The 57,326-nt window shown below is 51.8% G+C and carries 57 protein-coding genes and 1 tRNA gene (1 of these 58 running past the window's edge); 29 read left to right on the top strand and 29 right to left on the bottom strand.

Annotation, left to right across the window (positions count from 1 at the left end):
* The 4 genes in view from GO013_RS12970 to GO013_RS12955 are tightly spaced (at most 27 nt apart) and all read right to left on the bottom strand, a layout consistent with a single transcriptional unit that may run on beyond the window.
* Positions 1-955, bottom strand: partial view of a DUF3426 domain-containing protein gene (locus tag GO013_RS12970; RefSeq protein ID WP_163811776.1) — the 5' portion only. The gene continues 329 nt to the left of window position 1, outside the view; the window shows 955 of its 1,284 coding nt (coding positions 1-955); the start codon lies at positions 953-955; its stop codon lies off the left edge, out of view.
* A gap of 27 nt (positions 956-982) precedes the next feature.
* Complete coding sequence (gene hpt / locus GO013_RS12965) at positions 983-1,519, bottom strand: hypoxanthine phosphoribosyltransferase (protein WP_163811774.1); 537 nt, start codon at positions 1,517-1,519, stop codon at positions 983-985.
* A gap of 17 nt (positions 1,520-1,536) precedes the next feature.
* Positions 1,537-1,995, bottom strand: coding sequence for an N-acetyltransferase (locus GO013_RS12960; RefSeq protein WP_163811772.1), 459 nt, complete (start codon positions 1,993-1,995; stop codon positions 1,537-1,539).
* Between the two features lie 5 nt (positions 1,996-2,000).
* The gene (locus GO013_RS12955) at positions 2,001-2,555 is read right to left on the bottom strand and encodes a TlpA disulfide reductase family protein (RefSeq protein ID WP_163811770.1); all 555 of its coding nucleotides are present in this window, start codon (positions 2,553-2,555) and stop codon (positions 2,001-2,003) included.
* Between the two features lie 335 nt (positions 2,556-2,890).
* Here GO013_RS12955 and GO013_RS12950 point away from each other — a divergent pair, with 335 nt between their 5' ends.
* The 3 genes from GO013_RS12950 to GO013_RS12940 all read left to right on the top strand — a co-directional run bounded on the left by GO013_RS12950 (position 2,891) and on the right by GO013_RS12940 (position 4,292).
* Positions 2,891-3,259 (top strand): hypothetical protein, encoded by a 369-nt coding sequence (locus GO013_RS12950; protein WP_163811768.1) that lies wholly within the window; start codon positions 2,891-2,893, stop codon positions 3,257-3,259.
* Between the two features lie 130 nt (positions 3,260-3,389).
* Positions 3,390-3,602, top strand: coding sequence for a hypothetical protein (locus GO013_RS12945; protein WP_163811766.1), 213 nt, complete (start codon positions 3,390-3,392; stop codon positions 3,600-3,602).
* A gap of 273 nt (positions 3,603-3,875) precedes the next feature.
* A complete protein-coding gene (locus GO013_RS12940) occupies positions 3,876-4,292 on the top strand; it encodes a hypothetical protein (protein WP_163811764.1) in 417 nt (138 codons plus the stop codon).
* Here the strand turns inward: GO013_RS12940 and GO013_RS12935 are convergent.
* Complete coding sequence (locus GO013_RS12935; protein WP_163811762.1) at positions 4,278-4,625, bottom strand: TraR/DksA family transcriptional regulator; 348 nt, start codon at positions 4,623-4,625, stop codon at positions 4,278-4,280. The two genes, GO013_RS12940 and GO013_RS12935, sit on opposite strands and share 15 nt — an antisense overlap.
* Positions 4,626-4,799: 174 nt before the next feature.
* Here GO013_RS12935 and GO013_RS12930 point away from each other — a divergent pair, with 174 nt between their 5' ends.
* From GO013_RS12930 to metW, 4 genes are all read left to right on the top strand, one after another.
* On the top strand, positions 4,800-5,243 hold the full coding sequence (locus GO013_RS12930) for a DMT family transporter (protein ID WP_163811760.1): 444 nt from the start codon (positions 4,800-4,802) through the stop codon (positions 5,241-5,243).
* A 121-nt stretch (positions 5,244-5,364) separates the two neighbouring features.
* The gene (locus tag GO013_RS12925) at positions 5,365-6,222 is read left to right on the top strand and encodes a 4-hydroxybenzoate octaprenyltransferase (protein WP_163811758.1); all 858 of its coding nucleotides are present in this window, start codon (positions 5,365-5,367) and stop codon (positions 6,220-6,222) included.
* 51 nt (positions 6,223-6,273) lie between these two features.
* A complete protein-coding gene (locus tag GO013_RS12920; protein ID WP_163811756.1) occupies positions 6,274-7,452 on the top strand; it encodes a homoserine O-acetyltransferase in 1,179 nt (392 codons plus the stop codon).
* A complete protein-coding gene (gene metW / locus GO013_RS12915; protein WP_163811755.1) occupies positions 7,452-8,057 on the top strand; it encodes a methionine biosynthesis protein MetW in 606 nt (201 codons plus the stop codon). The genes GO013_RS12920 and metW overlap by 1 nt, the downstream gene beginning before the upstream one ends.
* Before the next feature lie 3 nt (positions 8,058-8,060).
* Here metW and GO013_RS12910 read toward each other — a convergent pair whose 3' ends face one another.
* From GO013_RS12910 to GO013_RS12895, 4 genes are all read right to left on the bottom strand, one after another.
* A complete protein-coding gene (locus GO013_RS12910) occupies positions 8,061-8,288 on the bottom strand; it encodes a thioredoxin family protein (protein ID WP_163811753.1) in 228 nt (75 codons plus the stop codon).
* A 23-nt stretch (positions 8,289-8,311) separates the two neighbouring features.
* On the bottom strand, positions 8,312-9,391 hold the full coding sequence (locus GO013_RS12905) for a permease (RefSeq protein WP_163811751.1): 1,080 nt from the start codon (positions 9,389-9,391) through the stop codon (positions 8,312-8,314).
* A 54-nt stretch (positions 9,392-9,445) separates the two neighbouring features.
* The gene (locus tag GO013_RS12900; RefSeq protein ID WP_163811749.1) at positions 9,446-9,748 is read right to left on the bottom strand and encodes a metalloregulator ArsR/SmtB family transcription factor; all 303 of its coding nucleotides are present in this window, start codon (positions 9,746-9,748) and stop codon (positions 9,446-9,448) included.
* A 104-nt stretch (positions 9,749-9,852) separates the two neighbouring features.
* Positions 9,853-10,305 (bottom strand): hypothetical protein, encoded by a 453-nt coding sequence (locus tag GO013_RS12895; protein WP_163811748.1) that lies wholly within the window; start codon positions 10,303-10,305, stop codon positions 9,853-9,855.
* A 176-nt stretch (positions 10,306-10,481) separates the two neighbouring features.
* Between GO013_RS12895 and GO013_RS12890 the strand changes: the two genes are divergently transcribed.
* Both GO013_RS12890 and GO013_RS12885 read left to right on the top strand, forming a co-directional pair.
* A complete protein-coding gene (locus GO013_RS12890) occupies positions 10,482-10,940 on the top strand; it encodes an NfeD family protein (protein WP_163811746.1) in 459 nt (152 codons plus the stop codon).
* Position 10,941: 1 nt separating this feature from the next.
* A complete protein-coding gene (locus GO013_RS12885) occupies positions 10,942-11,964 on the top strand; it encodes a stomatin-like protein (protein ID WP_163811744.1) in 1,023 nt (340 codons plus the stop codon).
* Between the two features lie 268 nt (positions 11,965-12,232).
* On the opposite strand, the gene GO013_RS12880 is transcribed toward GO013_RS12885, so the two are convergent.
* Complete coding sequence (locus tag GO013_RS12880; RefSeq protein WP_163811742.1) at positions 12,233-13,657, bottom strand: transferase; 1,425 nt, start codon at positions 13,655-13,657, stop codon at positions 12,233-12,235.
* A gap of 53 nt (positions 13,658-13,710) precedes the next feature.
* Positions 13,711-15,333 carry a sodium/proton antiporter NhaB gene (gene nhaB, locus GO013_RS12875; protein WP_163811740.1) on the bottom strand — a complete coding sequence of 541 codons (1,623 nt, stop codon included), beginning with the start codon at positions 15,331-15,333 and terminating at the stop codon, positions 13,711-13,713.
* Positions 15,334-15,701: 368 nt separating this feature from the next.
* Here nhaB and GO013_RS12870 point away from each other — a divergent pair, with 368 nt between their 5' ends.
* A complete protein-coding gene (locus GO013_RS12870; protein ID WP_163811738.1) occupies positions 15,702-15,914 on the top strand; it encodes a hypothetical protein in 213 nt (70 codons plus the stop codon).
* Between the two features lie 408 nt (positions 15,915-16,322).
* On the top strand, positions 16,323-18,284 hold the full coding sequence (locus GO013_RS12865) for a methyl-accepting chemotaxis protein (protein WP_163811736.1): 1,962 nt from the start codon (positions 16,323-16,325) through the stop codon (positions 18,282-18,284).
* Positions 18,285-18,397: 113 nt separating this feature from the next.
* Here GO013_RS12865 and GO013_RS12860 read toward each other — a convergent pair whose 3' ends face one another.
* A complete protein-coding gene (locus GO013_RS12860) occupies positions 18,398-20,449 on the bottom strand; it encodes a methyl-accepting chemotaxis protein (protein ID WP_163811734.1) in 2,052 nt (683 codons plus the stop codon).
* A 359-nt stretch (positions 20,450-20,808) separates the two neighbouring features.
* Here GO013_RS12860 and GO013_RS12855 point away from each other — a divergent pair, with 359 nt between their 5' ends.
* Complete coding sequence (locus GO013_RS12855) at positions 20,809-20,958, top strand: lipoprotein (RefSeq protein WP_163811733.1); 150 nt, start codon at positions 20,809-20,811, stop codon at positions 20,956-20,958.
* A 287-nt stretch (positions 20,959-21,245) separates the two neighbouring features.
* Here GO013_RS12855 and GO013_RS12850 read toward each other — a convergent pair whose 3' ends face one another.
* The 6 genes from GO013_RS12850 to GO013_RS12825 form a co-directional block, all read right to left on the bottom strand.
* Positions 21,246-23,195, bottom strand: a complete 1,950-nt coding sequence (locus GO013_RS12850) for a hypothetical protein (protein WP_163811731.1) — start codon at positions 23,193-23,195, stop codon at positions 21,246-21,248.
* A gap of 1 nt (position 23,196) precedes the next feature.
* Positions 23,197-23,931, bottom strand: a complete 735-nt coding sequence (locus GO013_RS12845; protein WP_203529596.1) for a hypothetical protein — start codon at positions 23,929-23,931, stop codon at positions 23,197-23,199.
* A gap of 241 nt (positions 23,932-24,172) precedes the next feature.
* On the bottom strand, positions 24,173-24,493 hold the full coding sequence (locus GO013_RS12840; protein WP_239057862.1) for a DUF2304 domain-containing protein: 321 nt from the start codon (positions 24,491-24,493) through the stop codon (positions 24,173-24,175).
* A 49-nt stretch (positions 24,494-24,542) separates the two neighbouring features.
* Positions 24,543-25,268 carry a glycosyltransferase family 2 protein gene (locus tag GO013_RS12835; RefSeq protein ID WP_163811725.1) on the bottom strand — a complete coding sequence of 242 codons (726 nt, stop codon included), beginning with the start codon at positions 25,266-25,268 and terminating at the stop codon, positions 24,543-24,545.
* A 98-nt stretch (positions 25,269-25,366) separates the two neighbouring features.
* A complete protein-coding gene (locus GO013_RS12830) occupies positions 25,367-26,395 on the bottom strand; it encodes an autotransporter outer membrane beta-barrel domain-containing protein (protein ID WP_163811723.1) in 1,029 nt (342 codons plus the stop codon).
* A gap of 111 nt (positions 26,396-26,506) precedes the next feature.
* A complete protein-coding gene (locus GO013_RS12825; protein ID WP_163811721.1) occupies positions 26,507-27,628 on the bottom strand; it encodes a glycosyltransferase family 1 protein in 1,122 nt (373 codons plus the stop codon).
* A gap of 88 nt (positions 27,629-27,716) precedes the next feature.
* Here GO013_RS12825 and GO013_RS12820 point away from each other — a divergent pair, with 88 nt between their 5' ends.
* Entirely contained in the window at positions 27,717-28,850 is a 1,134-nt protein-coding gene (locus GO013_RS12820) for a glycosyltransferase (protein WP_239057864.1), read from the top strand.
* An 18-nt stretch (positions 28,851-28,868) separates the two neighbouring features.
* Here GO013_RS12820 and GO013_RS12815 read toward each other — a convergent pair whose 3' ends face one another.
* The 3 genes from GO013_RS12815 to GO013_RS12805 form a co-directional block, all read right to left on the bottom strand.
* Positions 28,869-31,703: a DEAD/DEAH box helicase gene (locus GO013_RS12815; protein WP_163811805.1), complete on the bottom strand. Its 2,835-nt coding sequence runs from the start codon at positions 31,701-31,703 to the stop codon at positions 28,869-28,871.
* A 180-nt stretch (positions 31,704-31,883) separates the two neighbouring features.
* On the bottom strand, positions 31,884-33,047 hold the full coding sequence (locus GO013_RS12810; RefSeq protein ID WP_163811717.1) for an ATP-grasp domain-containing protein: 1,164 nt from the start codon (positions 33,045-33,047) through the stop codon (positions 31,884-31,886).
* The gene (locus GO013_RS12805) at positions 33,048-34,427 is read right to left on the bottom strand and encodes a sigma-54 dependent transcriptional regulator (protein ID WP_163811715.1); all 1,380 of its coding nucleotides are present in this window, start codon (positions 34,425-34,427) and stop codon (positions 33,048-33,050) included. It lies immediately after the preceding gene.
* Between the two features lie 122 nt (positions 34,428-34,549).
* Between GO013_RS12805 and GO013_RS12800 the strand changes: the two genes are divergently transcribed.
* Genes GO013_RS12800 through GO013_RS12790 form a run of 4 tightly spaced genes read left to right on the top strand, consistent with a single transcriptional unit; the run spans position 34,550 to position 37,429 of the window.
* Entirely contained in the window at positions 34,550-35,131 is a 582-nt protein-coding gene (locus GO013_RS12800; protein WP_163811713.1) for a 5-formyltetrahydrofolate cyclo-ligase, read from the top strand.
* Positions 35,119-35,886, top strand: a complete 768-nt coding sequence (locus GO013_RS12795) for a polyphenol oxidase family protein (protein ID WP_163811711.1) — start codon at positions 35,119-35,121, stop codon at positions 35,884-35,886. Before GO013_RS12800 ends, GO013_RS12795 begins: the two co-directional genes overlap by 13 nt.
* Positions 35,887-35,889: 3 nt before the next feature.
* Positions 35,890-36,066 carry a hypothetical protein gene (locus GO013_RS17030; protein WP_203529594.1) on the top strand — a complete coding sequence of 59 codons (177 nt, stop codon included), beginning with the start codon at positions 35,890-35,892 and terminating at the stop codon, positions 36,064-36,066.
* Positions 36,067-36,070: 4 nt separating this feature from the next.
* The gene (locus GO013_RS12790) at positions 36,071-37,429 is read left to right on the top strand and encodes a B12-binding domain-containing radical SAM protein (protein ID WP_163811710.1); all 1,359 of its coding nucleotides are present in this window, start codon (positions 36,071-36,073) and stop codon (positions 37,427-37,429) included.
* A gap of 145 nt (positions 37,430-37,574) precedes the next feature.
* On the opposite strand, the gene GO013_RS12785 is transcribed toward GO013_RS12790, so the two are convergent.
* The gene (locus GO013_RS12785; protein ID WP_163811708.1) at positions 37,575-39,077 is read right to left on the bottom strand and encodes a GGDEF domain-containing protein; all 1,503 of its coding nucleotides are present in this window, start codon (positions 39,075-39,077) and stop codon (positions 37,575-37,577) included.
* A gap of 254 nt (positions 39,078-39,331) precedes the next feature.
* Here GO013_RS12785 and GO013_RS12780 point away from each other — a divergent pair, with 254 nt between their 5' ends.
* The 5 genes from GO013_RS12780 (at position 39,332) to GO013_RS12760 (ending at position 44,911) form a co-directional block, all read left to right on the top strand.
* Positions 39,332-40,954 (top strand): glycosyltransferase family 4 protein, encoded by a 1,623-nt coding sequence (locus GO013_RS12780; RefSeq protein ID WP_163811706.1) that lies wholly within the window; start codon positions 39,332-39,334, stop codon positions 40,952-40,954.
* Positions 40,955-41,098: 144 nt separating this feature from the next.
* A complete protein-coding gene (locus GO013_RS12775) occupies positions 41,099-41,533 on the top strand; it encodes a 4Fe-4S binding protein (protein WP_163811704.1) in 435 nt (144 codons plus the stop codon).
* On the top strand, positions 41,526-43,280 hold the full coding sequence (locus GO013_RS12770; RefSeq protein WP_163811702.1) for an aldehyde ferredoxin oxidoreductase C-terminal domain-containing protein: 1,755 nt from the start codon (positions 41,526-41,528) through the stop codon (positions 43,278-43,280). Before GO013_RS12775 ends, GO013_RS12770 begins: the two co-directional genes overlap by 8 nt.
* A gap of 73 nt (positions 43,281-43,353) precedes the next feature.
* Positions 43,354-43,429: transfer RNA gene (locus tag GO013_RS12765), tRNA-Phe, on the top strand.
* Positions 43,430-43,751: 322 nt separating this feature from the next.
* A protein-coding gene (locus GO013_RS12760; RefSeq protein WP_239057861.1) for an IS3 family transposase occupies positions 43,752-44,911 on the top strand; the annotation gives its coding sequence in 2 pieces (ribosomal slippage) (positions 43,752-44,021 and positions 44,024-44,911; 1,158 coding nt in all).
* A 332-nt stretch (positions 44,912-45,243) separates the two neighbouring features.
* Here the strand turns inward: GO013_RS12760 and GO013_RS12755 are convergent.
* The gene (locus GO013_RS12755) at positions 45,244-46,173 is read right to left on the bottom strand and encodes a putative phage abortive infection protein (protein WP_163811701.1); all 930 of its coding nucleotides are present in this window, start codon (positions 46,171-46,173) and stop codon (positions 45,244-45,246) included.
* A 159-nt stretch (positions 46,174-46,332) separates the two neighbouring features.
* Here GO013_RS12755 and GO013_RS12750 point away from each other — a divergent pair, with 159 nt between their 5' ends.
* On the top strand, positions 46,333-46,833 hold the full coding sequence (locus GO013_RS12750) for an ImmA/IrrE family metallo-endopeptidase (RefSeq protein ID WP_163811699.1): 501 nt from the start codon (positions 46,333-46,335) through the stop codon (positions 46,831-46,833).
* A 199-nt stretch (positions 46,834-47,032) separates the two neighbouring features.
* Positions 47,033-47,311: a hypothetical protein gene (locus tag GO013_RS12745; protein ID WP_163811697.1), complete on the top strand. Its 279-nt coding sequence runs from the start codon at positions 47,033-47,035 to the stop codon at positions 47,309-47,311.
* Here GO013_RS12745 and GO013_RS12740 read toward each other — a convergent pair.
* Positions 47,308-49,113, bottom strand: coding sequence for an N-acetylmuramoyl-L-alanine amidase (locus GO013_RS12740; protein WP_163811695.1), 1,806 nt, complete (start codon positions 49,111-49,113; stop codon positions 47,308-47,310). The two genes, GO013_RS12745 and GO013_RS12740, sit on opposite strands and share 4 nt — an antisense overlap.
* Before the next feature lie 282 nt (positions 49,114-49,395).
* Here GO013_RS12740 and GO013_RS12735 point away from each other — a divergent pair, with 282 nt between their 5' ends.
* Positions 49,396-49,872, top strand: a complete 477-nt coding sequence (locus GO013_RS12735) for a chemotaxis protein CheD (RefSeq protein WP_163811693.1) — start codon at positions 49,396-49,398, stop codon at positions 49,870-49,872.
* A 62-nt stretch (positions 49,873-49,934) separates the two neighbouring features.
* On the opposite strand, the gene GO013_RS12730 is transcribed toward GO013_RS12735, so the two are convergent.
* From GO013_RS12730 to GO013_RS12720, 3 genes are read right to left on the bottom strand one after another with little or no spacing between them, the layout of a single operon-like run.
* Positions 49,935-50,594, bottom strand: a complete 660-nt coding sequence (locus GO013_RS12730) for a peptidylprolyl isomerase (RefSeq protein ID WP_163811691.1) — start codon at positions 50,592-50,594, stop codon at positions 49,935-49,937.
* A gap of 53 nt (positions 50,595-50,647) precedes the next feature.
* A complete protein-coding gene (gene aroE / locus GO013_RS12725) occupies positions 50,648-51,514 on the bottom strand; it encodes a shikimate dehydrogenase (protein WP_343219569.1) in 867 nt (288 codons plus the stop codon).
* Complete coding sequence (locus tag GO013_RS12720; RefSeq protein ID WP_163811689.1) at positions 51,460-52,392, bottom strand: ACP S-malonyltransferase; 933 nt, start codon at positions 52,390-52,392, stop codon at positions 51,460-51,462. Before GO013_RS12720 ends, aroE begins: the two co-directional genes overlap by 55 nt.
* A 171-nt stretch (positions 52,393-52,563) precedes the next feature.
* Between GO013_RS12720 and GO013_RS12715 the strand changes: the two genes are divergently transcribed.
* The 3 genes from GO013_RS12715 to GO013_RS12705 all read left to right on the top strand — a co-directional run bounded on the left by GO013_RS12715 (position 52,564) and on the right by GO013_RS12705 (position 53,818).
* The gene (locus GO013_RS12715; protein ID WP_163811687.1) at positions 52,564-52,758 is read left to right on the top strand and encodes a hypothetical protein; all 195 of its coding nucleotides are present in this window, start codon (positions 52,564-52,566) and stop codon (positions 52,756-52,758) included.
* Between the two features lie 319 nt (positions 52,759-53,077).
* Positions 53,078-53,503: an HIT domain-containing protein gene (locus GO013_RS12710; protein ID WP_163811685.1), complete on the top strand. Its 426-nt coding sequence runs from the start codon at positions 53,078-53,080 to the stop codon at positions 53,501-53,503.
* Positions 53,504-53,533: 30 nt separating this feature from the next.
* Positions 53,534-53,818, top strand: a complete 285-nt coding sequence (locus GO013_RS12705) for an integration host factor subunit alpha (RefSeq protein WP_163811683.1) — start codon at positions 53,534-53,536, stop codon at positions 53,816-53,818.
* 53 nt (positions 53,819-53,871) lie between these two features.
* On the opposite strand, the gene GO013_RS12700 is transcribed toward GO013_RS12705, so the two are convergent.
* Complete coding sequence (locus GO013_RS12700; protein WP_239057860.1) at positions 53,872-54,549, bottom strand: SPOR domain-containing protein; 678 nt, start codon at positions 54,547-54,549, stop codon at positions 53,872-53,874.
* Positions 54,550-54,820: 271 nt separating this feature from the next.
* Between GO013_RS12700 and GO013_RS12690 the strand changes: the two genes are divergently transcribed.
* Positions 54,821-56,182 carry a protein kinase gene (locus tag GO013_RS12690; RefSeq protein ID WP_163811676.1) on the top strand — a complete coding sequence of 454 codons (1,362 nt, stop codon included), beginning with the start codon at positions 54,821-54,823 and terminating at the stop codon, positions 56,180-56,182.
* 377 nt (positions 56,183-56,559) lie between these two features.
* On the opposite strand, the gene GO013_RS12680 is transcribed toward GO013_RS12690, so the two are convergent.
* Positions 56,560-56,859 (bottom strand): transposase, encoded by a 300-nt coding sequence (locus GO013_RS12680; RefSeq protein ID WP_163811672.1) that lies wholly within the window; start codon positions 56,857-56,859, stop codon positions 56,560-56,562.
* Positions 56,860-57,326 lie beyond the last annotated feature (467 nt).

The raw sequence follows: 57,326 nt of genomic DNA, 5'->3' as shown, positions 1-57,326 counted from the left end.
CAACCTTTTCGTTGGGAACGTAATATTGCGTGACATTCTGCAACTCGATCTTGCGAACGCGTTCTGCCGGGGATTCACCTGGCGCGGTATCTTGTCCACCGTCGGTCTCTTCCGTGAACAACTGTCCCACAAACGGCACATTCTTGAGCATGTCGCCCACATCAATACCAACATAGGTCCAGGCCTTGAAATAGAAAATTCCACCAGCGGCAAGGACAATCACCAGTAAGGTAATCAGGCACCCCAGCGACTTATTGTTCCTGGGTTGCGAGTCTTCTTCGATAGTGAGCGTCTCGTCGAAAACACTGTCGTCTTCATCGTCGTCATCGATAAAGAGATCGTCGCCGTCTTCGGCATCGTCATCATCATCGTCCGCATCTTCAAACAAATCCGTGGACTCGTCGTCCTCATCACTCTCATCATCCAAACCGGCAAAAATATCCTCGTCTTCACCAATAGACGGTGACGGCGCAGAACCTTCGTCCGGGTCGGGCAAAGATGCTTCGGCATCATCAAAAAGATCGTCCGTATCCGGCAGATCATCTGTATCAACGGAGTCGTCGGGAGTGTCCGCCGAATCCGACGGAAGATCAAACCCGGCAAAGGGATCATCCTGCGGTTCGTCCGTGGACGAATCATCACCAGTCGGCTCATCTGAAATCTCGTCACCCTGCTCTTCCGGGACCTCGGCATCCCCAGAGGGCACCTCTTCCGAAGGAGCCTCACCTGCGGCGACATCCTGAAAAGCCTGGTCAAAAGCATCCCCGGCCTGCGTCTCTCCACCCTGCCCATCTTCATCGAGGAGTGCTTCCACTTCCTCTTCAGGCGTGACCGGCGGAAGTTCGGCCTTGAATACTTGCGCGCACTTGGAGCATTTGACCTTGGCTCCACCCGCAGGAATTTTATCGTCGGGCAGATTGTATCGGGTCTCGCAATTCGGGCAGGTGACGATCATATTTCGATCTCCAGAAAATCCGGTTGGTTAGTTATCGGAAGCCGTGGACAATTCATAAATTCCATCAAGCTCTCGGTATCGCTCGGCATAGTCCAAACCATAGCCGACAATAAACCCGTCGCTCAACTTGAAACCGGGAAAATCGACGCTCACGCCCAGTTCCCGTCGCTCATGCTTATCAATAAGTGCACAAATTTTCAAACTCTTTGGATTTCTCCGTCGCAAAACATGCAAAAGAAAATCCATGGAATGGCCGGTATCCACGATATCTTCGATGACAAGCACGTCCTTGCCTTCGATGGAAACTTCCAGGTCCTTGGAAAAAACAATGTCTTCGGACCTGGATGTGGCGGTCCCGTAACTGGCCAGACGGACGAAATCGACTTCAATGTCGCGATCGATCTTTCGGATCACATCGGCAAAAAAGAGGAAGGCACCCTTGAGCACGCAAATGCAGACCAACGGGCCGTCACCGTCATAGGATTCCGTAATTTCACGGCCCAAAACCTCGACGCGCGCAGCGATTTTTTCTGCGGGAATAAACGGTGTCAATTTGTGTGGCATCGTAACTGTATCTTATTTTAGAGATTAATTGTCATAGCGACTTCGTTGCAATGGTCGGGGAACCTCGGACAGTTCATGCAGTCGATGAAAATCTTCTGGTTCAAATTTTCCATGCCTTCCTCGACAAAGCCGAGGTGTGCAAAGAAACTGGTTTCCTCGGTCAAGGTGTAAACCTTGTGGATTCCAAGAGCCACGGACTCCTCCAAACAGGTTTCCACCAATCGTCGGCCCAACTGCTTGCCTCGATGCACGGGAAGGACCACCAGAGAACGAATCTCTGACAGATTTTCCCAAATCAGACTGAGGGCACAACACCCGATAACAGCGTCGTTTTCATCCACGGCGACCACAAAGTCGCGCAGGTGCGAATACAACTGACTGAAGGACCGGGGGAGGACCAATGCGTCATGTTCATCGGTATGCATGAGCAAACCGTGAATGGCCTTGACATCATTTATACGAGCCTTGCGAATCATGAAACCTACTGTTCTGTGAGTTTTTTGACCATGGCGACCAGCATGGAGTGAGGGAAAACACCGGCCTGTGCAAAGATCTGCTTTCCGGTCGTGTCGAAAATAACCATGGTGGGAATGGCCTCCACCTTGTACTTGGCGGCAAGAGCCTGGTCGCCCCAGTACACGGGCAGATCGATACTGCCCTTGCTAAAGAATTTATCCAGATTCTCCACGCGTTCATCCACGGACAAGGCAATGATATTGACCTGTTCACCGTGGGTTGCGTGCAACTGTTCCAGTTCGGGAAGTTCCTTTTTACAGGAGGGACACCATGTGGCCCAGAAAAACACCATGGTCGGCTTGCCGGTATTGGCGGCGAGGAACGCATCCAGTTCCGCCACGCCCATGAACGGGTATGAACCGTTCGAGGGTGAAACTTTCAGCTCAGGCTGAGACGCGGTTTGCGACACGGTCTTCTGACCGGACTGATCAGCCTCGGGCTTGGTTTCGGATTCGTTTGAGCAAGCCACCAATGCCAACGACAGGGCCAGGACGATGAAAATCCTCTGATATATCTTCATAATTCACCTCTGTTTCGTTGAAAGAACCAGCATAGCAGAGTTGGTTCTCAAATAAAAGCCTTGGACACATGGGCAAAGGGACACTGGAACCGTTCTTTTCACCGCACAGACAGGCCCCCTGTCAAGTTGATTTTTCATACCGATCCAATGCTTTTACCTTACATTCACCGACATTTCCCATTTTTCACGAAAACCGGGGCTATGCTGCACACGAGGTTCGGGGAACGGCCCCGGACACGCATCCCGGTTCAAGGGGTGGGCATCGGGTCCACCCCTTTTTCCCCAACCGGAAACATGGTAAAGATTCATCAATGCGCTCCGTTCGGTCGTATTTTGTGAGATTCGAATCAGGTCTTGCCGGAGCAGCGACCATCAATGCAGGGATTGGCACTCTCGCCGCTGCCGGAGCCGGAGCTGCCGCAGCTGGTCCAAAAGTCATCGCAGCCGCCCCCACACTGATTCGACAGGGGAAGAATCTGGCAAAGGCCGTAACAGGAAAGGGGAAAGACATTGTCCGGTCCGGAACGGATTTGGTCAAAACCAACCCTGACAAAATTGACAAGATCGGACGTATTGGAAACGACCTCTTTAATAAAAGTCTTCCTGCTGAAACGGCAGAAGGACAAGGGATTACGACAATATATAAAATAGGGGAAAAAGCATATGACTCCTTCAACAAAAAAAAGAGGGAAACACAAAAATAGAAAAGTAGATATCCACATGCTCTGTGGAGCAATTGTGAGTCTGGGCTTAGCAATCACAATGATATTGGATTGGGGATATTGCTGGAAACTCACTGACCTTTGCTGGGAGTGGGGAGAATATCATCTTGAAATGGGATTGTTCTGTGCCGCCGTCGGCATATTCATGACCATCATGGCCTTTCGCAAAGGCCAGCGAGAGTATGTCGCAGTGTATATCTGTCCCGAATGCGAGACAGCCTATCCCGCTGCCGAGGTGCCGGACAAACGCTGTCCCCGATGCACTGTTCCACTGGAACCCCTCACGGGCTTTTATGACCGGCACCCGGATTTGAAAGAGGGATGAGACGTGAAAGCCAGGCCAGCCTCACCGTTATCTTCTGTGCGGTCTTTTGCCAAAGTCATCCGCCATTGCGAGACAAGAACCTGTCCCTTTCTTGTCTCTTTTCTTGTCTGCCTGTTGGCCCTTCTGATCGCACCTTGTACTTCAAGTGCAGAGCATGATCTGTGCTGTTTTCTTGGCCCCAAACCAGGAATCACGCTCCTTTTTCGGAATCCAAACGGCATGACGCTCACCGTCTGGTCCCAAAAGGGACCAAATCCAGCAATGCTGACGGTTATGGAAAAGCTTACTTTCGGTCCCAATACATTGACAGAAAAGACACATCCTCACGCCAAGAACCTTCAATCGTTCAGCAGTCAATATACGCTTCTGGCTCGTGGCAGCCAGCTCCTGATGAAAACCCAAAAGGGAGTGGTTGTTCTGGTGGATTTTTCGACAGATGAATGGACTGTTCCGGTCTTCTGCCTTGGAGATATATCAATCACCTCCCCTTTGGCTCTGTGTCGTATTGTTGAAGAAAAAACCGCGTTGCTTTTTGGACACGAACGCACCGTTCTCACTGTTCAAAGTCGACTGCCCTCTCCAATTCCGGGAATTCTTCCCCAAACATGGACCGTGGTTTCAGGACTCGGGCTCGTCACCAAAGGTGATTTCAAATTGGTCAAAATTAACACCCCATCAGGCGCACCGTGACAACCCGTTCTCGGCATTGGCCTGACACGTCACACACAATCGGGCCGAGGGGTGGGCCATGAGCCGGGCCATGCCAATGGGATCGCCGCATTCCTCGCACATTCCATAGTCGGTTTCGCTCAGACGGCGCAGGGCGGCTTCCATCTCACGAATCCTGGCCACCCGCCGCCGCTGCATGGTCACGCTCATGCCGTGTCGGGCCAATTGGGAAGCGAAATCCATATCGTCCGGACAATTCTCGACAGTCAGACCGTGCTCCATGTCCGCCCCGACCACCATTTCCAACCCATGTATCAAGTATTTTCGTATTTCCCGTTTCTGTGTGCCGGTCATACCGATCCTCCCTGTTTGGATTGATTCGATCCTTTTGTATGGATTTCAAACAAGGAATGGGTGCCGCTTGGGTGACAGATCTCACACGATTTTGCGCAATTCCGTTCCCAAAGCCATAGACGATTGACCGAAACAACGATAAACTTCCCGCAGACAAACCACATTGGAGCCATCATGAAATGGATGTTCGTCGTGTTCGCACTCGTGGCCGGTGCATTGATGCCGGTCCAGGCTGGCGTCAATTTGCGTCTCAAGGAATCGTTGGGAGACCCCATCTGGGCAGCGGCGGTTTCGTTCGCCGTGGGCACGCTGGGCCTGTTCGCTTATGGGCTCATATCCAAAGCACCCATCCCGACACCGGGCATGATCGTGTCCGCCCCGGCATGGGCATGGACAGGTGGCCTCTTTGGTGGATTTTTCGTCTTCGCAATCATCGTGCTGGCCGGACAGCTCGGGGCCGCGACCATGATGGCCTGGCTTTTGGCCGGACAATTTCTGGCCGCAATACTGCTTGATCATTACGGACTCATCAGCTTCAACGTCCACATGATTTCCTGGCAAAGAATCGTCGGTGTTCTGCTCCTGATTACCGGGGCAACGCTGATCAACAAATATTGATTCCCCGCCGCAGAACACGCGGTCCACTGACTTCAGGGGAACATTCAAGACAGGCCACACAGGCAAAAGGGTCGCTTTCACGAGGTGTTCGCCCTTTTTACCTGAAAGCCGGAGGTATGACATGAAAATATGGAAGAATTTTGGCACGGTGTGCCGGATGATTAAAATCGAACACTCGATCTTTGCCCTGCCCTTCGCGTACATGGGCGCGTTTCTGGCCGCTGACGGCTGGCCCGGAACATATAATCTGCTCGTCCTGACCGTGGCCATGGTCGCTATCCGCTCGTTTGCCATGGCCTTCAATCGGTACGCGGACCTCGACATTGACCGCGAAAATCCACGCACCCAAAAACGGGAACTGGTCACCGGCGAACTGTCCACCAGCTTCACCCTGATGTTCATCCTCACCGCCGCCGTCGTTTTTATTATCGCGTGTGCGCTCATGAACCCGCTCTGCCTGAAACTCTCGCCGCTGGCATTGATCATGTCGTCCTCATACAGCTTCTGCAAACGGTTCACCCATTGGTGTCACTTCGCTCTCGGTTCCGTCCTCGGACTGGCTCCGGTCGCCGGATGGCTCAGTGTGGACCCGACCGTCACCCTGCCGGCCATCCTGCTCTTTTTCGGCGTGACACTGTGGACCGCCGGTTTCGACCTGCTCTACGCCAGTCAGGATGCAAAATTCGACAAGGAACGCGGACTCTATTCCATTCCAGCCAGACTCGGCATCCCTGCCGCACTCGGCATCTCCACCCTGAGCCACGCCATTGCCGCCGCCTTTTTCCTGCTCGCGGGATGGGCTGCCGGACTGGGGACCATCTATTTCATCACTGCCGTCGCCATTGGCGTCATCCTGATGGGCGAACACCTGCTCGTCAAACCGGATGATATGCGACGCGTCAACGTCGCCTTTTTCACCATGAACGGTGTTGTGGCCGTGGCCTTGTTCATTGGAACGATCGTTGATATTTTCGCATAAAATGCATGCCCACCATTGACCGCCAGACCGCTCTCCCGTATTTTCTCGGGCATGAGCGAATACATTGAGCACAATGCCCACGGGCCTTCCGTGGGACTGGTCGTCAAGAAGACCTTCATCTTTGATGAAAACGGGGCGGGGCTGACATTCGATTCGGGTCGAACCCTGCCTTCGGTTTCGCTGGCCTATGAGACCTGCGGGACATTGAACGAAGACAAATCCAACGCCATCCTCGTGTGCCACGCCCTGACCGGCGACTCACACATGGCCGGATATTATGCCGAGGAAGACCCGAAACCCGGCTGGTGGGACCTGATGGTCGGGCCGGGCAAGCCGCTTGATACGAACAAATATTTCATCATCTGCTCGAACACCATCGGTAGTTGCATGGGATCAACCGGTCCCATGACCATCAATCCGGACACCGGCCAGCCGTATGGCACAAGTTTTCCAGTCGCGACTATCGGCGACATGGTCCGTTGCCAACGGGGATTGATCGACCATCTGGGCATTGACACCCTGTTGGCCGTGGTCGGTGGTTCCGTGGGCGGAATGCAGGTTCTGGAATGGTCCGTGCGGTATCCCGATCGGGTACGGGCCGCCCTGCCACTCGCCACCACCACCAAACACTCGGCCCAGGCCATCGCCTTCAATGAAGTCGCCCGGCAGGCCATCATGGCCGATCCCACATGGAATCAGGGTAACTACTATGAAACGGGCCGTCCCGAACACGGATTGGCCGTGGCCCGCATGGTCGGGCACATCACGTATCTGTCTGATGAGTCCATGCGCCAAAAATTTGATCGACGCCTTCAGGACAGGGTGGAACTTTCCTTCGATTTCGAAGCGGATTTTCAGGTCGAAAGTTACCTGCGATATCAAGGCAACAAATTCGTGGATCGATTCGATGCCAACTCATTTTTGTACCTGACCAAGGCCGCCGACTATTTCAATCTGGAAAACCAATACGGCGACGGTTCGCTCGTCGCGGCATTTTCCCGCGCATCCTGTCGATATCTCGTCATCTCCTTTACCTCGGATTGGCTGTATCCGACGTATCAATCAAAAAACATGGTCAAGGCCATGAAAAAGAACGGATTGGATGTGAGCTTCTGCGAAATCGAAGCACCGTGGGGACACGATGCATTTCTGTTGCCCAACGACCGGCTCAATGGCCTGTTGTCAGGCTTTCTCAATCGGGTGAATTCCGAAATTCAAAAGGACACATAATGCGATTTGACCTTCAAGTCATTGCTTCATGGATAGAACCGGGCAGCAAAGTCCTTGACCTCGGCTGCCGGACCGGCTCGCTGCTCAGCTACCTGACACGGGAAAAGGACATTGTCGGAACCGGCATAGAGATCGACGAGGACGCGGCCGGTCAGGCCATTGCCAAGGGATTGTCCGTGATTCACGGCGATATCTATGAAGAACTCGAAGACTACCCGGACAACGCCTTTGATTATGTCATCCTCTCCCAGGCTCTCATGCAGGTGACAAATCCGGCTATTTGCATACGGGACATGTTGCGGGTCGGCAAACTCGGCATTGTCTCCTTTCCGAACTTCACCCATTACAAGAACCGGCTCCAGATGTTCTTTACCGGACGGGCACCCGTTTCCAAAGAGTTGCCCTATGAATGGTACAACACCCCGAATATCCGGGTCATTCCCATCACGGATTTTCTGCACTTCTGCAAAAACATGAACGTCCCCATCGTCAAGGAAGTCGCCATATCGACGTACCACCATGACGAAAAGGGACGGGTTATCACCTTTTTGCCCAACCTCTTTGCCACGTTCGGCATTTTCATGTTGGGCCAAAGTGAGGCATAGGGTTTACAACCAGCTCAAGACATCTTTCTTACTCGGCGCCTTGCCAACGACCTTGACCTCGCCGTCGATCACCACGGCAGGCGTCGCAAAAATCCCGTGCTTGGCGATCTCCTGAAAATCAGTGACCTTTTCGATCGAGGCATCCACACCGGCTTCGGCAACGGCCTCGCGCACGGTCTTTTCCGCCTGCTCACACTTGGCACATCCCGGACCCATGACAAGAATCTTCATATTTTCCATCCTTTTGTTCTCAATTACACGATTGCGTTGAAAAGATATCCGACAGCAAGGATACCGCTGCCGACCACCGCGATGAATATGGCGATAAGCCGGGGTTTCAGCACCTTGCGCAAAATGACCATCTCAGGGAACGACAGGGCGATAACAGACATCATGAAGGCCAGCACAGTCCCCAGAGCCGCGCCCTTTCCAAGCAGGGCCTCGACCACCGGAATGATCCCGGCGGCATTGGTGTACATGGGAATGCCCAGAATGACGGACAAGGGCACGGACCACCACGCCTCGTCTCCCATGATCCCGGCGAGCTGACCTTCCGGCACATAGCCATGAATGAGTGCTCCGGCGGCAATGCCAAGGACCACGAACTTCCAGACCCGTCCGGTAATATCCTTGACCGAACTCAACGCATATTCGAACCGGCCAGGCCAGGTCATGGCGACATCCGAAGCGGCTTCACCAGCCCGAATTTCCTTGACCCAATCCTCCACATGCGCTTCGAGTTTCATCCGTCCAAGCACCCATCCGGCCACCACGGCAATGGTGATACCCATCACGAAATACAAAGCCGCGACTTCCCACCCCAGCAGACCATACAGCAAGACCAGTGCGATCTCGTTGACCATGGGCGCAGCGATGAGAAAGGAAAATGTCACCCCAAGCGGAATCCCGGCGGTCATGAACCCGATGAACAGCGGAACAGCCGAACACGAGCAGAAAGGCGTGACCACCCCGAGCAACGCGGCCAACACATTGCCGACCGATTCCCGCTTCCCGGCCAGAAAACTCCGGGTCCAATTCACAGTCACGAACGACCGCAAGATACCGACAAGAAAAACCACCAAGATCAAAAGCAGCAAGACCTTCGGCGTGTCATACACAAAAAACTGCACGGCCGTGCCAAAATGACTTGTCGCATCCAGGCCAAGCAGGGAATACGCAAACCAGTCCGCAAACCGCGAAAGCTGACTGTATATCCCGTACCAAACAGCCAAAGCCACGATCCCGATCACCATATATTTCATAACCCCATTCCGAGCGTTTCCCGGCTCGGGACAGGACTGGCAGTCACACTGCGTTTTTTCAGATAAAGCCATGGGCTTCCCTCCCTCTTCATTTGGCCTTTTCGCCAAATGATAATGAAAAAATTTTTACTTATTCGCCGCCAAAACTGATTCAATACACTGGAAAAAATTGAGCACACAAGGGACTTTCAGCCGATAATAGACATTCTTGCCCCGCTTCTCGTCTTCCACGATCCCAACTTTCTTGAGCACCGCCAGATGCTTGGAGACCGTCGAAATATCCGCCCCCACCAGATCACGCAAATCGCATACGCACCGTTCCCCACGGGACAATTCGTCGATCATTATCAGCCGCGACGGATGTGCCATGGCCTTGATGACATGTGCCCGCTCTTCAAATTGGCGGAGGGTGACGAGATCCTGTTTCATACTCAATGCTCCATGTTGTTCATTTGGCAATATAGCCAAGCATTCGTCAAAGTCAAGAAAGAAAAATCAATTGGGCTCGATTTCATCCCGAAAATCAGTGGAGGTTATTCAAAGGAAGGGAGCAGGACAGCCTTACCATGCGTATATTCCACCCGGGCTGGGTCCTTGCGAACAGCATAGTTCAACTCAGGGGTCAACAGAGTAAAGCTGGTAATGGCCCCACCGTCGGACGAGACCGTGACATAGACCTTTTGGCCGACTTTTGGTTTAAGATAGATGATCCCCTCGGACCGTTTCTGCCAGGCATAATTGAGTATCTTGCACGCACCGACAAAGACCTTGGGAGTATATGGAGTCAGGGCGTACACCCGTTTGAAAGAGACATGCGTAAAGGTACCATTGCGGGTTCCGCTCACCCTGCGAAGTTTTGAAATCGTGGCAATGGCCTTGATTTCAGAATCATGGGCCATCATGGCCAGATAGTCCGGTTCGTTCGCCAAAGCGGGAATCGCCGCGAGAAACAGCAGTAGCCCTGCGAGAAAAATACGAAATTTCATAGTATATTTGTATGTTTATGTGTCTTTTAAAAGTTCGAGGGGGAAACGGTATACCACCCGGCACGGTTTCGCAAGCCTGAGAAAACCGCTGCACATGCTCATATCATGGACAGTCGTGTTCTCATCGACAAACCTGTTCCGAAAAGGTATGAATCGAGTTCCAATCAGGAGGGTTCATGGACTATTTCAACTCAATGGAAAACATACTCTGGCTGATCTGGCTGGGCATTGGCGTCTTCTTCCTTGTGGCAGAATTCGTGATGCCCGCCTTTATCGTGATTTTTTTTGGTGTGGGAGCAATCATTGCCGGTATTTCGGCTTTTTTCGGGGTTTCTCTCCAAATGCAAGTCCTCATTTTCGTCATTGCATCCCTGAGCCTGATTCTCCTGCTGCGAAAGACCATGGCCGCGACCTTTTCCGGACAATCCGCTTCGGAAGAAGAGACCGACACTGCCATCGGGGCATTGTGCGAAGTCGTGGAGGCCATTGATCCGCCTCAGCCGGGACGAATCAAATACCTGGGTTCATTCTGGTCGGCTCAGTGCGACGTCCCTGTGGCTATCGGCGACATGGTCCGCATCAGCCAACGCAATCCCAAAGACCCCAACGCGTTTATCGTAACAAAGGAGCATTGAAATGGATCCAGCAACATTGACATCGCTTGTCACGGTTATTGTCTTTGCAGTGATCGTGGTCACCCTGCTTATCAAGACAGCGGTGATCGTTCCGCAAAAAAGCCAATTCGTGGTAGAACGACTCGGCAAATATTCCAAAAGTATTGGTGCGGGCCTGCACATCCTGATCCCCTTCATCGACAAGATCGCGTACAAACGCAGTCTCAAGGAAGAGGTCATGGATATTCCGGCCCAGAGCTGCATCACCCGGGACAATGTGTCCGTGACCATTGACGGCGTGCTGTACATCCGGGTCATCGACGCAAAAATGTCCTGCTATGGCATTGAAAATTATTATATCGCCGCCTCCCAACTGGCACAGACGTCGCTCCGGTCCGCCATCGGCAAGATCGATCTGGACAAGACCTTTGAGGAACGCGAGACCATCAACGCCTCGGTTGTCCAGGCCGTTGACGAAGCCGCCCAGGAATGGGGGGTCAAGATCATGCGGTACGAGATCAAGGACATCACCCCGCCCAGCACGGTCATGAACGCCATGGAACAGCAGATGAAGGCGGAACGGGAAAAACGTGCGGAAATCGCCATCTCCGAAGGTGATCGCCAATCCCGCATCAACCGAAGTGAAGGTCTGAGACAAGAAGCGGTCCAGATTTCCGAAGGTGAAAAGCAGAAACGCATCAACGAAGCCCAGGGACGCGCCCAAGAAATTCTTCTGGTCGCGGACGCCACGGCCCAGGGACTGCAAAAGGTGGCCGAAGTCATCAACCTCCCGGGCGGTGCCGAAGCCATGAACCTGAAGGTCGCCGAACAATACATCGACGAATTCGGCAATCTGGCCAAGGAAAACAACACCATGATTATCCCGGCCGACCTCGCCAACATGGGCGGCATGGTGGCCACGGCAACGGAAATCATCAAGAAAACATCGGCCACGCCGACACATGCTCCCAAAAAAGCGGCCAAAAAACAGCCCGCAGCGACACAGGGAACCCCCAAATCAGTGGGTGGATTCGCCGTCGAATAGGGAAATCTCCCCAAATAAAAAAAATCCCATCACCTCAAAGTGATGGGATCTTTTTTACATGAAATATCATTTCATCACATCGCCACAGACCACATTTCCCCGAATTGTTCCTCATCAAAGGTGACAATGGGTTTCCAAAAGACTCTAGCCCTTTGGCCGCCAGAGGCGAAATCACCTGACACTTTCGCCGCAGACGGTTTCCTCATCTGATTTTCTCAACGCCCGAAAACACCCGACGGCGAGACACTTTTTTTCTCGAAAACGAAATCTACCGATTCCCGACGACAATTGCCGGAAACATGGCTTCTTCTTCACCTGCGAGATAGGGCTGAAATAAGTTGTATGAAACGCTTTGAGTCTTTTGGGCATGGCCACGGGTTGCATCATTCCCGTCATAATAGGCACCATTTTCCTGCAAGATGTGCTCAATACGACGTTGAAATCCCTTGATAAAAGCAGCCCCGTCCCCATTGAAAACAAGCGCACCGAGACGCAATTCCCGTTGTTTGGAAAAATCATCCAGACTCATGCTGTGGGATGCGAGATCTTCCTGGGTCCGAATGTATCCCCAGACAATCATTTTTTTCGGGATATCAAGCGGCTCAAGCGCGTCGATAATCGTGTGTGGCATGACGATTGTCCCGGCCCCAACCAGAATTTTCCTGTCAGCTTCACCATGAAGAAACGAATTGAATCCGACAAAAACCTTTTCTCCAAGTTCCACGTGAATGAGCTTGCCGCCATGAGCAATCACATCCATCGCTTCCAGCTTCGAATCAACGATAAAACAATTTTCCTGCGCATTCGAACCGTTACCGAGTGTCGCGTTCTCCAGACACGCCCGTTGCGCCACCAGACAATTGTCTCCCAGATGGCTCTCGCCCTTGACCACGGCATACCGGCTCAAAAAAGCACTCTCCGGCACCGGCACAGGACTTTCGAAAGCCAGGGAATCATACATGGGCAAAAAATCACTCCGACGTTCCCTGACAAAATCCGAGAATTCACCGGTCAACTGTCCCTTGCTGTCAAAGGTCACATACCGATCAATAATCTCCGGGTCGTGCATGTAGTCGAATTCGAAAACCCCGGGCTGATGAATCCACACCCGACCGGACTGAATCGTCTGTCGAGACAAATCACCAGCCTGCACATACGCGAAATCGCCCAGCACACAATTATGCAGGACAGACAGATCCGCAGTTGCAAAGGCACCGAGATACGCCCCTTCCGTGGTTGTCCCATGAATATTTGAATAATGCATGGCCACGGTGTTGAGAATACGAAAATACTCGGGAATTTCAGGATTTTGAGAATTATTGTGAATCAGGGTCTTGACCAGAAAGCTGTTGACGATCTGGATAATCTCATCCTGATATAACTCCGTTCCAAGCCCACCAAAATACGCGACCGCCCCTTTGGGCTTCAGCTCGTCCCCGCGAATGTCGCTCTTGAGAACGACTGACCGATCAACCTCGCACTTTCCGAGAAAATACGATCCTCCCAAGTTGCTTTCCTGAAAACGAAAGTACCAGGGATGGTCAATTGAAAGGGCATAATACGCATAATACTGCGTCAGCTTGTCAGTTCTGATCGACTGCCGAACAGCGGGTTCGACATCACGACCAATGGGTTTCAGATTCACATTCACCCGTGAGATAATATGATCGACAAGACGTGCAATGCTTTTCATCATTCTCTCCTTTGACTGACAATTCGGGGCGGTCCCGCATCATGGGATGCTTTTTACAACAGATAATACACGGCAGCCAAACCAGTCAGGGACATGGTGATGGTGTATGGCAACGCAAGGATGACCATACGGCCGTATGACAAACGGATGACCGGCGCAAGCGCGCTTGTCAACAGGAACAGGAATGCGGCCTGTCCATTGGGAGTCGCCACGGACGGAATGTTTGTTCCGGTATTGATGGCAACCGCCAACTTGTCAAAATGAGCCATCATCTCTTGAACCTGAGGAGCGACCGTGGCAGGCAGGCTGGCAATGACGTCGGCCCGAACCAGACTGGAATCGGTCAATTTGGCCATGAGAGCCTGACCGCTCATGCCGATACCCGGCAGGGCGTCAAGCAGACCGATGAAATGCAGCTTGGTCTCCGAGATGTACACCGTCGCCACAAACACGTTATCGGAGATGGAGGACAAAAGACCGTTAGCCGCATAATAGGCCACCAACTGCATCTGTCCTTTCATGCTCAAGACATACCCAATAATGGGCGCAAACAGATTCTGGGAATGAATGACACCAACAATAGAGAAGAAGACAACGAGCAGTGCGGTAAAAGGCAGTGCCTCCTCAAAGGCATGTCCAAGCTGGCTTTCTTCCACAACGCCAGTCATGGACGTCAACAGAATAATAACGGACAGGCCGACCAGACCGACCGCAGCAAGATGCATGGCGAGAGCCAAAATAAGCCACACCCCGATCAGGGCCTGGATACATAATTTGACCTTGCCACGCTGTCCCTGTTCCTTTTCCATACGAATGGCTGTTTCCAACAAAAACGAACGAATATTTCCAGGAAGCTCGGCTCCGTAGCCAAACACTTTAAACTGTTCCACGGCAAGACAGGTCAGCAGTCCCACGGCAAGAACCGGCATGGACACCGGCAGCACCTTGACGATGAAGGGAATGAAATGCCATCCCATCTCATGGGCAATCAAGAGATTCTGCGGCTCACCGACGAGAGTACAGACACCGCCAAGCGCTGTACCCACGGCACCGTGCATCATCAGATTGCGAAGAAAGGCCCGGAATGCCAACAGCTCTTCGCGGTCCTTCTGCTTGACAAACTCATCCGAAATCAGATTGTGAGAATCGCCACTGCCTTTGCCCGAAGCAAAACGGTGGTAGACATTATAAAATCCATAGGCCACGGCAATAATGACAGCCGTCACCGTCAGGGCGTCGAGGAAAGCAGAAAGGAAGGCTCCGGCCAGACAGAACAACAATGCAATCAGTTTTTTCGACCGAACCCGAACCAGGATTCGAGTAAACGTGAATTGCAGGAAATCCTTCATGAAATGAATACCGGCAACCATGAAGATCAACAGCAGAATCACCTCGAAATTATTGAGGGCTTCATGGTACACGACGTCTGCTGAAGTCAGCCCCATGGCAACGGCTTCGATAGCCAAAAGCCCACCAGCCGGAAGCGGATAACACTTCAAAGCCATCGTCAGGGTAAAAATGAATTCTGCAATCAGCAACCAGCCCGCCACAAAAGGCCCGACGGTAATCATGATAATCGGGTTGCAGACAAGACATGCAAGGATGGTAAGCTTATACCACACCGGGGCATTGCCGAGGAACATATTGACAAAAGTCCGTGCTAAAGGTTGAGCCATTTCATTCTCCATTGGCGCTGTAGATTATCATCACTGACCCGAAACAAAGGGAAAAGCTGTCACACAGGGCAACCTTCACCGCTTCTTGGATCGACACTCAACAAAAAGGCCGCATCCGTGGATGCGGCCTGCAATATGTAGACGCACCTCCACCATGATTTTCACGGCAGAAGTCTTCATCGCTTCAAGCGGTTCGAGGGGACCTCATCCCCTGACGACGGTCTAGGCCCATCATTAAAGAAAGTCAAGAATGAGCCGTTTGATATCGTTGAGCTTCTCAAGAAATCACCACCACACCCCCCTGTGAGCAATAGACCAATCAAAAAGTTGGTGATAAAGGGATGCTCCTCAACTCCAAAGGAGAAATGATGTTTAACCTGTTCTCAAGAAACTACAAAAAAGCAGCCTTGACCTTTTTGAAACAACATACGGTCGGGCAACGCGTGTATTCCATCGGTGATGGCGGAGCGAAAATGCGCTACCTACGAGAGTGTGGATACATTGTTTCCGACCGAGTTTCGGACTCTCGATGGGTTCACAAGATTATCAGCAAGCCGAAATCAACACAGACGCCCGAATAAAGAAAGGCCCGTTTTCACAAACGGGTCTTTCTCTTTTTGATTTCATACCTAATTTAATGGTATGTTTAATGAAAGATCACATTTCCGACGATGGTACTCGCCGATTCACCTCTTCGGCGCAAGGGACAGACTTTTCCCGTATTCGGGCATTCAATCGGCAAAAGTATACCGACTCCCCTTCAAGCCATCAAAATCTACAACATCCCCCCGCGACAAGGTCAAAACGTCATCCCTGACGATTTTGATTTTTCCTCGGCCTGGAAACGGAGAACAAATCATCCCACAAGAGTATACAATTTACAATATAAAAAATAATTTACCGATATCGAAAGGTCTATCTACAAAGAAGAGCACACTTGTGCCATGCCCGCTTCCTTGTATCAACTGAAACATTCATTAGGAGGCTTTATGCTCAATAACTTAAAACTCGGAATCAAGCTCAGTCTGGGATTCGGACTTGTCTTGCTCCTGACAGCTTTTGTCGCACTCATTGGGATCAATGGGATGCGAGATGTGGAGGACCGCGTTGACAAAGCGGATGACGTAAACAGACTTGTTCGATTCATTCTTGAAAGTCGCATTCAGGAAAAAAATGTCATGCTCCGCCACTCGACCGAAGCCATCGAAAATCACGCCGCAATCCTCCAGCAACTTCAAGCTCAAACACAAACGACCAGCCTGAAATTCTCCCATCAGATCAACAGGGACCAAATGAAGGATGTCACCGAGGCTGCCAAGGAATACGGCCAGGCTTTCGCCTCCTATGTGCAACTTGAAGGGCAAAACAAACAGGCCTTAAAAAAAATGCAAAGAGCAGCACAGGAAGCGATCTCCAAGACCACGGAACTCCGCGAGGAACAACAAAGCCAACTTGCGCAGCTGATCGCTTCAGAATCATCCGACAACAGTGCCCTCACAGACAAGCTGACAAAAGCGGATGACGCCGATACATTGATCCAATTGTTTCTCACTGCACGCATGAACGAAATCGAATTCATGTCAACGAAGGACGAATCCTTTCTGCAAAAAAGCAACGAGATACTGTCCCAACTATTCGAAAAGACTGCCGCTCTGAAAACGCGTTTCCGAAACCGGACCAACATCGCCCAAATTGAAACCGCCGTGGCGGCGTTGGAAACCTACCAAAACGAACAGAACAAATTCGCGACATACGCCAAACAACAGAGAGAGGCCGAAAAGACGATGATCGCCACTGCCCGGGAAGCCGATGAAATTTGCCGTGTCGCACGGGCTGATCAAAAAATGAAAATGGTCAATGAAATAAATACGGCAAACCTCACCAGTGCGATCACGGCAGCTATCGCACTTCTGTTAGGCATCCTGGCCGCGTTCTTCCTCACTCGGGCCATTACGAAACCCCTGGCCATGGGCGTCACTTTTGCCAAGGACATGTCCAATGGTGATTTCACCAAGACACTCGACATCGATCAGAAAGACGAAGTCGGCATGTTGGCCAAGGCCATGAATAACATGGTCCTGAAGCTGCGCTCCGTGGTTGCTGACGTGGACATGGCCACGGACAACGTCGCCACCGGCAGTGAAGAGATGTCCGCCTCATCAGAATCCCTTTCGCAGGGTGCGACTGAACAGGCGGCCTCCATCGAGGAAGTCTCTTCGTCCATGGAAGAAATGGCATCCAATATCAGCCAGAATGCGGACAACGCCACGGAAACAGACACATTGGCAACCAAAGCCGCTGCCGACGCCAAGGAAAGCGGCGTTGCAGTCAACCAAACAGTCAATGCCATGAAGAGCATTGCCGAAAAAATATCCATCATTGAAGAAATCGCTCGGCAAACAAATCTGCTGGCCCTGAATGCCGCCATTGAGGCCGCCAGAGCCGGTGAACACGGCAAGGGTTTTGCCGTGGTTGCCGCCGAAGTCCGCAAATTGGCAGAACGGTCAGGCTCGGCCGCAGCTGAAATCAGCGAGCTGTCCTCTTCAAGTGTCAGAGTGGCTGACCGAGCGGGAGAAATGTTACAATCCCTGGTCCCGGACATTGAAAAGACAGCCGCCCTCATCCAGGAAATATCTGCTTCAAGTAATGAACAAAATGCCGGAGCTGCCCAGATCAACCAGGCCATCGCCCAGCTCGATCTGGTCATCCAGCAAAACGCATCGGCCTCCGAAGAAATGGCGTCCACCAGCGAAGAATTGTCCGCCCAAGGACAGGCCCTTCAGACGACAATGGCATTTTTCAAGGTCGCAGAAGAATCACAATACGGAGCACCACGAACCGTGGCCACGGTTTCCAGCAAAAAGACCGCACTGCCGTCAAAGTCCAAGACTGGTGGACAAAAAAGTCCATCAAATCAACTCGGATCAAACGACGATTATGAACGATTTTAATCCGTTGTAACCAACCGTCAACACATCAAAATGGCCCGGAATCAATCAGATTCCGGGCCGCATACCGTTAATATTTCACACAGTTCAAATCACATCCCAGTCAAAGACCCTACTCAAACACGAACAGGCTGCGATTCCTTTTCGTATGGCGACACGGAAACAGCGATTGAAGTATCCTCAGCGAAATCGTCAACTTCTTCACCAGACACCATTTCATGCATACTCCGGCGCAATTCTTCGGACAATTCCACCAGATCAATCACTGCGGTGTGCGCATTTTCAACCCCTTCGGTAAAGGATTTCGCGATCTGACTGACTTCCTCCATGGCTTTTGAAATCTGTTCCGACGCCACGCTTTGTTCTTCGGACGCCGATGCAATACTCTCCACATTCAGCACATTCTGTTCAACCAGAGAGATGATGGAATCCTGCGCCTCGCCCGAAGCCCGGGCCTGGAGGGCACTGTGTTTCACGACCTCGACAACATCACGAAATCGTTCAATATTCCGAGCGGATGAATGTTGAATGGACACGACATGCTCTTCCACTTCCTTGGTGGCGGACATCGTCTTTTCCGCCAATTTTCTGACTTCATCGGCAACCACGGCAAACCCTCGCCCGGCTTCTCCGGCACGAGCTGCCTCAATGGCGGCATTCAGGGCCAGCAGGTTTGTCTGATCCGCAATTTCATTGATGACATCCATGACTTGTCCAATGGATTCAACCTGCACCCCGAGCTTTTCCAGCCCCTGACTTATCTTGTCGGTAAATCCATTGACATCTTCAATGGAAGTTACGGCATCCGAAACCAACCCAGCACCTTCCACCGCCGTATCCCGAGCATCCATGGCCCGACCTGTCGCCTGCGACGCATTCCTGCTCACTTCACAGACAACCGCATTCATCTGATCCATCGCAATCGCGGTTTCCATGACCCGTTCATGCTGACTGTGTGACCCCTGTCGAATCTGCACCAACATGGCAGCGACCTGCTCGGTTGCTCCTCCCACGCGGTCAGCTATGCCTTCCGCCTGCTTGCCCGTCTCGGACATGCGGCCCCACAGGGTTCGCACACGACGCTCCTGCTCCTGGGTCGCCAACATGGCTTGCCGCGCGGCTTCTGCCTGTGCCACAGCCTCCGCCTCCTTGAGGCGCACGGCCTCCAACTGCTCGTGCAACTGCCTGACCATCTGCATCAAATCATCGCACAAATTCTTGAATTCATGATTGAATGTGCCCGAGGGTCGAGCTTCCAAATTCCCATCCGCAACATCGCGCGAATATTTCTGCAAGGCTCCGAGCGGTCGAGTGATCGAAAACAACGTCCACAGGATACACAAAACGATAAAAACACATGCAGCAATTTCGACACTGATGACCGCCATATCCACATAACTGGCGACCTGGGCACTCTTTTCCATGTAATGATTTCTGATGTCCTTGAGAACCGGCTCAAGGGCCGTTGCGGATTGCGCCAAATGCGCTGCGGCGGCATCACCGGATTCCAGGCTCTTTCGATAGCCACTGAAGGCATTCAGATAAATATCCATCTTTTCCGCAAAATCTATCCGATCCTGCCCCTCGAACAAGGACGACGCTGCAACAGCGGCCTGCATCTTGTCTATCCACGCATCCATCCGCTCAATGTACACCGCCTGACGACGCATGATATAATTTTTTTCTTGCCGACGAATTTGTAACAAGAGTACCGTCATATCAAGACTGTCCAACCCGGCAAAAATCTCTTCCAGCCCTCGGGCGGACATGATGAATCGGTTGCGCCACCCTGAATCAATGGTCAATCCGATAGCAATCTCGGCATCGGCGAGGGTATGAAAATTGGTCTCATATTCCAGAAGAAGCTCCAATGCGTTATCTGAGGATTCTGCCATTTCGGGATCAGCGTTGGCAATGGACTTGATACTGTCCCGAACCGCAGTGACATGCGTATCCACCCGCGCGATAGCATCGATTTTTTTGCGCAATTGAAAATTTTTCTCCTGTCTGCGCGATTGCAAAAGCTCGCCATACGCATTGCGCGCCTCTTTCATCAGGGTCGCGTAATGGTCCGAAATATTCCGTCCGAATCGGGTCACCCCAAAGACTAAAGCAAAGCAGACCACACAAACCAGAAGCACCAGGACAAGCTTGTTTCTCACCGACATCTGTCTCCTCCCTGCATGTTTATCTCGCCCACCAAACAAGAGGAACAGAGAAAAGCAATCAATATGCCAGTGGCACGACTCTATTTATTCAATCAATTCCAGGATGTTCTATCAATTTGCGCAAAGCAAGAAACCGTTTGCAATAAAAAAAACACGCAAAACCATGTTGCACGAAAAACGCATTCTACTAAAATATAATGATATAATGGAATTGCTCAAAAAGTATTCTGACACGCTGTACCACGTCAAAACGAAAAAGACCTCACCCGCCAAAAATGCACGAAAAGTCTTCACGAACTCGACAACCAACAAAATTCCATGGTAACCTCGGACACAACACCGTTTTGAGGAGGCCTTTCATGAAACGTTTTATGCTGATTTTGACAATCCTTGCCGTACTCGCAGGATGCGCCACAAAAGATCACGCCCCCAATGAAGACGCAACAAACGAATCTCCAAGGGATTCTGAAGTCGTCAAGGGCATCGGAAGTCGGGGGATGAATCCGTAATCCTTGATTGAACCGAAAATGTTTTGACACTCTCATTGGACACGAAATCCAACGAGGGGCAATCCAATCAAGACCGGATGGGACGTGTATCCCACAAAGATGTTGGCCATCACGTGGCCTTTGTGATTGTCATTTTGTGCGATACAAAGTGATACAGACATTATCGTGTCGAGCCGCAGATCACAAAACTGACATGAAAACCGTCAGGTCTTTTATGACGAGTTTATTCGAAGGACCATTTTTCATTCAAGTCTCTCGCCTTCACCTTCCCTTTCGGCCTTCCTCAATTAATGCACTCGCCACACTCCTCCGGTGTCATACTCGAAAAAAAACGGTTCAAAAGTCGTTGTATCGCCTTCAAACAACCCAAGAAGTCGAAAAAGAACGGACCGCACGACCGGCCTCGTGGCAACAGCAAGGAAATTCGTCGCTGCCGAATGAACAAGATATGGGTCAGGAAGAGTCCCAAAATCAAACAGATCGGGAGTCTTGCCGGTGGCATCGATGACACGTCCAAAGGAATCATACCCTTTATTGACAATCATTTCGGGGACAACAACTGCATTCGATGCAGGGTCATACTGAAAACCGTCCTTGGGAAACAGATCAAGCTGGTTCACCACGGGAGGAATGTGCTCATCAAAAACATGGGCAAAAGCATACAAATAGCCGACGGTTGTATACACGCGTGCGGGAAGGCAAAGAGCGACGGAAGGAGCGGCCTTGCGTGGAGTCTGGGCAAGCCGGGCGTTGAACCTGGCAACCGCTTCAGGCCAACCGGTCCCCTTGTGCCGAAGATCAAGCTCATTTGGTGAAGCAACAGCAAAATGTTTCATCCACAGAGCGGCCTTTCGCATGTCAGGCTGCATCAACGGATAGGCTGCGGTAAAACAACTGAGATCGGTTTGTGAACCGCCATCAAAAAACGTCTTCATGCCGGTTAAATATCGATAAAAATACCCAAAATCCCACCATGTCCAGATCACGGTATCCGAGGGAAAATCCTGACTGATTTTTTGTGCAAGGATAAAATCACCGCGAGTAAAATACGACACAGGGCGATAGGAAGCCGCATTGGACACACCCCAAAAAAGGACCGAAGCGCACACCACTGTCAAAAGGCCCTGCACCGTCCTTTCATGTGCTTTCCACCGTGCAGCAAACGTATGAATCCCCCATTCACCAACAAAAAAAACACCATAGACCGTAAAAAATGCGGCCACAGGCACGAACAAAGGAATAAAACGTTGGGATAGCATGGACGCCCCGCCAAAGATCCACGCCGAGGCCAAAAACAGCGCTTTCCATTTATACCGGACACAATACCCGACGGTTCCCACCAATGCCGGGAAAAGGAGAATGGGACTACCAAGACTTTTGGTCCCGATACCCCACGGTCCCACTGCGCCCAACTCGATAATTGCATCAGAGAGAAGCGACTTCGAGACACCACCAAAGGCCAAGTTGATATGTTCGACAAGGTACGCCGCCTGTTTCACAACAGGATCGTATCCGGCAAGCAGAAGCCCAAGAACACAAAGACCACAGCCCAAAAGAACGACTTTTGCAACGCGATCAAACGAACTATATCGCGGATACGCGACATAGCAGACCAAATATCCGGCAATGAGGAATGCACCAGGCCGCCACCAGAACCATGTCACCAGCAACACGCCCAAATAGAGCAACGCCCATGGCCAACGTTTGACAGCTTGCGTGGAAAACTTGAACACACAATACAAGGCATACAGGCACAGTCCGGGAACAAGCGTATCGGTATCCAAAAACCCGACCTGCGACCGAAGAAGCCAATACGGAGCCAGCATCGCCAACGGACCAGAAACAAGAATCACGGGGATGGACCTGGTTTCAACGGCCCACGGCAACACGGCAAGAAGCATGGAAAAGCCGAGCACCGGCCCAGCATACAGACTGAGACAATGCAAAAGTTCCACATTGTTTCCGGCAATTGCGGCAAGCGTGTACGGTAAAAGCATTGACTGCCGCACATCGGACACAATTGCGCTGAAACTGGTGCCGCTTTGAGCAAGACGGCGAGCCTGTTCCAAATAATAATATCCGTCATTGTTCCCGATGAGAGGGGAACCATTCCACAGAATACCGCGCTCAAAAAATGCGCTCAGGCTCTGCCAACCAAGCAGGACACTCATTGTGGCTGAGACAAGAATGACAGTGACAACCGCCCATGTCAGCCCTGAAAAACGGTACCGCGTCATGTCACTGGCTCCTCTCGACGGTCGTCAAGACTTCAGACACCACTGCCCCCCAGTCTCCACCATGAGAAATTCCATCAACGGTCATGATCTTCACATGCTGCGGATCTTCAAACCTGCCAACATACTTGGCGGCCACAGTTGGCGGCATGACAGTGTCATCGGTACTGACGATATGGATCTGAGGTATGGCCTCAAGTCGGTACGAAAAATCAGCAGGATTCAATGAATTTCGTAATGGCGAAACATGATGGAGCGTTGTCCAAAAGGCATGATCCAAATTTCCTGCGATAGTGATAACCGAATCGACATCAGTCCTCCGGGCCGCCAATAACAGCGCAATGGCACCGCCTCCGGAATATCCGACAAGCTCTAACCGACTGGCCTTGGCTCGCGATTTCAGCGTCTCCAAAACAACGTCCATGTCAGCCACGACAGGCTCGGAAAACCGTGCAGATGTCCAGACCGGGACACGACAATTTCTTCGAGAATCATCGCAAACAAATTGACAGGGGCGAGCAAGATAGCCCACCACCGAAAAAGGATCGATTGAGGCCAAATGAAAGGCCACGGGATTTTCAGGAGTGGGATCAACAGATGGCCGTCGTTTGGACAGCCAGGCCTTTCCATCGCCTTCGATGTAGACACGCAGGACAGGCCCGTGCCCACGTAAACAAACAGCCACATCAAAATGCTCAGCCGAAACGTGAGAGGCTTCAAATCCGGATTGAAGCGCCATTGAGTCTATGGAAGGGGGGGAACAACTGGCAACGCACAGAAAAGAGGCTATAACCAGCACAAAAAGGACAATTTTTTGGGACATCATATCACCCTCTAAAATGAGAAACTGGTTTGATCAGAGACGACTCTAAGCAAACCAGTTCCTGCAAAATAGGAAGTAATTAGAAACTGATTTAGACCTACACATATCTCCACTCCACGTCAAGAGGTATATGGCAATACCGTTCGCTTTCAGCACGTTATTTTTCTGTATTTTCGGCATCCTTCTGCGCCAATTTTTCCTCTCTCAGTCTCTGTAACTCTGCTTCGTAGGACGCCATTTTCTGGCTCATTATCCGCAATCTGATTTCTTGCTTCGTCCGTTCAATATCCATGGTCAAAATCTTTACAAACAAGAAGCACAAAGCAAGAAGAATCGGCAGAACTGGTGGATAGGAAATTCCAAACATCCACCCGATGCGATCAAGCAATTGGGGAAAAAGTCCGGCGAAAAGCAGACCAAATACGGCAAGAATCCACCAAAAAATGTGCATCACACCAAGTCGCTGGCGTCGAATCAAAAAAATGATGACTCCAGAAAAAAACAGGGCGAGACATGCCGCGACCCAATTATATACCGTCATATTCCGTCCAATCTCGTGTCGTTTTTTTGCTGCCTGAAACATAGTCCGTCATTATCCAAAGACAGGTTTTCAGCATGTATGAGAATACAGAAAACCATGAATTGAAAATGCGGGAACAGCCATCTTCCCGAGCACACATGGCCACAGGGACTTCCTGAAAATCAATCTTCATTCGTCGAAGCAACAAAAGCACACCGAGATCCTGATAGTCAAACAATACTGCCTCTCTGCACATCAAGACTTCGGCCGCGTTCCGTCCGTAGACCCTGAACCCAGAGGTCAGATCCTGAACCCGAAGGCCTGTCACACACGAAAAGAACTTCCACGCCAATTTCCGCGCCGCACTTCCTCTCTGAGGGAAACTACCAATCAAGACATCGGCTGGTGACGTTTCCAGTTTATCCAACAAAATTGGTATAAATTCCGGACGATGCTGACCATCTGCATCCATGGTGATAAAACATTCGTAAGCATGACTTTTCAAGGCGTATAACATACCGGCCTGAATAGCCCCCCATGCCCCTGTTGCAAATGGCATTCGCAAGACAATCGCTCCGGCCGCAAGGGCAACATGATCCGTTCCATCATTGCTACAATCATCCACCACGTACACATCAAACCCCAAAGCCCGTATTTCAGTCACAACGGGCCCGATGGTATGCGCCTCATTCAGAGCCGGGATAATTATTGCAACATTTTGAGTATTCGACATTAAAAAAACACATCCATTCAGCGTTTATTCGGCTACAATTCTTAAAAAAAAAGGGGTGGCGTTTCAGCCACCCCTTTGTTTTCATCATTTGCCGCTATTTAGAATTCATAACGAACGCTGGCCTGACCTCGGTAGGCATTGTACTTGGAACGGCCGGCGGAAGCACCGCCTTCCAGGCCCAAGGACCAATCGTTACCGATATGCCAGTTGGCACCAAGCACACCCTCGAATTCGTCGTAATCCGAATGGACAGGGGTAACAGAGGTGGCGACATCGTAGAAGTAACGGAGAGCGGCGTAAGGCTCAATACCGTTATCGAAGATGTAAGCAGCCTTTGCTTCAGCACTCACCTGACCAAGATAGGTGTCAGGATTGGCAACATCAGTGGCGCCGCGGGAATATGAACCCAAGTCACCATCAATGTACATGAAGCCAAGACGTCCACTCAAAGTCCATTTGTCAACCATGTAGTACTGGGACAAACCAAGGTTGGTCATCATACGGGTTGAATCGTATTTGGCAGAATCAGTACCGTCGTTGTCCTTATAGCGGGAATCCGTATAGGCAAAAGAGGCATCGAATATTGTCGTGTCAGTAATGTTATATGCAGCATATGGCATGATGGTCCATTCGTGCTCAGTCCGGATATACCCGTCATCAGCGCCACCATTCCAATCTTTCTTGTCGAGATCCAGCGTTCCGGTACCGGCTGCGATACCAATCAACAGATCTGAAGTTGCACGCCAGTCAGCACCAATCAACAGATTGAATGCGTTCGCGTCATACTTGCCACCGGATGCGTCACTTTCAAATGAATTGAAGGCGCCCATACCCCAAAGGCCAAATTCGTTTGCACTGTCACCGGAGGACAGGCCAAGTTCTTCAGCGTTTGTTGCAAAAGCGAACGAGCCGTTTTTGCTGATATGATTTTTGGCAGTCGCATCAAAACCCGCAGGTTTCGGAGCGGCTATCGTTGCCACACGCCCTTGCACCATGGTGCTCAAGGCCTGACTGCTGGTGCGGGCGATATCGCTATTCGCCTGCTGCTGGCCATTTGTTTCCGCAAAGGCCATGGTTGCAAAGGCCATTGCGGCCAGCACCATGACAAAAATTGCAAAACGTTTCATGAGATCTTCTTCCTTCTTTAGACAGTTTCTAATACTTTCCTAACCATCATGCACCTGATGGTTCCAAAAAAAATACCCTCTTCTATTATTTTGTCAACCATTTTTTACGGTTCAAACCGCATTCTCCTCGATACATTTTCCCATCGTCAATGAAGCGGTTCTTCTCCAACTAAACGAAACTGAACGTTTTTTCCCCTTCCCCGCTAATTCAGACAGTCTCTCAATCGACAAAACCGTTTCGTCTATTTTATCCGCAAATCCACGTAAGTCGTGCGTATCATCCACAGAGGCAACGGCCTGTCCGCCGACTTCTTCAAGAGCTCCCGCTCTGGACGCCAAAACAGGACAGCCACAGGCCATGGCTTCAACCACAGGCAATCCAAACCCTTCATATTCACTGGGCATCACAAGCATTGTCGCCCGACGATACACTTGTGCCAACACTCGATCCGAAAGAAATCCGAGCCCCACCACATTTGTTCCCTGCACCGAATTCCACCCAGTCCAGCCGACAACGACCAACGGTAGATTCACATGGCTCAATCCAATGGCGGCAATAGCTTTATCGAGATTTTTCCTGGGATCACCACTTCCCACAAAAAGCAGAAAGTCTTCCGGCAGTCCTGCTTTTTCAAGGAAGGCCTGCGCTTCCAGGTCATCACCATCGTTAAACAGCGTCTCGTCAACGCCAAGATGCGTCACCGTAATCAACGCAGGATCAATGTAAAGATGGTCCACCATCTCCTGTTTGGTAAATTCGGAAACCGCACAAAAGGCACCCACGGAAGGGACTCTGTCATGAAAAAAATGTTGCCAATACCGCACACGTTCCCGGGGATGCCAAGAGGGATGCAACAACAGTGACAGATCATGAATGGTCATCACAGTTCGCTTTGCCCGTTTGGCCTGAAAAGGGAAATAGCCCGCTTCATGATAGATGTCATAGCCCGGATTGATCCTAGCGAAACTCCTCTCAAGCGAAGCGTGTTGCATCATGCGGGCTCCGAATGCGATGGGAGTGGGCATTTTCCACAGAAGTTGTCCCACACGCTCTTTCCACCCCGGCCCAACGGGGTCAGGCATGGTTGAAACAATTCCTTTGCCTGTAAAATATGACACTTCGAAAGAATCCGACCATTCTGCTTCGAGCGCGGAATACAGTCCACGAAGATACCGACCAACCCCGGTCCCAACGACGGTCAACGGCATGGCATTCACCAAAATTTTTTTCACGAAACACCCTTTCCCATTGAATCATACGAGGTTGTGTTCACGCATAGCCTTGATTCCCCACCTCGTCTAGCGTACATCCTTGACTGATATGAAGCTCCTCCACATCAGCAAATTCACGTCCCCTGAACGAGGTGGCGTTGAAACTTTTGTTCGAGACCTTTCCGTGGAACAGGCCCGACACGGTTCGCACGTCCATATTTTATGCCATCACTCCAAGCCCTTTCAAGCGTCTGATACCGTCTCTCGCGAAGGGGTGAATATCACTCGTGCAACCACGGCATGCACCTTTTCATTTGCCCCGCTTTCGCCAACTTTTCCACTGTTGTTGCGCACACTCACCACACGAAACGCCCCTAACGTCATTCACCTGCACCTGCCCAATCCAGCAGTGCTCTTCTGTGGCAGACTCCCAAAAGACATACCACTCGTCATCCATTGGCACGCGGATGTTCACGGATCGCCAAACAGTTTGGTCAAGACACTCTATCCGGCATATCGCATTTTTGAACAACGGTGCCTCCACAAAGCGGCCAGCATCATTGCCACGTCATCGCACTATCTGGAATCAAGTGCTTCACTCCGTCGCTGGAACGACAAATGTACCGTGATTCCTCTCGGGCTTGATAGAGACCGGTATCCGTTGCACCCAAAAAAACCGTCGTCTCCCGCCCCTCTCATCGCCAGTGTCGGCAGATTTGCCTATTATAAAGGATATGAACATCTCGTCCATGCCGCCCAACAACTACCAGACGTCCAATTCGTCATCGCGGGGAACGGCCCTTTGTTCCCGAAAATCACACAACTCGTCCACCAACTGGGACTGACGGACCGAGTGCATCTCCCCGGCCACATCTCGGACACGGAACTCCACACCCTGCTGGGCCATGCCACGGCATTCTGTCTACCCTCCGTGGATAGGGGCGAAGCCTTTGGTGTGGTGCTGCTCGAAGCCATGCGGTACGGACTGCCACTCGTCAGCACATCCATTCCCGGTTCAGCAACCGGATGGGTCAATCAGGACGGCATCACGGGGCGAGTCGTGCCCCCCAATGATCCCAAAGCCCTTGCTCATGCCATTCAAGAATTTGTTAAAAATCCTGAGACCACAAAAAAATACGGCGTAGCAGCACAACAACGGCTCAAAGACCGCTTTACCATCGAAAAAGTCGCCGAGTCCATCAACCGTGTTTATGAACGCGTCATCACCCGATCGACCACATAGATCCCACGGCCCATCCCCTTACCAGTCAATGGGCAATTTGACCTTTTGTCCGGCCTTGTTGGTAAACAAGACATGGCCATGCTCTCGGCCAAACAGATAGACATCCCGCGTCACGGCAACATCCTGTCGGCAATATTCGGTGATGAGGTCCAGCCGCCCTTCCTGCCACCATTTCAGGGCTTGCAAACCGTCTGCGGATTTGCCGACATTCAGGGTGGCTGAAGCGATATTGTCGAGTTTGAGTCGATATCCAAGCCTGTTGTGCACTTCCATCAGCAAATCAAGATTCGGCAATCCGCGAAAATGAAAAGGATTCAACCCGCTGAGGACGGCGTAGTCGAATTTGACATGATTGAAACCGATCACCAGATCGAACTGTTGCAAATGCTCGACCAGTTCCGGCATCTGGTCCTGTTCATAATCATGCATGGCGTCATCATCTGAATCATACACGCAGGCGATGGAAACGCCCATGCGATCAGCCCGATTCCAGCCACCGACTTCAGCGGCGGAGTAACGGGTTTCGATGTCAATCACGCCATACCGCTTGGGAGCGGGTTTCTTCAGGTCAATTCCAGGTAGAAGCGTCACATCTATCTCCTTGGGTTCGATTGATTTCGGGTCTCCCGAACGAATCGCCTCAAGCACAAATTGAGCGGCCCGTTTGTCGATGGGACGATTGCCTGATCCACACTTGGGCGAATGGACACAGGACGGACACCCCAAATCACAGGGACAGTCCTCAATGGTCTTGAGCGTCGTCTCGATCAGTTCATCGGCGTGCTCAAAGGCCTGCCGAGTCAACCCGGCTCCTCCGGGCATCCCATCATAAATGAAAACAGCCGGGCCTTCCACCTGTGGATGCATGGGGGTGGAGATGCCACCGAGGTCGTTTCGGTCGGTCATGACCAGCAGGGGCAACATGCCGATGGCCGCGTGCTCAAAGGCGTGGATACCACCCATGAAATGAAGGAATTCCTCTTCGCATCGACGGCGGATGTCATGGCCGATCTCAAACCAGATGGCTTCGGTTTCAAAAACTGAAGGCGGCAAATCGAGCGGCATGATGCCAAGGAGCTTTCCCCCTCGGACAGACCGTTTTTCATAGCCGGTAATCTGCTCGGTCACCTTGACTCGGCCATAATAAACCCGGGTGCCAAAACACGCTTTCTGACCAAGGACTTCCAAGATCTCCGTGTCCTTGTTGCCTCTGGGTTTGGTATAATACCCCACCCGTTGCTTGCGGGCATGAACAGCACCGGCTCCGACGTTGAGATCGGTGATGACATACGTCTGGCCGCGATGCAGATACACGGCTCCGGGATGGGTTTCGCGAAACGCCCGGTGGGCGTCAATGGTACCGATGACCGGGGCCTTTTCCGTGACCGAGGAAATGTCTTCGATATGCAATTGCTGCCCGGCTCCACGCAAATCAACGTCTCGATGCGGCCGCTTCCGGCTGGACACGACTTCCGCCGGATGTCCGGCCAGTTCGGGTTGAACCTCGAACAATCGGCCAAGTGAGACGAGTTCCTGAACACGATCGCTCACAGCCTTTTCCCGGAGAAACGTTTCGCCATGACGCACGGTCAATTCGGCGGCGGCACAAATGAGGTGTCGATCCATGATGACCGGATTGTACGGATTGAGCATGGCGGATTCCGGGGGGCGACTGAAAAAATCATCCGGGTTGCGCATGAAATATTGATCGAGCGCGTCTTCCTGGGCGATAAGGGCCACCATGCTGTCCTGCTGGCTGCGGCCCACGCGCCCACCGCGTTGCAACGTGGCCATGATCGAACCGGGATAGCCCACCATGATGCAGACATCCAATCCGCCGATATCAATGCCAAGCTCAAGGGCCGAAGTGGAAATGACGGCCAACAGATCGCCATCAGCCATCCGTGTTTCAATTTCACGCCGCTCCTCGGGGAGAAAACCGGCACGGTAGGCAGAAATTTTCTCCTTAAATCGCCCACTCCGTTCCGTGGCCCACATGGAAATGAGTTCAGTCATCTTGCGGGACTGACAATAAACAATGGTCCGCAGATTTCGGGCCAATGCGGCTTGAAGCAACTGAATGGCGGCTTGTGACGGGCTGCCGTCCGGGTTGAAAAAGACCATGTGCCGTCCTCCGCGCGCCGCACCGGATTCGAGAATGGGGTGAACATCCAACCCGGTCAACATGTGGCAGAGTTCAGCGGGATTGCCGATGGTGGCGGAACAAAAAACGAATGTGGGGGTGGCCCCGTAATATCGACACAACCGCAAAAGACGCCGAAACACCATGGCCATATGTCCACCCATGACGCCCCGATAGGTATGAACTTCGTCCACCACAATATGGGTCAGGCCGGACAGGAATTCCGCCCAGCTCGCATGAAACGGCAACATGGACAAATGGACCATTTCCGGATTGGACAAAATGACATTGGGTGGCGAATTGCGAATTTTCTTGCGAAAATGGGGCGTGGTATCCCCATCATAAATGGCGGCGGTGGGACGACGTTCCTCCGGCAAGAGCGCGGCCAATTCGTTGAAGCCCTTGAGCTGGTCCTGAGCCAATGCCTTGAGCGGAAACAGATACAGGGCCTTGGCTTCAGGGTCGGCCAGGCACCGTTCCATGACCGGAAGATTGTACGTCAACGTCTTGCCGCTGGCCGTGGGCGTGGCCACGACTACATGGCGACCGGCCCGGACATAATCCACGGCTTCGGCCTGATGCGCATAGAGTTGATCCATGCCAAGCAGGGTCAATGCAGCGCGCAACGGAGTCGGCCATGGACGACGAGGTTCGCCAAAACGGGCCTCGGCTCCATCCAGGAAACGATGGTCCGCTATCTGGGGTGCCATCTGCCGGGATTCGAGCATGGCGGTGACGTATTCGGTAATCGATGGTTCCACGAAATAAATGGTAGTCCGAGTGACACAGTGAAGCAAGCGGAGAAATACACACGCCGCACCGGGAACACAAAACGAAGTGCCTCCTTTCCAAACAGCGTGGCCGAACGCTTTCCAATCGGGAGATTCCGCCTATTTCATGACCACGAATCGGCTGAAGTCACTGGCAATGGCGGTCTTCAATTCCGCGAGTTCTGTTTCGTTCATCTGAGCAAAAACAAAGGCAAAGACCGGATATGCCCGGTAATCGATTTTTCGCACTTCAAGGACGGTCGGGAAAAGGTCGCAAAATCCGTCGTAATCAATGGACACGACACGGTCCCGATCCGCACCCGGTACGAAATCGCCGATGACCATGGCGGTGACACGATCTTCCTGCCCATCCAAGATGGCATCCCAATCCGGACGCAATGACTTGAAATAGCACGCGTAAGGATTGAAACCCCAGGCGTGAGACGTGATATCCGCCACACACCATCCTGCGAACCGGAGCGGATTGGCCTCAATGGGAATGATATCTCCGTCGGCAGTCACGCGGACTTCGATATGCGTGGCGAAATTGCGAAAATCACAGGCGTGTCCCACGGCGGACACATACTCGGAAAACGGGAGCAGCCATGTTTTCATGATGGCGGTGGACGTGTAGTACAGCCGATCCGAAACGTCGTCTTCGGAAATGAAATGGTGATGCAGGATGTTGGTAATCACGGCGTCACCCTGCTCGTCATAAAAGACGTCAATGGCGTATTCCGTTCCATCAATGCACTGTTCCACGATGAACTCGGCGGAGTTGACCACGTCTTCGGGATATTCGGCGTTCATGGCCGCCCGTTCCTCGTGGATGGCGGCCACGACATCGGGCCAATCGTCCGGGGTGGCAACCACATGCACGCCAAGACTGAAAAATCCCCGTGCCGGTTTGACCACAAACGGACACGGCATGGACGAAAGATCAAACGATTCGAGATCCTCGAAGGGAACTCGCATGAATCGATAGTGGGGGTGCAGGTCGGCCACGGTCTCGCGGAACAGGGCCTTGTCCTTGCAGATATCGATCTGCCGGGCCAGATCGGACTCGCCACCACAACGAATGACATGCTCAAGCGCATTCTCCGAGTTGGTCAGCACCTTTTCCCCGGCTTCAAGGCGGGACGTAAATGTCGCAATATCCATGAAATCCAGCCCGGTGTCGCCGACAAGCCTCCGAGCTTCTGGGGTGTCCAAAACCGACTGACCGAGTTCGCTGACCGCTTTTTTCAGGAAATCGGAAACATAGGGAGCGTCGAGAAGAAACATTTATTTCGCTTTGCCGGACAGGCTGTATTTCTTGAGTTTATATTGAAGATTCGACTTGGACAGACCGAGCATTTTAGCGGCCTTGACCTGGACAAAATCGGTTCTGACCAAAGCGCGTTTGACCAACGCCCCTTCGATCTTGTCCATGGTGTCCGCCAGATTCAATTTGGTCGGCAACAGATCGACAGCGGATTTGAACTGGGCTTCCTCATCCTTGATTTCTGGCGGCAAATCGTCGGCATGAATGGTGTCCGTGCGAGCCAGCACCGTGCATCGTTCAACCACGTTTTCGAGCTGACGGACATTGCCGGGCCATTCGTAGGCGGAGAGGTAATCCATGGCTCCGGCGGAAAAGCCATTGATCTCCACCGAATTTTCCTTGTTGTATTTTTCCAGAAAATGCGCAGCCAGCAAGGGAATGTCTTCACGCCGTTCCCGCAGCGGCGGAATGAACAGAGACACCACATTGAGCCGATAGAATAAATCTTCCCGAAATTCGCCTTTGGACACCGCTTCCTGCAAATTCTTGTTGGTCGCGGCCACGATGCGGATATCCACATCAATGGTTTCCGTGCCGCCCACCCGTTCTATCTGATGCTCCTGAAGCACGCGCAACAGTTTGACCTGAAGTTCCGGGGTCAGTTCACCGATTTCATCGAGAAATAGGGTGCCCTTGTTGGCCTGTTCAAAACGGCCTTTGCGCATGGCCATGGCTCCGGTAAAGGACCCCTTTTCATGGCCGAACAATTCGGATTCAAGCACCCCGGGATTAAGAGCCATGCAGTTGACCGTGACAAAAGGGGCTTCCCGACGCGGTGACGAAGTATGAATGGACCGGGCAATCAGCTCTTTACCCGTGCCGGATTCTCCCAGAATGAGCACCGTAGACTTGGACGGCGCAGCACGATCCACCATATCCATGACCTGCTGCATTCCCTTGCCACGCGCAATGATGTTGTCCTTGGAGTATCGGTCCCTGATTTCCCGTTTCAACCGGATATTTTCCTGTTGCGTGGCCGCGAATTGTTTGGCCTTGGAAATGGACAGCAACAGTTCTTCGTTGGCAAAGGGCTTGGTAATGTAATCGAATGCACCGATCCGCATGGCCTCGACCGCAGCTTCGATGGACCCGAAAGCGGTCATGATGAGCACCGGAATATGCGGGTACTTCTTTTTGCACTGTTCCAACACGTCCTGCCCCGTCAAACCGGGCATTTTCATGTCGGTCAGGATGATGTCCACCTCGGAATCTTCGAGATAGGCCAGCCCCATTTCGGGGTCGGACAGGGTGGTGACCGTGTATCCCTCGTCTTCAAGGATGGTTTCCAGAATGAGCAGATAATTTTTTTCGTCGTCGAGAACCAGTATGTTTGCAGCCATCGTTACCCCGCGCAATCAGTTGTATTGATACCGTTGGCCACGATACAACAAGATGCACCGAAACCCAAGCGGGGATATTCTCCGCGCTGGATTGTCCGTAGCGTGCGTGGTAGGCTCACGCCATGACGGATATGGACAAACAGCAATTGCGAACCGCCCTGCGAAAACGACGCGCTGCACTCTCCCCTTCCTGGGGCCAGAATCGCAGCCACGCCGCCGGAGAACATGTCCGTTCTCTGGATATATGGCACTCGGCCAAAGAGGTTCTGCTGTACTGGCCGGTTCGGGAAGAATTGGATGTCCGGCCGCTAGTCAAAGAATTGTGGGATCGGTCATGCCGGGTCCTCATGCCCCGATGTCGCCCGGACGAATACGGCCATATGGACATTGCCTGCGCCTCATGCGAGGACGACCTGATTCCGGGCGCATTTTCCATTCTTGAACCGGACGCCAAGCGATGCCCGCCCGTGGCCTCGTGTACGCCGGATCTCGCCATCATACCGGCAGTCTGTTTTGACCGGCACGGATACCGACTCGGATATGGCGGCGGCTACTACGATCGGCTGCTTGCCGGTGATGCCATGCGAGACACCGTAAAAGTCGGGGTGGGATACGCTTTTCAATTGATCGATGCCCTGCCGGTTCAGCCATGGGACATCCCCGTTGACATAATCTGTACTGATGAGGAAATATGGCGGCCATAGCGTTTTTTCCCTACCAATTCTATGACATTCCAGGCGTTGCCTGCGCGTTCACGTCCCGGCGGGGCGGGGTCTCCGAACCACCGCACGACTCTGCGAACCTGTCCTATGACGTCAACGACGACCCAACAGCGGTCCGCACCAATCGACAGGCTCTCTTCGACCGTCTGGGCCTCTCCGGCTGGTGCGAATTGAACCAGATTCATGGAGATGTCATCCATTTCGACCCTGATTCCACGCCTCCTGATGTCCATGCCTCGCTGGACGGCGACGGCGTCACGACCTCGACACCGGGTGTGGGACTGGTCATCAAGACCGCTGACTGCCAACCCATTCTACTGGCCCACCGTTCCGGAAAATACATTGCCGGACTCCATGCCGGATGGCGTGGAAACAGAATGAATTTCCCCGGTTCCGGAGTCCGTCGGTTCTGCGACCACTACGGACTGGTTCCCAAGGATGTTTTTGCCGTGCGCGGCCCGTCCCTTGGGCCTGATGCCGCCGAATTCGTCAATTTCGATACGGATTTCGGCCCGGAATTCACTCGCTATTTCACCCCGGGAAACAAGACGGTCGATCTGTGGCGTATGACCCGCGATCAATTGATAGACGCGGGCGTGCCTGAATCACAGATTTTCGGGATGAATCTCTGTACCATGGGGCTGGACGACACCTTTTTTTCCTATCGCAAAACAAACACCACCCCGAACCGGGATACCGGCAGACAGGCGGGGATTATCTGGATACGCGGAGAGTAATGTATGGGCCTGTTCATGAAACTCATCATCGTCCTCGGCTTGATTTTTCTCATCCTCAGCCAGTTCACCAAGTCCAAATCCGAACGGGCCTACCGGCGTGACAAATGGACCAACATACTGTTGATCCTGGTTATTCTCATGCTCGGATTATCTATTCTTTCCAATTTCCTGACACGGTGACGCTGTGGCCCTTCCCGAATTCCCTCACATTTCCTGGACCGAAGGAAACGGTCCCCGCATTCTCGGCATCAATCCATGGATTCACGATTTCGCGGCCTTTAATGTCTGGTCCCGGCCCGTCGGGCTGCTCGCCTGTCTGGACATGGTTCGCAGTGCCGGAGCCTCCGTGGCCCTGATGGACTGCCTGTCTCCTTCATGGAATGATGTGCATTGGCCAAAACCCGGCAAATACGGCACCGGCCATTATCCAAAGGAAACCATTCCGCTCCCGGACAACCTCTCGTTCATGGAACGTCGATTCTCCCGATATGGCCTGCCGCACGAACAGGTTCACGAAGCACTGGCCGCACTCGACCCCCGGCCCGATGCCGTGCTCGTCTCATCCATCATGACCTATTGGTATCCGGGCGCGTTGGACGTCCTGACCATGGCCGCCGAGCTGTGGCCCGATGTTCCCCGTTTTATTGGCGGTGGATACGCCACCCTGTGTTCGGAACACGCCACGGTCCATGCCGACGCCTCTATCCAACAAGGACCACTGGAACGACCAGACAACTGGGCGGCCTTTTGGAAATTGATTGGTTTTGACACACCGCAAATACCTGATAATGCAGGACTTTCATTAGCTCTCGACTTGTACGAGAACCCTCGATACTCCATCATCCTCGGTTCACGGGGCTGCCCTTTTTCATGTGAATATTGTGCCAGCCATGCGCTCTACCCCCAATTCTGTCAGGGATCACCTGAAGCGATCATGCGCTCCATCCAATCGGAATACGACCGGGGTGTCCGCGATTTCTCTTTTTATGACGATGCGTTATTGGTCAATCCAAAGAAATGGCTCTGGCCGGTGTTGGACGGAATCATTGAAAAGACTCCGGGATTGCGACTGCATACGCCCAACGCCATGCACATCCGCCGATTGACGCCCGAGGTCTGCCAACGGCTCAAGGCAGCGGGATTGCACACGGTCAGACTGGGGCTGGAAACCACGGATTTCGACCATCGTAACGACGTGAAGCTCACCCGGGAAGAATGGGAAGCCGGTGCGCGGAATCTGCTGGATGCGGGATTCGACCTCGACGATATCGGGGTCTATATCCTGTTTGGCCTGCCGAATCAGGACTATGACAATGTGGCTCAGGCCGTGGCCCATGTTCGAGCCTATGGATTCCGACCACATCTGGCGCAATATACCCCGATTCCCGGTTCACCCATGTTTGAAACCGCCTGCGCCGCCAGCCCCTATCCGTTGGCCGAAGACCCGCTGTTCCAGAACAATTCCATTTGGCCCTGTGTGCCCGGAGGGTTCAGTTGGGAAGCATCTCGAAAATGGAAAATGATCCTTCAAGGGAAACGATGACCAAAACCATCGTCTGACCGACCGATCTCGCTCTTTTCAAAGAGGCCGCCACCGGAAAAACGACGTATACACACTCTTTCATCCCCTAAAAAAACAAAAAGCCCCTGCGTCCAAATGGAAACAGGGGCTGTGAATTCGATGTGTCTTATTGCATGGCCGAACGATCTCTATCGGTAGTCTTCTGTCCCGAAACCACAACCATGTTTCGACCGTTATTTTTCGCCTGATACAGGGCCTTGTCCGCCTTGATGACGAGGTCGTCATTGGTGGTCAATGCGCCGCCTTCCACCGAGGCCACGCCAATGGACGCGGTGATGGTAAAATCATGGCCGTCAAAATGGAAATTGCACGCTTCAATGATTGACCGGACGCGTTCCGCCAATTTCCAGGCCGCTTCTTCCGAAGTGTGCGGCAGGAGCACCACGAATTCTTCCCCGCCATAGCGTGCGGCAAGGTCCGTGGTCCGAAATGAGGTGGTCAGGATATCCCCGATCTTCTGCAACACCAAATCACCGGCCTTGTGTCCGTAAGAGTCATTGATCTGTTTGAAATGATCGAGATCCACCATCAGCAGCGACAAATCGTGATTGTACCGGCGGCGGCGTTTGATCTCATACACCAACCGCTCTTCAAAGGTATGCCGATTGAACAATCGGGTGAGACCGTCGTGGTCGGCACGGCGTTGCACTTCCTTGAATGTCAAAGCGTTGCGCAGAGCCAAACCGATGTGGTTGACAGCAGATCGGAATGTTTCCACCTGATCCTTGCCCAGCCGATAGCCGGGTTCGCACAGGAGGGAAAGACAGCCAAAGGTCTCGTGACCGGCGGTGAGCGGCATGGTGACCAACTTGCCCTGAGTGGGCGTCAATGCGTACTCGGGCCGCCGGGCGGAATCCGTGTGAAAAATGTTGAATCCGTTCACCGGGCCACTGCCCATGAAATTGGCGGACCCCATGATGTTTTCAACCCATTCGGACTCTGTTTCCGGTGGCATTGCACCGTTGAGAAAAATTTCGACATCAGCCACATCGGAATTGGGCTGATGATTCCAGAACGCGGCGTGCAACATCTTGATAGGCAGCACCAGACCGAGCGTGTCCTTGGCATTGGCGAGGATGGTGGAGGCATCCAGACTTTCGGTCGCCGAGGCAAGCACCTTGTTCAGAAACATCAGCTGATCGGTCTTTCTGGCCAACAATTCCCGTTCAAGCAGAATCTCTTCCGTCATTCGGTAAATATCCGAATACATGGACGTCACTTCCTTGGCACGAAACAACACATCCTGAATCTTGGGCCGGGTCAACGGCATACTGACCACCGTGAGAAACCCTTCGGCCAGCACCTTGTCCATTTCCAACGGCGTATCCTGCTCGTTTTGGATCAGAATCCGTTGTGTGGTGTCCTGATCACGGTATTCGGCTTTTTTGTATTCAGGGAAATCACTCCACACCGACCAGGGAATCCAGGCCGCCGTGGGCTTTTCTTCCCGAAAAATATCCTTTTCCAAAGGCAGGGCATCTGTGGGGAAATTCTGAATATGAAATCCAGGCCCGACGCCCTCTTCTATCTGATGAACAAGGGTGTCATCGAGTCCCAAACCCCACATGAGTTCAGGGCTTCTTTTCTGCTTGATGGATTGTCTTGGCATGTCTCCACGTCTCCTTGAATGTCAAAACCTTGACGAGCTTTCCTCTCGCACAAGGAGTTGAGCAAGATCGGGGCCAAAGAGTGATAATCGAGTGCAATAAGACATCTTGCCGTTGTATAATGTTGACAATCCCTTGAATTCATATGTGAAAAATGAATACCAATTTCTTTTTTAGCCCGCTCGAAAGGCGGAAAAAAGTGCCCTGTCCGGGGGAAGTCATTGACAAAAGCAGCGGGAACGGTTTTGACCAGAGTATGCTGAAAAAACACCGTATATGGGGCACGCTCGATCCCTTTTTCGAGACCGGCCCAATTCTGGGACGAATGGTGGCCAACGCGACCTTTCTTCAGGCACTGCTCACGGCAGACCCCTTTGATGAATATCACTTCTTCCTGTCCGGAAAGAACGAACAGGAACAACTGGAAAAGACCCTGCTCACGGTCGCTCCCACACTGCTTCAAACCGGACGAATCACACTTTTGCTCCGCCGGGATCTGCCGACCATGCTGGCACAGACACACTATCACTGTTTCCATGTGTCCGACTGCATCGTGAGCCAGCCATTCCTGACCCGAATGCGTAATCGGTACAGTGCCGAAATTTTCCCGATCACCGGCCTGACCCATTCCTTGAGTTATGCCCATTTCGGAACCGCGTTTCTGCACCATCTGTGGCCCGGCACCACACGTCGTGACAGCATCATCTGTACATCCAGAGCCGGGCAGGAAGTGGTCAAAAACTATTTTTCATGGCTTCGGGATGGATTCGGACTGACCCCGACCAGTCATCCGGGTCCCCGACTTGCCCGTATTCCACTGGCCGTGGACGCCGAAGCATTGACACCCGGCCCGCCCCGGGACGCCACCCCTGTCAGAATCCTGGTCTTCGGACGGATTTCCCACCATTCCAAAATGGATATCGTCCCGCTCATCCGGGCCGTCCACCGATTGATACAGGACGGACTGAATCCGCAGGATGTGGAGATTGTCCTGGCGGGATGGGTTGACGACAAGGAAGACATCGGCACCATGCTCACAAAGTTGGCTGCCAATGCCGGGATTGCCCTGCGCCTCCATGTGCGACCGGATGACGAAGAAAAAATCACGCTTTTCCAGTCAGCGGACATTTTCGTTTCCATTGCCGACAACCCGCAGGAAACGTTCGGCATCACGCTGGTAGAGGCCGGAGCCTTTGGCCTGCCCGTCGTGGCCTCGGCCTATGATGGATACACGGATATCGTGAAGCATGGCGAAACCGGACTGCTCGTCCCAACCATCGGTCCCGCAGCCACCCCAGATGTGGACCTCGAAGCCCCATTGACCTTTGACAGCGACTATCACCTGCGGCTGGCCCAACGCACGGCGGTGTCCATCCCGGCCTTGGCCGAAGCGCTCAAGGAGCTGATCGCATCCCGCGAAAAACGGCAAGCCATGGGGCACGCCGCACGCGTTCGAATCGAACACCATTTTTCCTGGCCATCCGCCATCGCCCGCTATGTCAAATTGTGGGACACGCTATGGGACGAGCCGGTGGACGCCGCCCCGCTGCGGAACATCAAGCATCCGTTGGCCCCGGAATTTGGTCATTTATTTGGCCATTATACCAGTGAAACCCTGAATGACGACACCGTACTCCAAGCGGGACGTACCGGAGAAGCGTATTACCATGGACGCGATTTTCCGAATATCTATGCGGGACTGGGGACATCCATTGACATGGAAATCATCAAGAAACTCGTTTTTTTTGCAAGAAAGCCGGTTGACACTCACTCCCTGATACGCAAGGCTTTACATGTTGCGCCCCATGTCGATGAAATTCAGTTGAAAAATCATATCCTGTGGGCGCTCAAGCAGGATATTCTTGAACACTCAGATTAAGACCTTTTTCTTTTTCCCGTTGAGGGCACGGAAAGCAGGCCGTTGAAAAAGCACGGCATAACGTGGACAAAGAAAGGGGACAGGCCGTGTTCTGGATGGGGTGGAACTCCCCCCCTCCCCTGACACTGCCGGAGGCAATTTCGTATGAAAGCACTTAGAGCTGTACGGATGGAGCGGTGTATCGGCTGCCATTCGTGTTCATTGGCCTGTGCGAGACAGGTCCATAAATTCCTTTCATGGAACAAGGCGGGCATCCGTATTTCCTCGTCCGGCGGGTTGTCCACGGGGTTTGAAGCCCGCGTATGTCTGGCCTGTAGTCCGGCTCCGTGCGCTGCGGCCTGTCCCACCGGGGCACTGTCCCAACGCAAGGGTGGCGGTGTCATCCAGAAAAAGAACCTGTGCATCCGATGTGGCGAATGCGCCAAAGCCTGCCCCGTGGACGCCATTTTTCTGGACCACGAAGTGAATCCGTATGTCTGCATCCACTGTGGTCAGTGCGTCGCGTTCTGTCCGCATGATTGTCTCGAAATGGTTGAATTGCCGGAAAAAGAATCCATCGAGGGAGGAAGCAATGATTAGAGACTTCTTCCGAGTCATGATGGTGAACCTGACCACCGGCAAGACCCAAATCATCGAACGCCCCGGACGGGGTGAATATCTGGGTGGAACGGGTCTGGCGGCCAAGTTGTTCGAGGAATTCGGCCATGTGGACCGCCACTGGGACGACCCGGAACAGCCCGTGATCTTCGCCATTGGCCCGCTGACCGGATATTTCCCGCTCATGAGCAAAACGTGCTGCGCGTTTCGCTCTCCCTATCATAATGAATATACCGAAAGTTACGCGGGCGGGAAATCCGCTCTGTCGCTCCGGTTCGCCGATCTCGACGCACTCGTCATCACGGGCAAGGCCAAACGGTTGACCGCCCTGTGTGTGGGGTCCCGCAGAGTTGAAACCCGGGATGTGGAATACATGCGCGGTTTTGACGCCATCGCCACGGGCCGCGTGCTGAGAAAAATCTTCCCCGGTGCCGGGCGTCGGTCCATCATGCGCATCGGCCCGGCTGGTGAAAATCTGTCAGCCTATGCCTGTATCAACGTGGATACCTATCGCCACTTCGGCCGCATGGGCGGCGGCACAGCCATGGGCGTCAAAAACCTGAAGGCCATATGCCTTCTCGGCGACAGAGGATTTGCCCTGCCCGAAGGCAAGCAGTATCCCAAATTATACAAACACATCTATCAGCAACTCACCACCACGGAAATGATGGCCAAATACCATGGCGTCGGAACTGCGGTGAATGTCAGTCCGCTGAGCGAATTGAAGAGTCTGCCGTGGAAGAACCTTCAGCAGACATCCAGCCCGTTGGCCAAAAACATTTCCGGCGAGACCTTTGCGGACGACACTCTGTTGCGCAACGCGGCCTGTGCCGGCTGCCCGGTGGGCTGCATCCATGTGGGCTTTGTCCGGGAACAATTCCAGACAAACAACCAATACCTGTATCGACAAGTCGGCTATGATTTCGAACCGATTTTTGCCTGCGGTTCCATGATCGAGGTGACAGACGCCAGCGACGTCCTGCGCATTCTGGATGTCATCGAGAAGGAAGGATTGGACTGCATGTCCACAGGCGTGGCCCTGGCCTGGGCCACCGAGGCGCTGGAACGGGGCGTCATCAGCGAGAAGGAGACCGAACTCCCACTCCGCTGGGGTGATGCCGAAACCTACATGCAAGCCGTTGAGAAACTGGGACGGCCAACCAACGAGTTTTATCGGTTGCTTGCGTCCGGGACCATGAAATGCGCCAAGGTCTTTGGCGGCGAGGATTTCGCCTGCGTTCTGGGTCAGGAAATGGCCGGGTATGCCACTGGCGAAGTTTTCTTCGTGTCCGAGGCGCTGGGCTTCCGTCATGCCCATCTGGATTCCGGAGGGTATTCATGGGACCAGAAGCATGAAGAACAGGACGTTCAGGGCGCGCTCGACTTTCTGGTCAACGACGCACGCGACCGCATCGTGCTCAACTGCATGGTCGGCTGCCTGTTCTCCCGAGGGGTGTACAAGGACGAATTGCTGGCCGAAGCCATGGAATCAGTCGGATACGGCGAACTGCACGGCAGCATCCCCGAAATAGGCGACCGAGTGCAACGCCTCCGCTGGCGGCTGCGGCTCCAAATGGGCTACCGGCCTGACAAGGTCAAAATTCCCAAGCGGTATACAGAAATCACGACCTGGAAGGGTCCACTGGATACAGACTATCTGGAGGCATTACGCTCCGGATTTGCCGCCAGAATTCTTGAAATGGGAGCGCCTTTGGAGAACAAACAATAAAAAAAACGGCTTTTTGTAAAAAACCACTTGCCAAGCTCCGCTCATTTGGGTAAATCCCATTTCTCGACAGCGTGCTCGGGTAGCTCAGTCGGTAGAGCAGGGGACTGAAAATCCCCGTGTCGGCAGTTCAATTCTGTCCCCGAGCACCACGCGAAATCAAGCCCTTACGAAGTTTTCTTCGTAAGGGCTTTTTCGTTGTTGAGCGATTTGTCCCCATTCTGTCCCCACTTGATCAATTTTGCCATTACGAAAAATACAACACAGATGAGACCGGCCAAACTGACCAATCTTATAATGACTATGTAAAAAGGGAAAACGCAGGCACCTCATTGCGCTCAAAAAATATGTCAACTTTGCTATTCGAAGTCATAGTACCCCGACAAAGTTAGAGACTTGTATTTAGGAGAGGTGGCCCCAGAAAACTGGACCACTTGCTTAGGTGGACAGATAGTAGCCGAAGGAGGCTCGATCATGTCCAAGAGAAGACGTTTTTCTGCAGAGTTCAAAGCCCGTGTCGCACTTGATGCATTGTCCGGTGAACACACGATTTCAGAGCTGGCCAGCAAACATGGCGTTCATCCCAACCAGATCTCCACGTGGAAGAAACAAGCTAAGGAAGGGATCGTCGAATCCTTTTTCGGCAAGACCAAGAATACCCCACAAAACAACGAAGCGCAGATCAAGGACCTTCATGCAAAGATCGGCCAGTTGACTGTGGAGAAGGATTTTTTGCAGCAAGCCTTTGCCAAAATATGAGCTGCGGGCGAAGGCGCAAAATCGTCGACAGCGGACATCCTAGTCTCAGCATTCGACGGCAGTGCAAAGTTCTGCAATTGCAACGATCAACATATTACTACCAGCCTATCGGCGAGTCTCCGCTCAATCTGGAGTTGATGCGGATAATCGATGAGCTGTTCATGGAACTGCCGTTTTTCGGATCAAGACAGATGCGGAATATACTGCGAGATACGGGGTATCCTGTTGGTCGAGAGCGGGTGAGGAGGTTGATGCGAAAGATGGGGTTGATGGCTGTTTATCAAAAACCTCGAACGAGCCAGCCTCATCCTGGGCATAAGGTTTATCCATATTTGCTTCGGGATCTGCCGATCACAAAGCCAAATCAAGTTTGGTGCACGGACATTACGTATATCCCCATGAAACGTGGGTTCCTGTACCTCGTGGCGGTCATGGACTGGCACAGTCGTGCAGTTCTCTCTTGGCGATTGTCGAATACGATGGATACGGATTTCTGTGTAGCGGCTTTGGAAGAGGCCATAAATCGCTATGGCGAGCCAGAGATATTCAATACCGACCAAGGCTCACAGTTTACCAGTTATGAATTCACGAAGACTCTCAGGGATGCTGGCATACGCATTTCAATGGACGGCCGTGGCCGGTGGAGGGATAACGTCATGATCGAACGGTTGTGGCGTTCCTTGAAATATGAATGCGTATATTTGCATGAATTAAGCACAGGAAGTGAACTGCGTGAGGCATTGGCCTGGTGGTTTGATTTTTATAATAATCGTCGGCCTCATTTCACTTTTGACGGAATGAAGCCGATGGATGTATATCAAAGTTCCAAGCCAGAGGGGGGCCCCCCTCTGGCTTGGAACCAAAAGGCGGCGTAACCCGTAAACTTGTCCACCTTAAATTCGCTGCTCAGTGGTCCGAAGAACCGAGGCCACCTCTAGGAGCCACTCAATGTGCTTTTAAAAACGTCTAAAGACAACATTTCACTTGCTCCATCCGCTATCCTCCCTTTCTTGACTCAAAAGGTTCTGAAATCACTTTCCCATCATGACCAACGTAGACACAAATAGCAATTTGTCCCAAAAGGCTATCCCCCATAACCACGAGAACGTCTTTTACTTCTCACACAAGAAAAATTATGCTCTTATCTTTCATAAATCAAAAATTTGGGCCACGAAATCTTTAAAATAAAGAAGGGGCGTAGCGTAGCTCATTCAAATTGAGGGATGAAGCATTCTTTAAAATTTGTAACGCATTTTTCCCAAACATTCTTTTTCCATGATTGGTAATATTTTTTATTCATACGTCTCCAAAAATGCCAGAAAGCCTTATCAGAATAGCGTCCTGCATCATGACCATCGAATAGTAATCGTTGATTTAAATTATGAAGAAGGCAGTACCGTTCAATGAGATGCTGAAATTTCGAAGTATTTTTAAAAACTTTTTTGTCATTTGACATGAGGGTATTATAGTAAATTAAAGCATATTCATAATTATCAAACTGTGCTCTAAGAATACCTATATACAACTTCTTCTTTCTGGAATTTGGAGCCATTTTATCGACGTATTTGACAGTATGATATAGATGTCTAAAATATTTCCCCAAAGAGTTCTCCAAGCACTCTTCTAAAGTTTTATGGCAAAGCTTAAACCTTTCGCGACCTTCCCATTCAATCACACCGTAATCATTTCTTAAATCATCAATTCGTGCACCAATGATATATTCAGATTTACTGTTCGGTTGAAATATTCCTCCAGAGAAGTCCGGACACTTTACCCTTGTGTATATTTCTTTCAAAAGCATGTAGGAATCATAAAAGACATCGATCCCTCGCGTTTCCTTTTTTCCAATGTGCACAGTAAGGCTTTCTTTATTGCTTTTGTAAATATTGAGTAAATTCATGAAATTACTTTCAAATTGTTGACTTCTGAATTGTCGAATTTGAACAATTATTGCATAAATAGCGCCCCCCGAAGCAAATGCAGCAAAAAGAGCACTTACTGGGGCGAAGGTGTTTTCCCAACAACCTTCTCCAAACAGATTGTCAATAACCCACCAGTGTTTATGGAATAAATGGCCGCCCAAAAACCATACGACGAGAAGGACAACTGTCATTAAAAGTAGTCTAAGAATGCGCATGAAAATGTACTCACGATTTTTAAATACAATTTTGATTGCAAATAATTGGTTAGTTGTTACATTATAGGCAATCAATAATAAAGAACTTGTCAGTTAAAAAAAGTTGTGTAATCAACGGCTCAAGCGCAATATTATTTATTTTGAAATTGGGAGGGGAAAATGCCACGACTCAAAAAGGGTGAATACCCCAAAAGTGCGGTTGCTCATTTAGCTCGTGAGAAACGCGACATATTTTTTAAACCGGGAGATACGCCCCAAGAAGCCTATGACCGCATGCTTCCGATTCTTGGTGGAAAAATTACAACGGTCTTTGGTGATGACCGTGAGGAGACTTTGCGAGTTGCTGCCAAGAAGGACTTTGAAATCTACCTTCCTTTTTCTACTTCTGGCGCAAGAAATAATTTTACAATTGCTCATGAACTTGGTCACTATTTCCTTCATACGGATTTTGAAGGAGATCAAGAGCTATTGCTCAATCGTCGTGGCAGCAATCGTAGGGAATGGGAAGCAAATTGGTTTGCCGCTGAATTTTTGATGCCTGAAGATGAGTTTCGTCGATCTGCTGTTGAATGCGAAAAGAACGAAATGCGCCTTGCGTTAAAGTTCGGCGTTTCCCCTGCAGCGGCAAATGTGAGAATGAGTGCGTTAAATATTGATTAAATTTTAGAACCAAAGTATTAATAATAGAAAGCTCCTTTGTTTGGGGCTTTTTTGTTTTGCAGCACAGGATAGTTCAGCATCCTGTATATTTTCCCGTTTCGCTAAGAAATTTAGCCTAGGCAATAGTCAGCTTATCAACTCCGTGTTTTAAAAAATACGAGCTTCACACTTTAGCAAGATTTGCGTCCTGACTCTAACGATGAAGCAATACGCATCAGCAAAAGATAAAACCGTCACACGGCCCATAAAGCAAGGCATGGCCGCTGCTATATTTCTTCGGAAGCCAAGCAAAAAGCACGTCGCCGTAAAGGCAAAACCTTTGAAACAATGCCAAATGACTCCCCACCGCGTAGCGCGCAACGCTCAATACCCAAAGGGAAACCTGGCCTTTTTCTTTTCCTCCTTCTTCAATCAAAAAAAACAAAAGAGGCCTCCGGCAAAACCGGAGGCCTCAAATATTTTTTCTCACACGATCTAGAGAGAAGCGTATCGCTCGATCTTCCCCTTGTAGGCCAATATCCCTTCAACAATACCGTTGGCGAGATGGTCGAGGTACTTGTCAGAACGAAGCCGCTTGGCTTCCGTCTTGTTCGTGATATATCCCAACTCCACAAGCACGGAAGGCATTTTTGCCCCCATGAGGACATAAAATGGTGCCTCGCGAGTCCCCATGTTCTTCAAACTATATTTCTTGCGAACACGACGAATCGTGCTGGACTGCACATCTGAAGCCAAATCCCGCGACTCCTTGATCTTCGAATTCACCATCAAATCCGTCAAGATAAACTGAAGATCAGAAATGGATCGAGGGTCAACCGCGTTCTCTCGAGCCGCGATTCGGACTGCGTCCTTGGACTTCGCAAGGTTCAAACTGTACGTCTCCAGCCCGTGAATGTTTCGACTCCGATTGGCATTGCAGTGAATCGACAGAAACAAATCGGCCTTCTTCACATTCGCCATGGCTGTCCGCTTCTCCAACGCGATGAACACATCCGTGGTCCGCGTATATGAAACATTGAAACCCTTGGCCTTGAGCTTTCTCCCAAGCAACTTCGCAAAGCGAAGATTGATGTCCTTCTCCCGCAATCCGTTGGCGACGGCTCCGGGGTCTTTGCCTCCGTGACCGGGATCGATCATGATCGTCTTGACCGTCAGACCGAGCTGTTCAAGCAAATCGCCAGCCATTTTCTTGCTGCCACTCGGTGGGCGATATTTGGAATTGGCGGTCGTTTTTCGGGACACCTTTTTCGAAGCGGCTTTCTGGGCTGCACGTGTTTTCTCATCCGGCGCATACACGTCAATCACGATACGATATGGATTCTGAAGCGGAAAGATCTTGTATTCCTGCAAATCCAGGAAATCCAGAACCACTCGGGTCGTATCCTTGTTGTACTGCCCGGTGCGAATGGATCGGAGAATGCCATCGGAAACCGTTGTGGACGCGGTCACGTCATGACCCAATCTGGAATTGTTGATATCAACATACAAACGATGTGGCCGATTCACGTCCGGGTTTGGCTGGAGCACTTGATATCGATATTTGGCCTGCGCATCCAACTCTAACACCACACGAGTATACTCATCGCTGGATGTATACCGGACAACATCGAGATGCGCCGTGCCGGTCGGATCCTTGGGCCTGATATTCGTCACCTTGGCTGTCGTTTTTCGTGTCGAGGTCTTCGTTCTGGAACTCGCTACCGCGTGACTGGATGTGCTCTTTTTGGAAACCGTGGCTATGGCCCAATCATATTTCCCCAGCTTCCTCAACGCGACCTTGGCCTTGGCCCGCATGTCAGCACGCGGATATTCCACAATGATTTTAGCCAAATCCAACCGGGCATTGGTGGTCTCCCGCAATCGTTTGGCATACACCCCGGCTCGGCGATACAGACAATCGTCCGCCCAGCCATGACGAGGATACCGTGCAAGCACCCGACCATAATAGTCCACAGCTCGACGAAAATCAGACTTCAGCCCGCTTTGGACACCGAGTTCTTCATGTACTCGACCGATGTAGTACAAGGCCTTGGGCGCATACGAACCGTTGGGATCGGCTCTGAGGCACCGAGCAAAGGATTTCTCCACCTTTTCCCAATTGGAACGATACTTCGCCCGCTTGCTGTTCTTGACAAGCGCATGAAAATCGGAATGCCCAACAATAAAATACGATTTGGCCGAGGCCGCAAAGCTGACACTCGAGCACACCGACATCATCACTGTAACAACGATTGCCAGAGTAAATAAATTTAAATATTTTGAAGATTTATGCAATTTCATTTTATGTCGTCCGGGGCTGAAAGAAAAAGACCTTCGAAAAAAGCAGCCTTGAAACAGGATATGCCATATCATACAGTATGGCAGTATTTTTCAGAAAAATCTAAAAAAAGTCCAGAAAAGAATATGATAAGCCGTCGGATTCGACCCAATCCAAAGAAAATTCAGAAAGGTCTGTCTCGAAAGACACGAGCCAGACCGGGACGCAACCGATCACATCACACGAGGGTGTCACTTTACTCTGTGCGCTGACCACCGTATACTTTACGGGGAGCACAGACCGCCATGAGTCTCAAAATCGTTGGTCTCTCGGACATGCAATTCTCGGTACACCCCGAGGATGTCCTGATTACCTATTCCCTCGGGTCCTGTATCGGGGTCTCTGCCTATGATCCGAGAACACGCATCGGCGGATTAATCCATTGCCTGCTCCCCGCGCCGGGAAACCATCAAAACAGCGAAACCAATCCTTTCAAATTCGTGACAACAGGTGTTCCTGCCATGGTCCGTAGCCTGGTACAGGCTGGAGCCAGTCAGCACCGTCTCATATACAAAGGAGCCGGTGGAGCCAATATTCGCAGCCAGTTTCATATTCCTATCGGCACCAGAAACGCCACGGCACTCAAAGGCGTGCTCGCGTATAACAAAACCCGCTTAACAGCCGAAGAATTCGGCGACGACATACCCCGAACCATGTCGCTGCATTTGGGCACGGGACGCGTGGTCATCCGTACCGATGGTCACGAGCACGACCTTGTCTGACGATTTCAACAAAAAAAGGCGATCCATTGCCGGATCGCCTTTGAAATCATCACCCGAAGCCCCTATTGAGGACGGTAGGCTTTTTTGAGAATAATCGGCTTTGCTGGCACGTCACTCATGCCGCCGGACCGACCCGTTTTCGCCTGATGTATCTTGACGACCACATCCATCCCCCTGATGACCTTGCCAAAAGCACAATAGCCCATGGTGGTGCTGCCAGTGAAACTTCCGGTCCCGATCTGTTTGGACGTTTGTTTATAATCCAGGACCGGGTTGTCCTCGACATTGAAAAAGAATTCGCTCGTGGCCGAATCAGGATTGTCGGTCCGTGCCATGGCAATGGTCCCTTTGGCGTTCAACAGCCCGGTGGCCGCTTCATTCACAATGGGAGCCATGGGCCGTTTCCGCTTGATGGGATACGTATAACCGCCACCCTGCACGATATTCATGGACCCATCCTGCTGCCCATCGGGAGACTTGCGCTGACGAATGACCCGATGGAAAATAGTCTTGTCATAAAATCCGGAGTCCACATATCTCAAAAAGTTGGCAACCGTTTTGGGCGCGTCCTTGGGATACAGCATCAAGATGATCCGGCCTTCAGACGTCTCCATGATAACCACTGGATTCGGTCCGGCATAGGCGTTGGAACCGCACACAACGGACACCACAAGAACCAGACACGCGGCAACAGCCACACACACCATTTTCATATTCTTCATTCTCTCACCTTTCGTTTCAAACGATCTGACAAAAGACACGTACCAAGAGAAAATCACCCTTTCAAGGCACCCAACAGATGACCTTTCGCACCGGCTGCATCCATGGACTGTCCAGTCCACAACGCAAATTGCGCCAAACCCTGCTGAACAAACATGTCCAGACCGGACACCGTGCGGCACCCGGCTTCACGGGCTTCACGAAGAAACCGTGTTTCCAACGGATTATATACAATGTCATAGGCCAACATATCCGACGAAAAGACCTGCGCATCCCATGGAGAACGAGCCTCTTCCGCACCGGACATGCCCAAAGGGGTCGTATTGCACACCAATTGCCATCCGGAATCCATACGGGATTCCCAGGCAACACAGTCAACGGCAAATGCGGCAGCCAAAGCCTCGGCCTTGGCCAAAGTCCGGTTGGTCACGGCAAGCCGAGTGACACCCAACTCCTTCAAACCGGCAAGAGCGGCTCTGGCCGCGCCTCCCGCGCCCAAAACCAACGCGGATGCAGGCACAAACGACAAAGCGTGCAACGGAGCGACAAAACCCGTGATATCGGTATTTTCACCGCAAAGGACATCCCCGTCCCAATACACGGTGTTCACGGCTCCAATGCGTGCGGCTCGATCTGAAATTCGGTCCAGAAACGGCATGACCGTCTGTTTATGCGGGATGGTCACGCTGAGACCGGCAACAGGCTGTGTTCGAACCCGTTCCATAAATGGTGCCAGCTCGTCCGGAGCAACGGGCCACGCCGTGTACCGGGCGTCCATGCCGAACTGTTCGAATCCCCAGGAATGCAGGGTCGGACTCATGGTATGCCCCAAAGGCCACCCGATGATGCCATAGCTGCCGTTCATGGTCATGCCGACAGCTCGCCAGCCTGTTCCAGAGAACCAACCTTCAGGCCGGACCATTTTTCATCCATGGACCCGAGATTGGCCTTCAGCATCTTGAACAGCACCCCCTTGGGACCAACTTCCACAAACTCGCGAATGCCGGTCGCCCACATGGCTTGCACGGTCTGAATCCACAACACGCTGGAGGTCATCTGATGTTGCATGGTAATCGAAATCTGCTCGGGATCAGGCTGGGGCAGTGCCGTGGCATTGTGATGAACCGGAAAAACAGGCGCATTCCAGGTCAACGTTTTGAGAAATGCGGCGAATTCGTCTGCGGCTTCCTGAATGAGCGGACTGTGAAAGGCCCCGGACACGGCCAGACGAATGGCACGTCCCTTGGCCGCCTTGACCAAAACATCTGCGGCATCCAGCGCTTCCTGCTCGCCACTGATGACGAACTGAGCCGGGGTATTGTAGTTGGCAACACGCAACTCCTTGCCGGTTTCCCGCACGACCGCATCCACAATCTCTTCCACCGTGGCCTGGGGGAGCTTGACCACAGCGGCCATGCCGTGCCCGACACCACCGGATTCGGCCATGAGCCGTCCACGCACCGTGACAGCCTTGATGCAGTCGGCCAGACTCAAGACACCCGCCGCACCGAGTGAGGCAAATTCACCCAAACTGTGCCCGGCTGTTGCGGCCGGAGCAATTTTCCCTTTCACGGCCAACCACAGCGACAGGTTGACCACAGTCAACGCGGGTTGCAAGGCCCGGGTATCGGCCATGTCTGCGGCCTCGCCATCCCAATATATTTCACGAAGAGGCAGACCGGATTCCTTTTCTGCCAATTTCCAGAGGTCGAGAACTGCGGCATCGCTTTCAGCGACATCGCGCCCCATCCCCTTTTCCTGAGAGCCTTGTCCCGGAAAAAGGACACCGATTTTGGTCATTGAATGCTCCTTGTATGCATGACGAGAGAGTGTCAGTCCCTTCACTTTTCAATCTGATTGATGGTCTGTGAGATATCGCGTCCGAGAATGGTGAGTCAAGCAGTCCTTTGCACGAGGTTGACATGAAAAAAACAAAACAGGTAAATCAAAAGCCATACCCGGAGAAACATTATGAATATACTTCTCATCGCTATAACCGTCACCGTGGGCGAAGCCGCGCTCGTCGGCGTCGGCGCGTCAGTCATTCAGAATTGTATCATCGGCGCAAAAAGTGTCGTCGGTGCCGGAGCTGTGGTTATAAATACTATTACGCCCGAAACAATCGCCACAGGCGTTCCTGCACGTTCAAAAAAAATACTTAAATAGTATGAAATAAAGCTCACCGGGCCACAATGCTTGAACTTTTTCTCACAAACTAGTATAACAATTTGAAATTAAAGGCTTTACAAAATCAAACAGGTATTTCAATGTGTTAAGAAGGTTTGCGCAACCATTTTCCAGAAGATTTCTAGACTTGGCGCGAGGCCTTGCTGTGCAAGGCTTTCCACAAAATTCGCGAACCGACTTGATTTAACTGAATTTCCCGGGTATAAAAGCGAGTAACTGTCAAAATTTCTCCGTCAAAAATGGGTATCACAGACCGTTGAAAGGTTTGGATTTCGGTCAGACGGAGGGGAGAATTTCAATGGCTCACGTGGATTCTGACTGTGTTTTTTGTCAAATTATCGCAGGTAAAATTCCCTGCGCAAAAGTGTTTGAATCGAAAACCTGTTTTGCTTTTCTGGATATCGCACCAGTGAACGCGGGACATGCGCTGGTACTGCCCAAAGGGCACTACCCCACGCTGATGGATATCCCCGCCGAACTGGGAAATGACCTGCTTCATGCGTTGTCGGTTGTGGGAAAGGCGATCATGGATGTCACCAAGGCCGACGGACTGAATCTCATGCAAAACAACTATGAGGCGGCCGGACAGTTGGTGAATCATGCACATTATCACCTTATTCCGAGATTTTCGGATGATGGACTGCGCCTGTGGGAGCAGACTTCGTATACAGACTCTGACGAGATGCAACGGCTCGCGACAAAAATCGCGGACCTCGTGAAGTAATTTCTGGAAACCTTTTTTTGGAGGCGATCAATGAGCACCCTCACCAAAGCTGGCATCGTGGATTACATCTACGAACGGACTGACAAGAATCGCGCCGAGATCAAGGATCTGGTTGAATCCATCCTTGACATCATGAAGACATCCATCAAGAAGGACCACGCTCTTCTTATCAGTGGATTCGGCAAATTTGAGGCATACGACAAGCGGGCACGCAAAGGTCGTAACCCTCAAACGACCCAGACGATTACGCTGCCTCCACGAAAGGTGGTTGTCTTCAGGCTGTCTCGCAAATTCCGCGCTGAACTGAATAGATAAGACAGATTCACACGGTTCGATACCCATCGAACCGTATGAATCCACTTTCGTTTCTATTCATCGGATGTTTTTTTGAAGACGAACCCTTCAGGATAGTCCGTCTTAAGTCTGGTCAGTGCTCCTTCGGCCGAAACCTCGTCCGGGAAAGCACCAGCCTGCACACGAAACAATCCTGTCTCCGTCTTGGACAAGACAGAGTCCTTGTACCCGTCCGAAAGGAGCCGGGCGAGGACTTTGTTTGCGTTCTCAAGATCCGTGAACGCGCCGACCTGGACATAATACTCGCCACCCTCAGCAGCAGGCGACATCACAACGTCTTCAGCCACGACCACATTCTCGATCACGACCACTTCTTTTTCCGGGTCGGTTCCGACAGTGGCCGGAGTTGCGCTTGTGCTGGTTTCGCTCTTCACTTCCTTGGAGACCGCCTTCTGCGCACTGTCACCAGCCGCTTGCGGCAGTGCTTCCTGTGGCAAAGGCTCTTCCGCCAAATCACTTTCGCCAACTTCTATCGGCTGCATCGTCGCGTCAGCCGGAGCATCGACGACATACGTCTCTTCAATGATCTCAGACTCTTTTTCCATCTGCTTCGGCTGAGTATCCACCGTGACCGTCGTCTGGCGGGCAGGCTGTCGAGCCGGAGGCGTTGAAGCGATGTGTTTGCGAAAGCACCCACTCAACAGCAACGCCGAGGCTGTCAAAGCAGCCAAAACCACAATACTTTTTTTCATTGGGATATGTCCCCTTTCTTTCGATCTCTCAGAAGGTTCATCAAGTCTAGAAATAATCTAAACCATACCTGAGTGCAACAGTGAATATGAAATCGAAAAAAGGAAATAAAACAGCGGTATTAAGCCCCATAAAACAAAATATTCCTCCACAATCCTTCCCCAAAGAGTTCTTTCACGCAGGCAATTTCCCTGCGCTTTCCCACTCCTTTTTCCCTCTAGTCCAAGACGCATACGGTAGACGACGGCAGGTCGGTTGGGCTACCGTACTTTCATGCACATCGGACGATATGAAATACGCGGACTTTTGGGACGAGGCGGCATGGGCGCGGTTTACAAAGCACTCATGCCGATCACGGGCCGAATCGTCGCGCTCAAGGTCTTGAAGCCCTCGGACATGCTCGAAGCCATCGTCGGTCCGGATGCTCTCACGGACATGTTTGCCAAGGAAGCGATCACCATGGCCCGCATCAGTCACCCGAATGTGGCGTCCATTCTGGATGTGGACATGGGCACCCCAACCGTCCCTCCCCATTTCACCATGGAATATTTTTGCGGCAATCTCGGTGTCCTCATGGGCGAAACCTATGAAGTCGAAAAGAACTCACGCCGACTCGGATTCACAGCCTCCCTGCACATTGCCCGCGCCATGCTTCAAGGGCTTGACCGGCTCCACTTCGAAGGCATCGTTCACCGGGACATCAAACCATTCAACGTCATGCTGGCCGAGGATCAAGATGGCCCCGGACGTGTCAAACTCATCGATTTCGGTCTGAGCAAATTACGCGGCGAAACACCCGCCGGTCACACGGGAATGGTCATCGGTTCACCCTATTACACCGCCCCTGAACAGGAAGCGGCACCGGAAACCGCCGATGCCCGATCCGATCTCTATTCCGTCGGCGTCACCCTCTATCGAATGCTCACCGGAGATCTTCCTTCCACGCCCTTTGACGCCGCGCTCCTTGCTGAAATGTATCCAGGATTCGACTCGCTCTGGGCATCTTTTTTTACCCAAGCCCTCGCCGCTGACCCCACTGATCGTTTTCCCGACGCCACCCGCATGATCCGCGCTCTTGACGCACTCGAATCAGCCTGGCTCGCCCACAAGGAAGCCATCTGTCTCGCAACGGATCTTCTCCTTGATCTCGATGCACCAGCCGCCCAACCGTCCCCCCGTCAGCAGCCCGTCAAAGTCTCCCTCAAAAAAGCGCAGGCCCTTTTCGATCTCGACACGCTCTGGCGACCCAATCAGTCCGCCCCCAACGATTTTCAGGATCTCGACAACCAGACCATCCTCAATCGCACCACCGGCCACATCTGGGAAAAGCACGGGACACGCTACCCGCTCACCTGGCAACACGCTCACGCCCATGTGCGTCGTCTGAATCACCACCAATTCGCCGGCCACTCCAATTGGAGGTTGCCAACCATCCCGGAATTACTCACCATTTTTTCTCCCCAAACAACGCCCGGTGAACGCTGTCTGCAACCACTTTTCGACCCACAAAAAGCCCGACTCTGGTCCGCCGATACCAAGGCATTCACCGCCGCATGGTATGCCGATGCCGAAATGGGATTCGTCTGGTGGCAAGACCTCACCTGCCGATTCTTCGTCAGAGCCGTCTGCCAATAAAACCACCCTACCCCTCGCCTTCAGCGTGACCAGGACGCTGTCCTGGACCTGCCAAAGAACCCTTTGAAAAGGGAACTACATCTTTGATTCCCTGACAATTTGAATTTTGTAAGACTCCATTTTCCCTTTTTATTTAGGCTGTTAAAGTTTCATACGTAAGTTGAATTCCGACGGCCTTGTCGAGAAGTGCATCCATACGATCATATGAATGCACAGAGCATGAGCCTTCATTGAGACGAAATGTAAATTCTTCAACATATTTTTAAAGATGTTTGACGCTAAAAGAGTGATATATTCCATAAAATCCGCGCTTGAGAACCGCCCATACGCTTTCAATTCCGTTAGTATGCGCCATCCCATCCACATAGACCTTGGCACTATGGTTGACTGAAAAATGTTCGTATTCTTCCATGCCACGAGAAGCGGGAAGTGTCTGTATGAAGAGTGGCTTGAGAGGCGACAATACCCCGTACAGCCGCACGAATCGCGCCTTTCTTGACGCTGGTCAAGACCTTGGCCTTTGTTTGTCCGGAGCGTTCTCGAAAACCAATAACTGCGGTTTTCCCTATGGTGCCTCGCCCAGCTTTGAGCTTTCTGCACTCATGTTTGTTGGTTTCCTTGCCGCCAATGTATGTTTCATCGGCTTCAACCATACCCCGTAAAAATTTACTACTCACTCCACCATCATTGTAATCATCGTCATCATTATCATTTCCGCATGCTGCACGAAGTCGCTACAACATATACCATGCTGATTTTTGTGTAATGCCTAATTCTTTTGACAATTGTACAGACGAAATATCTTTGCGGACAGTTACAAGAAGGTAAATAGCGTATAGCCATTTATGTAAAAGGATGTGAGAACGGGCAAAAACAGTAACAATACGAACGGTAAAATCTTTTTTGCATGCAAGGCCTTGATAAAATTCTTTTTCTTCCGGTTTTGTATGCGTTCTTTTTCACCACAATATGGACAAACAGGTTTATCTCTCCCTTTCCCCCAGTCGCCGAAGGCATACCTGTCCGGGGTTGGTCGGAGGACGCAAAAATACCATGTCGGCACTCCAAGGCTTAATCTGGTAACAATACCAGTAAAAGTGAAGCTCAAAGGAGGCCGACATGGCTAGGATTAAAATATCATCAG

Source organism: Pseudodesulfovibrio sp. JC047 (assembly GCF_010468615.1).
Classification (GTDB): Bacteria; Desulfobacterota; Desulfovibrionia; order Desulfovibrionales; family Desulfovibrionaceae; genus Pseudodesulfovibrio.
This window is presented reverse-complemented; position numbering and strand designations above follow the sequence as displayed.

What these genes read in the sequence shown, in the direction of transcription:
- GO013_RS12730 (WP_163811691.1), bottom strand. Translation starts at nt 50,594, where the DNA reads ATGAAGAATATGAAAATGGTGTGTGTGGCTGTTGCCGCGTGTCTGGTT.
- nhaB (WP_163811740.1), bottom strand. Translation starts at nt 15,333, where the DNA reads ATGGCTCAACCTTTAGCACGGACTTTTGTCAATATGTTCCTCGGCAAT.
- GO013_RS12755 (WP_163811701.1), bottom strand. Translation starts at nt 46,173, where the DNA reads ATGCGCATTCTTAGACTACTTTTAATGACAGTTGTCCTTCTCGTCGTA.
- GO013_RS12955 (WP_163811770.1), bottom strand. Translation starts at nt 2,555, where the DNA reads ATGAAGATATATCAGAGGATTTTCATCGTCCTGGCCCTGTCGTTGGCA.
- GO013_RS12835 (WP_163811725.1), bottom strand. Translation starts at nt 25,268, where the DNA reads ATGTCGAATACTCAAAATGTTGCAATAATTATCCCGGCTCTGAATGAG.
- GO013_RS12905 (WP_163811751.1), bottom strand. Translation starts at nt 9,391, where the DNA reads ATGGCTTTATCTGAAAAAACGCAGTGTGACTGCCAGTCCTGTCCCGAG.
- GO013_RS12770 (WP_163811702.1), top strand. Translation starts at nt 41,526, where the DNA reads ATGATTAGAGACTTCTTCCGAGTCATGATGGTGAACCTGACCACCGGC.
- GO013_RS12710 (WP_163811685.1), top strand. Translation starts at nt 53,078, where the DNA reads ATGGCTCACGTGGATTCTGACTGTGTTTTTTGTCAAATTATCGCAGGT.
- GO013_RS12920 (WP_163811756.1), top strand. Translation starts at nt 6,274, where the DNA reads ATGAGCGAATACATTGAGCACAATGCCCACGGGCCTTCCGTGGGACTG.
- GO013_RS12935 (WP_163811762.1), bottom strand. Translation starts at nt 4,625, where the DNA reads ATGACCGGCACACAGAAACGGGAAATACGAAAATACTTGATACATGGG.
- hpt (WP_163811774.1), bottom strand. Translation starts at nt 1,519, where the DNA reads ATGCCACACAAATTGACACCGTTTATTCCCGCAGAAAAAATCGCTGCG.
- GO013_RS12945 (WP_163811766.1), top strand. Translation starts at nt 3,390, where the DNA reads ATGGGATTGTTCTGTGCCGCCGTCGGCATATTCATGACCATCATGGCC.
- GO013_RS12820 (WP_239057864.1), top strand. Translation starts at nt 27,717, where the DNA reads ATGAAGCTCCTCCACATCAGCAAATTCACGTCCCCTGAACGAGGTGGC.
- GO013_RS12775 (WP_163811704.1), top strand. Translation starts at nt 41,099, where the DNA reads ATGAAAGCACTTAGAGCTGTACGGATGGAGCGGTGTATCGGCTGCCAT.
- GO013_RS12805 (WP_163811715.1), bottom strand. Translation starts at nt 34,427, where the DNA reads ATGGCTGCAAACATACTGGTTCTCGACGACGAAAAAAATTATCTGCTC.
- GO013_RS12895 (WP_163811748.1), bottom strand. Translation starts at nt 10,305, where the DNA reads ATGAAATTTCGTATTTTTCTCGCAGGGCTACTGCTGTTTCTCGCGGCG.
- GO013_RS12795 (WP_163811711.1), top strand. Translation starts at nt 35,119, where the DNA reads ATGGCGGCCATAGCGTTTTTTCCCTACCAATTCTATGACATTCCAGGC.
- GO013_RS12900 (WP_163811749.1), bottom strand. Translation starts at nt 9,748, where the DNA reads ATGAAACAGGATCTCGTCACCCTCCGCCAATTTGAAGAGCGGGCACAT.
- GO013_RS12715 (WP_163811687.1), top strand. Translation starts at nt 52,564, where the DNA reads ATGAATATACTTCTCATCGCTATAACCGTCACCGTGGGCGAAGCCGCG.
- GO013_RS12880 (WP_163811742.1), bottom strand. Translation starts at nt 13,657, where the DNA reads ATGAAAAGCATTGCACGTCTTGTCGATCATATTATCTCACGGGTGAAT.
- GO013_RS12700 (WP_239057860.1), bottom strand. Translation starts at nt 54,549, where the DNA reads ATGAAAAAAAGTATTGTGGTTTTGGCTGCTTTGACAGCCTCGGCGTTG.
- metW (WP_163811755.1), top strand. Translation starts at nt 7,452, where the DNA reads ATGCGATTTGACCTTCAAGTCATTGCTTCATGGATAGAACCGGGCAGC.
- GO013_RS12740 (WP_163811695.1), bottom strand. Translation starts at nt 49,113, where the DNA reads ATGAAATTGCATAAATCTTCAAAATATTTAAATTTATTTACTCTGGCA.
- GO013_RS12830 (WP_163811723.1), bottom strand. Translation starts at nt 26,395, where the DNA reads ATGAAACGTTTTGCAATTTTTGTCATGGTGCTGGCCGCAATGGCCTTT.
- GO013_RS12865 (WP_163811736.1), top strand. Translation starts at nt 16,323, where the DNA reads ATGCTCAATAACTTAAAACTCGGAATCAAGCTCAGTCTGGGATTCGGA.
- GO013_RS12750 (WP_163811699.1), top strand. Translation starts at nt 46,333, where the DNA reads ATGCCACGACTCAAAAAGGGTGAATACCCCAAAAGTGCGGTTGCTCAT.
- aroE (WP_343219569.1), bottom strand. Translation starts at nt 51,514, where the DNA reads ATGGTCCGGCCTGAAGGTTGGTTCTCTGGAACAGGCTGGCGAGCTGTC.
- GO013_RS12845 (WP_203529596.1), bottom strand. Translation starts at nt 23,931, where the DNA reads ATGGCGCTTCAATCCGGATTTGAAGCCTCTCACGTTTCGGCTGAGCAT.
- GO013_RS12735 (WP_163811693.1), top strand. Translation starts at nt 49,396, where the DNA reads ATGAGTCTCAAAATCGTTGGTCTCTCGGACATGCAATTCTCGGTACAC.
- GO013_RS12890 (WP_163811746.1), top strand. Translation starts at nt 10,482, where the DNA reads ATGGACTATTTCAACTCAATGGAAAACATACTCTGGCTGATCTGGCTG.
- GO013_RS12800 (WP_163811713.1), top strand. Translation starts at nt 34,550, where the DNA reads ATGACGGATATGGACAAACAGCAATTGCGAACCGCCCTGCGAAAACGA.
- GO013_RS12780 (WP_163811706.1), top strand. Translation starts at nt 39,332, where the DNA reads ATGCTGAAAAAACACCGTATATGGGGCACGCTCGATCCCTTTTTCGAG.
- GO013_RS12690 (WP_163811676.1), top strand. Translation starts at nt 54,821, where the DNA reads ATGCACATCGGACGATATGAAATACGCGGACTTTTGGGACGAGGCGGC.
- GO013_RS17030 (WP_203529594.1), top strand. Translation starts at nt 35,890, where the DNA reads ATGGGCCTGTTCATGAAACTCATCATCGTCCTCGGCTTGATTTTTCTC.
- GO013_RS12815 (WP_163811805.1), bottom strand. Translation starts at nt 31,703, where the DNA reads ATGGCACCCCAGATAGCGGACCATCGTTTCCTGGATGGAGCCGAGGCC.
- GO013_RS12870 (WP_163811738.1), top strand. Translation starts at nt 15,702, where the DNA reads ATGTTTAACCTGTTCTCAAGAAACTACAAAAAAGCAGCCTTGACCTTT.
- GO013_RS12910 (WP_163811753.1), bottom strand. Translation starts at nt 8,288, where the DNA reads ATGAAGATTCTTGTCATGGGTCCGGGATGTGCCAAGTGTGAGCAGGCG.
- GO013_RS12785 (WP_163811708.1), bottom strand. Translation starts at nt 39,077, where the DNA reads ATGCCAAGACAATCCATCAAGCAGAAAAGAAGCCCTGAACTCATGTGG.
- GO013_RS12850 (WP_163811731.1), bottom strand. Translation starts at nt 23,195, where the DNA reads ATGACGCGGTACCGTTTTTCAGGGCTGACATGGGCGGTTGTCACTGTC.
- GO013_RS12720 (WP_163811689.1), bottom strand. Translation starts at nt 52,392, where the DNA reads ATGACCAAAATCGGTGTCCTTTTTCCGGGACAAGGCTCTCAGGAAAAG.
- GO013_RS12855 (WP_163811733.1), top strand. Translation starts at nt 20,809, where the DNA reads ATGAAACGTTTTATGCTGATTTTGACAATCCTTGCCGTACTCGCAGGA.
- GO013_RS12860 (WP_163811734.1), bottom strand. Translation starts at nt 20,449, where the DNA reads ATGTCGGTGAGAAACAAGCTTGTCCTGGTGCTTCTGGTTTGTGTGGTC.
- GO013_RS12745 (WP_163811697.1), top strand. Translation starts at nt 47,033, where the DNA reads ATGAAGCAATACGCATCAGCAAAAGATAAAACCGTCACACGGCCCATA.
- GO013_RS12705 (WP_163811683.1), top strand. Translation starts at nt 53,534, where the DNA reads ATGAGCACCCTCACCAAAGCTGGCATCGTGGATTACATCTACGAACGG.
- GO013_RS12925 (WP_163811758.1), top strand. Translation starts at nt 5,365, where the DNA reads ATGAAAATATGGAAGAATTTTGGCACGGTGTGCCGGATGATTAAAATC.
- GO013_RS12940 (WP_163811764.1), top strand. Translation starts at nt 3,876, where the DNA reads ATGGAAAAGCTTACTTTCGGTCCCAATACATTGACAGAAAAGACACAT.
- GO013_RS12960 (WP_163811772.1), bottom strand. Translation starts at nt 1,995, where the DNA reads ATGATTCGCAAGGCTCGTATAAATGATGTCAAGGCCATTCACGGTTTG.
- GO013_RS12810 (WP_163811717.1), bottom strand. Translation starts at nt 33,047, where the DNA reads ATGTTTCTTCTCGACGCTCCCTATGTTTCCGATTTCCTGAAAAAAGCG.
- GO013_RS12885 (WP_163811744.1), top strand. Translation starts at nt 10,942, where the DNA reads ATGGATCCAGCAACATTGACATCGCTTGTCACGGTTATTGTCTTTGCA.
- GO013_RS12930 (WP_163811760.1), top strand. Translation starts at nt 4,800, where the DNA reads ATGAAATGGATGTTCGTCGTGTTCGCACTCGTGGCCGGTGCATTGATG.